Raw genomic sequence first — 57,671 nt, forward strand, 5'->3', positions numbered from 1 at the left:
TGGATGCGCCCGAACCTCTTCGCCAACACCCCCGACATCCTGCACGCCTACCTCCAGCACGGCCACCGTCCCGCCTTCGAGGTCCGCGCGGTCCTGGCCGCCACCCTCTCCCCCACCTGGGGCATCTACAGCGGCTACGAACTCTGCGAGAACACCCCCCTCAAGGACGGCGGCGAGGAATACCTCGACTCCGAGAAGTACCAGCTCAAACCCCGCGACTGGACACGCGCCGGCACCGAGGGCATCGCCCCCCTCATCACCCGGCTCAACACCGTCCGACGCGACAGTCCGGCCCTGCGACAGCTGCGTGATCTCCACTTCCACCACGCCGACCGGGAATCGGTGATCGTCTACAGCAAGCGCAGCGGTTCGAACACGGTTCTGGTGGTCGTAAATCTCGACCCCCACCACACCCAGGAGGCCACGGTCTCGTTGGACATGCCGCAACTCGGCCTGAACTGGCACGAGTCGGTGCCGGTGCGCGACGAGCTCACCGGTGAAACCTTCAACTGGGGCAGGGCCAACTACGTGCGCCTGGAACCGGGTCGACGACCCGCGCATATCTTCACGGTTCTGCGACCGTCCCCGCAGATCGGAGGGTCACCCACAATATGATCGTCAACGAACCCGTCCCGGACACCTTCGAGGACACTCCCGCGAAGGACCGGGACCCGGACTGGTTCAAACGCGCCGTCTTCTACGAGGTCCTGGTGCGTTCCTTCCAGGACAGCAACGGCGACGGCATCGGCGACCTCAAGGGTCTGACCGCGAAACTCGACTACCTGCAGTGGCTCGGTGTCGACTGCCTCTGGCTGCCGCCGTTCTTCAAGTCACCGCTGCGGGACGGCGGTTACGACGTCTCGGACTACACCGCCGTACTCCCCGAGTTCGGCGACCTCGCCGACTTCGTGGACTTCGTCGACGCCGCCCACCAGCGCGGCATGCGCGTGATCATCGACTTCGTCATGAACCACACCAGCGACCAGCACCCGTGGTTCCAGGAGTCCCGCAAGGACCCCGACGGACCCTACGGCGACTACTACGTCTGGGCCGACGACGACAAGCAGTACCAGGACGCGCGGATCATCTTCGTCGACACCGAGGCGTCCAACTGGACCTACGACCCGGTCCGCAAGCAGTACTTCTGGCACCGCTTCTTCTCCCACCAGCCGGACCTCAACTACGAGAACCCGGCCGTCCAGGAGGAGATCCTCTCCGCGCTGAAGTTCTGGCTGGACCTGGGCATCGACGGCTTCCGGCTGGACGCGGTGCCCTACCTCTACCAGCGCGAGGGCACCAACTGCGAGAACCTGCCCGCCACCCACGAGTTCCTGAAGCGGGTGCGCAAGGAGATCGACACGCAGTATCCGGACACCGTGCTGCTGGCCGAGGCGAACCAGTGGCCGGAGGACGTCGTCGACTACTTCGGCGACTACCGCAGCGGCGGCGACGAGTGCCACATGGCGTTCCACTTCCCGGTCATGCCGCGCATCTTCATGGCGGTCAGGCGGGAGTCCCGCTACCCGGTCTCGGAGATCCTCGCCAAGACCCCGGCCATCCCGTCCGGCTGCCAGTGGGGCATCTTCCTGCGCAACCACGACGAGCTGACCCTGGAGATGGTCACCGACGAGGAACGCGACTACATGTGGGCCGAGTACGCGAAAGACCCGCGGATGCGCGCCAACATCGGCATCCGCCGCCGGCTCGCCACCCTCCTGGACAACGACCGCAACCAGATCGAGCTGTTCACCGCCCTGCTGCTGTCCCTGCCCGGCTCGCCGATCCTCTACTACGGCGACGAGATCGGCATGGGCGACAACATCTGGCTCGGCGACCGCGACGCCGTCCGCACGCCGATGCAGTGGACGCCGGACCGCAACGCCGGATTCTCGTCCTGCGACCCGGGCCGGCTCTTCCTGCCGACGATCATGGACCCGGTCCACGGCTACCAGGTCACCAACGTCGAGGCCTCGATGTCGTCGCCGTCCTCGCTGCTGCACTGGACGCGCCGGATGATCGAGATCCGCAAGCAGAATCCTGCCTTCGGACTGGGGTCCTATACCGAGCTGCAGTCCTCGAACGCGGCGGTGATCGCGTTCCTGCGGGAGTACGAGGACGATCTCGTCCTCTGTGTGCACAACTTCTCCCGGTTCGCGCAGCCCACCGAACTCGATCTGCGGCGCTTCAACGGCCGCCATCCGGTGGAGCTGTTCGGCGGGGTGCGGTTCCCGGCCGTCGGCGAGCTGCCGTATCTGCTGACCCTGGCCGGACACGGCTTCTACTGGTTCCGACTGCGCGCGGACGGGTAACCGGAACCAGGCACGGTCCACCCCCGGGCGGCGGTTTCCCCCGGCCCGCCCGGGGCACGCATCACTCACGCCCCCGACGACCGGGGAAAGGACGTACCGCCATGGCGGAAACGGTCACCCCCTCCACGCCCCCTCTCCTCGCCTCGCTCGATCCCCTCCTGCGCGAATGGCTCCCCCGGCAGCGCTGGTTCGCGGGCAAGGGCAGCCCGGTCACCGGCTTCGCCACCGTGGCCGAGACCGAACTCCTGCCGTCGGACAGCAGACTGGGCCTGCACCATCTGCTGGTCCGCGCCGAACAGCCGCCCGCCCCCGCCGAGGCCGGCGACTGCTACCAGCTCCTCGTCGGCACCCGCGAGGCTCTGCCGCCCCGGCTGGCACCCGCGCTGATCGGCCACCTCACCGAGGGCCCACTGGCCGGACGCACGGTGTACGACGCCCTGTACGACCCCCGGCCCGCCGAGCTGCTCCTGGAGGCCCTGCGCACCCGGGCCCGTATCGGCGGGCTGTCCTTCGAACGCGCCCCCGGCGCGGAGATACGCGACGGGCTGGTGGCCCGGCTCCTGACCGCCGAGCAGTCCAACTCCTCGGTCGTCTATGGAGATACGTTCATTCTCAAGCTCCTGCGGCGCGTCGTACCCGGCGTCAACCCCGACCTGGAGATACCCCTGGCGCTGGCCCGCGAGGGCTGCGCCCGGGTGCCCGCCCCCACGGGGTGGCTGCGGGCGGAGCTCCCCGGCCAACCCGACGCGTCGTACGTCCTGGCCGTCCTGCAGCCCTTCGTACGCGGCGCCACCGACGGCTGGGAGCTGGCCCTGCGGGAGCTGGCCAAGGGCGAGGACTTCGCGGCGGACGCGCGGGCGCTGGGGCGGGCCACCGCGGAGGTGCACACGGCGCTGGCCCGGGCGCTGCCCACCGTCACCCTCGGACACGGCCGGCTGGAGTCGACGGCCGCGGCCATGACCGAGCGGCTGACGGCGGCCGCCCAGGCGGTACCGGCGCTGCGACCCTACGAGGACGGGCTGCGTTCGGCCTACGAGGCGCTGACCGCCCTGGCCGCGGAGGGCCGTACCTGGACCGCCCAGCGGGTGCACGGCGATCTGCACCTGGGGCAGTGCCTGCGCTCGCCGTCCGGGGAGTGGTCCCTGATCGACTTCGAGGGCGAGCCGGCCCGTCCGCTGGCCGAGCGGCGGATGCCGCAGCCCCCGGTGCGCGACATCGCCGGCATGCTGCGCTCCTTCGACTACGCGGCCCACTCGGTGGCTCCGGCGGCCCGGTCCTGGGCCCGCATGTGCCGGGCGGCCTACTGCTCCGGATACGCCGAGATCACCGGCACCGACCCCCGCACCGACCCGGTGCTGCTGCGGGCCTACGAGACCGACAAGGCCGTCTACGAGGTCGTCTACGAGGCCCGGCACCGGCCCGACTGGCTTGCCGTGCCCCTGTCGGCCGTCCGCCGCCTCGCCACCTCCGACCCGACCTGACACCTTCCCGGGAGACGCGTCCGTGACCTCCAAGAAGTCCGTATCCGCAGCCGCCGACGACCGCGACCGGCTGCTGCTCGGCACGCACCACGACCCGCACGCGGTCCTGGGCGCGCATCCGCTGCCGGACGGCGGGATAGCCGTGCGCGCGTTCCGTCCGTACGCCCGCGCGGTGACGGTGGTCGCCGGCCGGGATCTGCGGGCCGAGCTGCACGACGACGGCGACGGCTTCTTCTCCGCCCTGCTGCCCCTGTCCGACGTGCCGGTCTACCGGCTGCTGGTGGAGTACGAGGGGACGGTCCAGGAGTCCGAGGACGCGTACCGCTTCCTGCCCACCCTGGGCGATCTGGACCTGCACCTGCTGGGCGAGGGGCGGCACGAGCGGCTGTGGGAGGTGCTCGGCGCGCACCCCATGACCCACCAGGGCGTGCCCGGCACGCGTTTCTCGGTGTGGGCACCGAACGCGCAGGGTGTCCGGCTGGCCGGCGGCTTCAACTTCTGGGACGGCAGCGGGTACCCGATGCGCTCGCTCGGCTCGTCCGGCATCTGGGAGCTGTTCGTGCCGGGCATCGGCGCGGGCGAGCTGTACAAGTTCGAGATCACCCGCCCGGACGGCTCCCGCACCCTGCGGGCCGACCCGCTGGCCCGGCGCACCGAGGTGCCGCCCAGCACGTCGTCCATCGTCCACGCGTCCCGTCACGAGTGGACCGACGGGGAGTGGATGGCCCACCGGGCCGACACCCCGGTGCACGAGGCCCCGTTCTCGGTCTACGAGGTGCACCTGCCGTCCTGGCGCCCCGGCCTGACCTACCGCGAGCTGGCCGAGCAACTCCCGCGCTACGTCGGCGACCTGGGATTCACGCACGTCGAGCTGATGCCGGTCGCGGAGCATCCCTTCGGGGGTTCCTGGGGCTACCAGGTCACCGGGTTCTACGCGCCGACGGCCCGCCTCGGCACCCCCGACGACTTCAAGTTCCTGGTCGACGCGCTGCACCGGGCGGGCATCGGGGTCCTGATGGACTGGGTGCCGGCGCACTTCCCGCGGGACGAATGGGCGCTGGCCGAGTTCGACGGGCGGCCGCTGTACGAGCACTCGGACCCGCTGCGGGCGGCCCATCCGGACTGGGGCACCCTGGAGTTCGACTTCGGGCGCCGTGAGGTGCGGAACTTCCTGGTGGCCAACGCGCTCTACTGGTGCGAGGAGTTCCACATCGACGGGCTGCGGGTGGACGCGGTCGCCTCGATGCTCTACCTCGACTACTCCCGCGAGCCGGGCCAGTGGACGCCGAACGAGCACGGCGGCCGGGAGAACCTGGACGCGGTGGCCTTCCTCCAGGAGATGAACGCGACGGTCTACCGGCGGGTGCCCGGGGTGGTGACGATCGCCGAGGAGTCGACGGCCTGGGACGGCGTGACCCGCCCCACCGACACCGGGGGGCTCGGGTTCGGACTGAAGTGGAACATGGGCTGGATGCACGACTCGCTGGAGTACATGGCCCACGAGCCGGTGCACCGCAGCTACCACCACCATGAGATGACCTTCTCGATGGTGTACGCGTACAGCGAGAACTACGTGCTGCCCATCTCCCACGACGAGGTCGTGCACGGCAAACGCTCGCTGGTCTCCAAGATGCCCGGCGACTGGTGGCAGCAACGCGCCAACCTCCGCGCCTACCTGGGCTTCATGTGGGCCCACCCCGGCAAGCAACTGCTCTTCATGGGGCAGGAGTTCGCCCAGGGCGCGGAGTGGTCCGAGGCGCACGGCCCCGACTGGTGGCTGCTGGACCCGGGCTACGGCGCCGAGGCCGACCACCGGGGCGTGCGCGACCTGGTCCGCGACCTGAACAGCGTCTACCGCGCCACCCCGGCCCTGTGGCAGCGGGACACCTCCATCGCCGGCTTCCAGTGGATCGCGGGGGACGCGGCCGAGGACAACGTCTTCGCCTTCCTCAGGTACGACGCCGAAGGCGCACCGCTGCTCGCGGTCTCCAACCTCGCCCCGGTGGTCCGCGCCGACTACCGGCTCGGCGTCCCGGACGAGATCCCGGCCTGGCACGAGGCCCTCAACTCGGACGCGGCCCGGTACGGCGGCAGCGGGATCACCAACCCCGATCCGGTGAAACCGGAACACCACCCGTCCCACGGCCGCGCCACGAGCATCCGCCTGACCCTGCCACCGCTGGCTACGGTGTGGCTGCGGCCTGCCTGAGCCCCTCCGGCAGCGGGCCGGTGTGCAGGACGCCAAGGCGCTGGGTGGCCCGGGTCAGCGCCACGTACAGGTCGCTGGTGCCGTAGCGGCCCGGTTCGACCACCAGGACCGAGTCGAACTCCAGCCCCTTGGCCTGGCGCGGGTCCAGCAGGACGACCGCCCGGGTCAGGTCGGGTTCGGCGCCGGCCGTGACGCCGTCCAGGCGGGCGGCGAGGGCGCGGTGCAGGTCGCGCGGGGCGATGACGGCCAGGCGCCCCTCGGCGGGGGTGAGTTCGGCGACCGCCTTCTCCACGGCGCCGGGCAGGTCGTCGTGGGCCTGCCGGATCCACGGGATCGCTCCGGTGGACCGGACCGAGCTCGGGGGCTCGAAGTCCGGGTCCGCGGCGCGGACCACCGCGGCGGCGAGGTCCATGATCTCGGCCGGGGTGCGGTAGTTGACGCCGAGACGGGTGTGGTCCCAGCGGTCCCCGACGTACGGTTCGAGGATCTCCGACCAGGAGCCCACGCCCGCCGCCTCCGCGGTCTGGGCCGGGTCGCCGACCAGGGTCATCGAACGGGTCGGGCTGCGCCGCATCAGCAGCCGCCAGGCCATCGGGGAGAGCTCCTGCGCCTCGTCGACGATGATGTGCCCGAACGCCCAGGTGCGGTCGGCCGCCGCGCGCTCGGCGGCGCTGCGGAAGTCCTCCTCCTCGTGGCGCTCGGCGAAGCGTTCGGCGTCGATGATGTGGTGCGCGGACAGGACCTCCGAGGCCTCGGGGTCGCTGTCCTCCTTGTCGTCGAACTCGTAGGTGCGGGAGGCGTAGGAGACGTCCAGGACGCCCTGCGCGTAGGCGATCTGGGTCTCCCGCTCGCGCTCGGCGCGGGCCCGGGCGAACCGCTCGTCGACGCCCAGCAGCTCGGCGGCCTCGTCGAGCAGGGGGACGTCGGAGACGGTCCAGGCGCGGGTGACCGGGCGGCGGACCGCGGCCGCGTCCTGCTCGCCGAGGTGGCCCTCGGGTCCGGCGAGGAAGTCGGCGACCAGGCGTTGCGGGGTGAGCCGCGGCCACAGCCGGTCGACGGCGTCCCAGACCTCGGGGTTCTCGGCGAGTTCGTCGCGGATCTGGGTGATGTCGGAGGCGTCCAGCAGGCTGCTGCCGTCAAAGGGGTCGGTGCCGACCCGCTCGGCGTACAGCTCGGTGAGGGTGTTGAGGATGTGCCCCTCGAAGTACTCGCGGGCCACGTTGTGCGGGAGTCCGGCGGCCCGGGTGCGCTCGCGGGCCACGTTGACCAGGCCGTCGTCGAGCATCAGCACCTCGCGGTCGTGCTCGACGGTGATGACCGGGTCGGGCAGCGCCTGGCGGTCGCGGACGACGGCGGCGAGCACGTCGGCCATGTCGGCGCGGCCCTTGACGGCGGCCGCCTCGGGGGTGTCGGCCGCGGTGGCCTTCACCCCGGGGTACAGCTCGCCGACCGTGGCGAGCAGCACGCCGGTCTCGCCGAGCGAGGGCAGCACCTCGCCGATGTAGCCGAGGAAGGCCGGGTTGGGTCCGACGATGAGCACGGCCCGCTTGGCGAGCAGTTCCCGGTGTTCGTAGAGGAGATAGGCGGCCCGGTGCAGCGCGACGGCGGTCTTGCCGGTCCCCGGCCCGCCCTCGACGACCAGGATCCCGCGGTGCGGCGCCCGGATGATCTCGTCCTGCTCGGCCTGGATGGTCTGCACGATGTCGTTCATCCGGCCGGTGCGGGCCGAGTCGAGGGCCGCGAGCAGCACCGCGTCGCCGGAGGGGTCCTCGTGGCCGGTGCGCTCCCGGTCGCCGAGGTCCAGGATCTCGTCGTGCAGGGCGGCTACCCGGCGGCCGTCGGTGGCGATGTGCCGACGGCGGCGCAGGCCCATCGGGGTGTGGCCGGTGGCCAGGTAGAAGGGCCGGGCGACCGCGGCGCGCCAGTCGATGAGGACCGGGGTGCGCTCGGCGTCGTCCAGGCGCAGTCCGATCCGGCCGATGTGGTGCTTCGTGCCGGAGGTCAGGTCGATCCGGCCGAAGCAGAGCGAGCCGTCCACGGCGTTCAGCGCGGTCAGCAGCCCGGATCGCTCGGCGACCAGGATGTCGCGTTCCAGCCGGGCCTGCATCGGCTTGTCGCCGAGGGAGAGGGCGTCCGCGACCGAGTCCTCGGTGTCGCCGCGGAGGGCGTCCACCCGTGCGTACAGTCCGTCGACGAATTCCTGCTCGTGCCGCAATTCATCGTCCGGAAATTCGGTGTTTGACAATTCCGCTCCAGCCCGGATATACTGTGCCCACTGAACTTCTTCGTGACTTGTTCGAATTCATCATCGGCCTGAAGTCACGAACTCTTGAATATACGCAAAAAAATCCCCCGGGCGCAATTGCCGGGGGATTTCCTGTGTACGGGGGCGGGTTCAGAGCACGTCGGAGAGCTCCTCCAGGAGCCGCCGCCCGGGCCGGGCCCCCACCATCGACCGCACCGGCTCACCGTCCCGGAAGACCATGAACGTCGGCATCGACAGCACCCTGTAGGCGTTCGTCGTCTCCGGGTTGTGGTCCACGTCCAGCTGGACCACCTTCAGCCGCTCGCCCTCCTGTGCCGCGAGGGCGGCGAGCACCGGCGCCATCTGCCGGCACGGCGGGCACCAGTCTGCGGTGAACTCCACCAGCACCGGCCGGTCCGCCCCGATCACCTCCGCCGCGAAGTCCGCGTCCGTCACCTCGGCCACACCCGCTGCCCTGGTCATCCGCCGTCCCCTCCCAGCTCGCACACCGGTTCCGGACCACCCGGAACCTCCGAATCGGCGGCCAGCGCGTCCCGCGCCCGCTCGGCCCGCTCCAGCTGGGCCCCGACCTCCGCCCGCACCGCCCGCAGCTCGCCGATGAGCGAGTCCAGCTCCGTCAGCTTGCGCCGGTAGACCGCGAGCGACGCGGGACAGGTGTCGCCCTCCGCGTGCCCGGCGCGCAGGCACTCCACGAACGGCCGGGTCTCCTCCAGCTCGAAGCCGAATTCCTGGAGCGTCCGGATCTGCCTGAGCAGCTTCAGGTCGTGCTCGTCGTAGGTCCGGTGGCCGTTGCCGGAGCGGCGCGCGGGCAGCAGCCCGCGCGCCTCGTAGTACCGCAGGGTGCGTGTGGTGGTACCGGCCCGTGCGGCCAGCTCGCCGATTCGCATGAGTACGACGGTAGGAGTTGACGCCGACGTCAAGGCAAGCTCGGCTGCACCCCGGCGGATTCCTCGACCTCCATCAGGGAGGCGCTGTGCCGCTCCTCGTCGAAGGCCCGGCGCCCGCCGCGCAGCCCGAACAGCCTCTTGGCCAGGGCGATGTAGAGCACCGCGATGATGTTGAGGACCAGGGTGGCGATCTTCAGGTAGCTGACCTTCTCGGTGAGTTCCCAGATCTCCAGCGGCAGGAAGGCGGCCGTGGCGACCACCGTCAGGTACTCCGCCCACCTCTTGGCGTACCAGAGCCCGACCGCCTCGACGAGTTCGATCAGCGCGTACGCCAGCAGCAGCCCGGCCACCAGCACCAGGGTGGAGTGCTTGTAGCCGAAGGCCTTCTGTATGGAGCCGACGACCGGTGAGTGGTCGAGGTCGTAGTGGAAGTGCTTGAAGACCGGGCGGAAGGTGTCCAGGTACTCGTTGAAGAGCCGGCGCACCGCGTCCTGGCTGTTGCTGAACTTCCACACCGCGACCGCGACGAGCACGATGAACACCCCGCGCACGGCCCGCTCGATCGCGAGGAAGCGCAGGATGAACAGGTCCCGCAGCACCTTGCCGCGCGGCACCAGCGGGGCGTCGGCCGCCGGACCCGAGCCGTGCGGTTCGCCGAGCGCGAAGTCCCCGCAGCGCAGGCAGCGCCAGGCCTCCCCGACCGCGGTCTGGGCGTGCAGCCGCACCCGCAGCCGCGGGTCGTCGGGGGCATAGGTCACATGCCCCTTGCGCGCGCAGTGCCGACGGTCCCAGTCGATCTTCATCCCCCGTGCCTCCATGCCGTGAATGCCAACGTGCCGTTCCGGTTGGCCCGGAGCGGCACGTTAGTGGATGCGGCTGACCAGTGCCGGTCAGGGGTCAGTGCGCACCGTTTTCCACCAGTTCCCGCTCCTCGGCCGGGGCTTCCTCCGTGGCCTTGCGGTGTCCCGGCAGCAGCACCGCCACCAGCGCCGTCCCGATGCCCAGTACGACCGCGCCGACCAGGCTGGTGTGGGCCACCGCGGAAGCGAAGGAGGAGCCGACGGCGTCCGTCATCCGCCGGGCGCCCTCGGCCAGCTGTCCGGCCTGTGCCTTGAGCTGGGCGGCCTGCTGGGGATCGGTGGCCTGTGCGGCCCGGGCGGCGGCCTGCCTGGCCTTCCCGCCGATGCCCTCGGCGACCGCGTACCCGGCGCCGACCGAGTCCCGGGCGGTGGCCAGCGCGCTCGCGGGGAGGCCGCCGCCCCGGGTGGCGTCGGCGAGGTGGTCGCCGTAGGAGGTGGACAGCAGCGAGCCGAGGATGGCGATGCCGAGGGAGCCGCCCAGTTCCAGCGAGGTGTCGTTGACGGCGCCGCCGACGCCCAGTTCGGCCTCCGGGAAGGCCCCCATGATGGCGTCCGTGCAGGGCGAGAGCGCCAGGCCGATGGCCAGGCCGAGGATGATCAGGGGCGCCACGAAGTCCCCGTACCCGGAGGCGGCGTCGACCCGGGTGAGCAGGGCGAGCGCGGTGGTGCCGCCGGCCATGCCCGCGGTGACCGTCCACCGCATGCCGACGCGCGGGGTGAGCCAGCCGGTCAGGGCCGAGCCGGCGAAGACCGCGCCGGCCAGCGGGAGCATCCGCACCCCGGTGCCCAGGGCGTCGTAGCCGAGGACGAACTGGAGGTGCTGGGTGAGGTAGTAGAAGGCGCCGAAGACGGCCAGGAAGAACAGGGCGACGGCGAGGTTGGAACCGGCGAAGCGGCGGTCGGCGAAGCGTCGGACGTCCAGGACCGGGTGCGGGTGGCGCAGCTCCCACAGGACGAAGGCGACGAGACCGGCTCCCGCAACCGCGGCGGCCGTGACGGCCCTGACGCCCCAGCCGAAGTGCGGCCCCTCGATGATCATGTAGACCAGCGAACCGGTCCAGAGCACGGAGAGCAGTCCGCCGACGTGGTCGACGCGGTCGTGGTGGCCGGCCTTGCTGGGCGGCACGAGGACCAGCGCGCCGACCGCCGCGACGGCCGCGATCGGCACGTTGATGAGGAAGGTCGACGACCAGCCGTGGTCGCGCAGCAGTGCGCCGGCGACCACCGGTCCGGCGGCTATGGCCAGCCCGGCGGTGGCGGTCCAGAGCGTGATCGCCTTGGCCCGCTCGGCCCGCGGGAAGGTCGCGGCCAGCAGCGACAGGGTCGCCGGCATGATCAGCGCGGCGCCGGTGCCCATCACGGCACGGGCCGCGATCACGGTGGCGGCGCTGTCGGCGAGGTATCCGAGGACGGCTCCGCCCCCGAACACGGCCAGGCCGAGGACGAGCGCGCCACGGCGGCTGTACTTGTCGCCGATCGCGCCGAGCAGCAGCATCAGGGCGGCGTACGGGACGGTGTAGCCGTCGATGACCCACTGCAGGTCGGAGCTGCCGAGTCCGAGGTCGGCGGTCATGTCGGGCGCGGCCACGGTGAGAGCCGTGTTGGCCATCACGATGATCAGCAGGCTCAGGCAGAGCACCAGCAACGCCCACCAGCGGCGCGGATAGGGCCGTCCGGCCGTCTCCACCGGTTCGTTCATGACGAGTCGCATGACAGGGATCGCCTTCCTCACGCGTCCGGATGCCGCCGGATCTCCACGACGGACTTGCACAGTGGCGTGCAATTGCACAACCATGCGCAATGTAAGGGATCTGCACAGCACTGTGCAAACGGAGGAGGTGAAGCACTTGCGGAGAGACGGCGGCCCCCGCCACGAGGCAGGCAGAATGGCTGCCATGACCACGGGTAACCCCTCCCGCGCCGACCTGAACCGGCGCCGCATCCTCGACGTCGCCCTCGCCGAGCTGCTGCGCGACCCCGACGCCTCGATGGACCAGATCGCGCGCGCGGCAGGAGTCGTACGACGGACCGTGTACGGCCACTTCCCGAGCCGGGAGGCGCTGATCGGCACGCTGGTCGACGGCGCGGTGCAGGCGCTCACCGCCGCCGACGAAGGGGCCCGCCGGGAGACGGCGGACCCGGCGGAGGCGGTGGCCCGCTCGGTGCTCGCCGTCTGGGAGATCGCCGACCGCTACCGGCTGCTCATCGGCCTCGCCCAGCGCACGGTCACCGTGCAGGGCATCCGCGACCGCCTCACACCGCTGCGCGAACAGAAGGTGCGGATTCTGCAACGCGGCCTCGACGACGGCGACTTCAGCTCACCGCTGCCGGCGCCGGCCCTGGCCTACGTGCACGAGCAGCTGCTGTTCGCGGTGATGGAGGCGGTCAACGACGGCCTCCTCGACGCGAAGGAGGCGGGCCGCTCCGCCGCCGTCAGCGCACTGACGGCGGCGGGCGTACCCGCCTCCAGGGCCACGGAACTGGTGGCCGGGTTGAGCGGCTAGCCGGAACACGGCTCCGGGCGGCTGGGCGGGGGCGGGGGAAGCTGCCAGCCGCCCGGAGGCTTCGGCCGGACGCCCGGCCCCGGTTCAGGCAGGGCCGGACGTCCGACGGTTCTGGAGCGCCCCCGAAGGGGCACGGGAACCGCGCGACCGGTCCCCTCACTCGCGGCCGACGACGGCGTACTACGCCTTCGCCAGCTCCTCCCGCTGCTCGGGCAGCTCGGGCGCGGCCGGCTCCCCGTCGTCCAGCAGCGTCTTCTCGTCGAACGGCAGCTCGCCCGCGAGCACCAGCTCCACCCGGCCCTTGTCGATCTCCTTGGTCCACGTGCCGATCAGCACCGTGGCCACCGCGTTGCCCGCGAAGTTCGTCAGCGCGCGGGCCTCGCTCATGAACCGGTCGATGCCGACGATCAGACCGACGCCGTCCACCAGCGCGGGCTTGTGCGACTGCAGACCACCGGCCAGCGTGGCCAGACCGGCGCCGCTGACGCCCGCCGCGCCCTTGGAGGCCAGCAGCAGGAAGAGCAGCAGCGGGATCTGCTCGCCGACCGACATCGGCGTGCCGAGCGCGTCGGCGATGTAGAGCGACGCCATGGTCATGTAGATCATGGTGCCGTCGAGGTTGAACGAGTACCCCGTCGGAACGGTGATGCCGACGACCGGCTTGCTCACGCCCAGGTGCTCCATCTTCGCGATGAGCCGCGGCAGCGCGGACTCGGAGGAGGAGGTGGACAGGATCAGCAGGAACTCACGGGCGAGGTACTTGAACAGCGAGAAGATGTTCAGCCCGGCGATGACCCGGAGCATCGCGCCCAGCACCACGAAGACGAACAGCACGCAGGTGACGTAGAACCCGAGCATCAGGACCGCGAGGCTCTTCAGCGCGTCCAGCCCGGCGGAGCCGACGACGGCGGCGATCGCGCCGAACGCGCCGATCGGGGCGGCCCACATGATCATGCCCAGGATGCGGAAGACGAGCCGCTGGATGTGCTCGACGCCCCGCAGCACCGGCTGCCCGGCCGATCCCATGGCCTGCAGCGCGAACCCGGCGAGCAGCGCGATCAGCAGCGTCTGCAGCACCTGGCCCTCGGTGAAGGCGGAGACGAACGTGGTCGGGATGATCGACAGCACGAAGTCGACGCCGCCGAGCGCCTCGGAGTCCACCTGGGCGTGCCCGGTGGCCTTGAGGGCGTTGGTGATGTGCAGCCCGTCACCGGGGTGCAGGATGTTGCCGACGACCAGGCCGATGGTCAGCGCGACCAGCGACATCACCAGGAAGTAGCCGAGCGCGATACCGCCGACGGCGCCGACCTTGGCGGCCTTGCGCACGGACCCGATCCCGAGCACGATCGTGCAGAAGATGATCGGCGAGATCATCATCTTGATCAGGTTGACGAACCCGGTACCCAGAGGCTTGAGCTCGACGCCCGCGTCGGGCCAGATGAGCCCCACGGCGATGCCCAGGGCCACCGCGACGATCACGGCTATGTACAGGTAATGGGTACGGTCCCGCTTCACGGCGGGTGCGGCAGGTGCCGTACTGGGAGTGCTTGCGGCGGCCACGGCTGCCCTCCTTGACGTCTTCGTCGGCATCACCGGCGTGCGGCTCACGTCCGGGGGATATGGGGGTTGCCGTGACTATCTCCCGCCCTGTGAGCCCGGTCACCCTTCCGTTCATTTAGTTCATCGTCAACCGGAGAGGCACACTGCTGACATGCGCTTCCCGACCGCTCCCCGCCCTCGCAGCCTGGCCGGGCAGCTGTTCGCCATGCAGGCCGTGCTGATAGCGGTACTGGTCGCCGGGTACGCGCTGTTCACCTACGTCAGCGACCGCCACCAGGCGCAGGCGGCCGCGACCCGGCAGGCCGCGGCGGTGGCCCGCTCGGTCGCCGACGCCCCCTCGGTCCGTACCGCGATCCACACACCGGACCCCTCGAAGGAACTGCAGCCCTACGCCCTCCAGGTGATGCGGGACACCGAGGTCGACTTCGTCACGATCATGACGCCGGACGGCATCCGCTGGACCCACCCCGACCAGAACCAGATCGGCCGCCACTACCTGGGCCACATCGAGGCGGCCCAGCACGGCCACACCTACAGCGAGACCTACAAGGGCACCCTCGGCGCGTCGGTGCGCACGGTGACCCCGGTCCTGGACAACGGCCGGGTGATCGGCCTGGTGAGCGCCGGCATCAGGGTGGAGGCGATCAGCCGGCGGGTCCAGGAGCAGGTGGCGACGCTGCTCGGGGCGGCGACGGGCGCGCTGGCGCTGGGCGCGATCGGCACGTACGTGGTCAACGCGCGGCTGCGGCGGCACACGCACGGCATGAACGCGTCCGAGCTCAGCCGGATGCACGACTACCACCAGGCGGCCCTGCACGCGGTCCGCGAGGGCCTGCTGATGCTGGACGGCCAGTTCCGGGTGGCCCTGATCAACGACGGCGGCCGGGAGTTGCTGGGGGTCGGACCGGAGCAGGACGTGGTCGGCCGCTCGGTGGCGGAACTGGGCCTGCCGACCCCGCTGACCGGCGCCCTGCTGGCCTCGGAGCCCCGGGTGGACGAGGTGCATCTGACGGCGGACCGGGTACTGGTGCTGAACACCTCGCCGGTGTCCGGCGGCGAGCGCCGCGGCACCGTGGTCACCCTCCGGGACGTCACCGAACTCCAGGCCCTGACGGGCGAGCTGGACTCGGAACGCGGCTTCACGCAGGCGCTGCGCTCGCAGGCGCACGAGGCCGCGAACCGCCTGCACACGGTCGTCTCGCTCATCGAGCTGGGCCGGGCCTCGGAGGCCGTCGACTTCGCGACCGCGGAACTGGAGCTGGCGCAGGCGCTGACCGACCAGGTGGTGGCGGCGGTCAGCGAACCCGTCCTGGCAGCGCTCCTGCTGGGCAAGACGGCCCAGGCGAACGAGCGGGGCGTGGAACTGGTGGTCTCGGACGAGAGCCGGCTGGATGACGGTTTGCTACCGGAGAGCCTGTCGGCGCGCGATCTGGTCACCGTCCTCGGCAACCTGATCGACAACGCGGTGGACGCGGCCCAGGCAACGGCCGGGGCCCGCGTGACAGTGACCGCCTTCGCGGAGGATGCCGAACTGGTGATGAGGGTGGCGGACACGGGCGCGGGCGTCGACCCCGCCCACGCCGAGCTGGTCTTCCAGCGCGGCTTCTCGACGAAGCCGGCGGGCCCGGGCGGACGCGGGCTGGGACTGGCGCTGGTCCGGCAGGCGGTGACCCGGCTGGAAGGGACGCTGACCGTGGCGGAGGCGCCGGAGGGCGGTGCGGTGTTCGAGGTGCGGCTGCCGCTGCGGGCGTCGCTGACCCGGGGCGGGGCGCGATGACCGGGGAGCCGATCAGAGTCCTGGTCGTCGAGGACGACCCGGTGGCCGCGGACGCGCACGTCATGTACGTGGGCCGGGTGCCGGGGTTCGTGTCGGTGGGCAAGGCGCACACGGGGGCGGAGGCCCGCCGGATCCTCGACCGCACCCCGGTGGACCTGCTCCTGCTGGACCTGCACCTGCCGGACGTGCACGGCCTGCAGTTCGCGCGCTCCCTGCGGGCGGCCGGCCACCAGGCGGACGTCATAGCGGTGACGTCGGCACGAGACCTGGCGGTGGTGCGGGAGGGCGTTTCGCTGGGCGTCGTCCAGTACGTCCTGAAGCCCTTCACCTTCGCGACGCTGCGGGACCGCCTGACGAGGTACGCGGAGTTCCGTGCGGCGGTCGGCGAGGCGAGCGGCCAGGACGAGGTGGACCGCGCGCTGGGCGCGTTGCGGGCCCCGTCGTCACCCGGGGCGCTTCCCAAGGGGCTCAGCGCCCCGACGCTGGAGCGGGTGACGGTCGCGCTGCGCGAGTCGAAGGAGGGCCTGACCGCGGCGGCACTGGCGGAGCACGTGGGGATCTCCCGGATCACGGCCCGCCGCTACCTGGAACACCTGGTGGAGGCGGGGACGGCGGGACGAAGCCCCCTCTACGGACAGGTGGGGAGGCCGGAGTTGGTCTATCGGTGGGGGCGGGGGCGGTAGCCCGGGCGGCGGCGCGTCCTCAGGTACGGAACCGCGCCGGCCGGGCCGATCTCACGCACCGGACCGAGCCGTCACACCAGCCTCACGCACCGGACCGCGCCGACCACGCCGACCTCACCCACCGGACCGCGCCGGCCACGCCGGGCCCACGCACCGGACCGCGCCGACCACGCCGGCCTCACGCACCGGACCGTGCCGGCCGGGCCGGCCTCATGTACAGCAGCACCTGCGCCCCCAGCCCCGCCACCGCGAGTGCCTCCACCGCCGACAGCACGGTCAGCAGTCCGCCGCCGTCCCCGCCGGCCCAGAACACCACCAGGGCGGCCAGCGGCACCGCGCAGAACGCCGTCAGGTCGATCACGGCCTGGATCGTCTTGCGGGTCCGGCGCCGGACGTCGGTCCGGTGGTACGCCTCCCAGCCGAAGGTGGCGAAATCCGCCTCGGCGGAGGCCAGTCGGGCCAGCCGCGGCCCCAACTCCTCCCGCACGTAGTGCCCGATCGCCGAGATCTTCTCGTCGTTGACCAGGTACGTCCACCCGAGGACCACGCACACCGGCGGCAGCGCCAGCAGCATCGACGGCTGCTTGGCCTGCGCCGCCGCGGCGATGACGGCGGCCACCACGCCGAGCGTCACGTACAGCAGATTGTCACGGAACCCGATCCGCGCCTTCTGCTCGTCCTTGATCGTCTGGTACTCGGCGAGCAGCAGCTGCCCGACACTCACACCCTGCTCCGGCATGCGCCTCTCCCCCACCCCGACGGCCCGACGCCGCACGACCATACCCCCGCCCCCGTGGGCGACTTGCCGCTACCGTGGACAGATGCCCGCGAACCGACCCCGGCCCACCGCCGCAGCCGTCGTGCTCACCGCCCTGCCGCTGGAGTACGACGCCGTGCGCGCCCGCCTCGTCGGCGCCGAGGAGATCGTGCACCCCAACGGCACCCGCGTCGAACTCGGCCGGCTCGCGGACACCGCCTGGACCGTCGCGCTCGCGGAACTGGGCGTGGGCGCCCTGACCGCCGCCTCGCTCACCACACAGATCGTCGACTGGCTCGGCCCCGAGGCGGTGCTGTTCGTCGGTGTCGCGGGCGGGCTCAAGGACGACATCGGGATCGGTGACGTGGTGGTCGGCACGAAGGTGTACGCCGTCCACGGCGGCAAGCAGACACCGGAGGGCTTCCGGGCCCGCCCCGAGGTCTGGCACGGCTCGCACCGGCTCGTCCAGGCGGCACGCTCGGCGCTGCGGGACATGCCGGACGTTCGCGGACACAGCAAGCCGATCGCCGTCGGCGACGTCGTCCTGGCGGACGACAGATCGGCGTTCGCCGCCCACATCCGCCACCACTACGACGACGCCTGCGCGATCGAGACGGAGGGCTCCGGGGCCGCCCACGCGGCCCACCTGAACGGCCAGTTGGACATCCTGGTGATCCGGGGCATCAGCGACCTGGCCGACGCCGGCAAGCACGCGGCCGACGCATCGGGCTCGCAGATCCTCGCCGCCGAACGGGCCGCGTCCGTGGCGGTCGAGGTCCTGCGCAAGCACCGGCCCCGGGAGTCCTCCGGCGCCGGGGATGATCCCCAGGGACGGTACGGGGGCGACCACATCGACTTCAGGGGTGGCATCTTCCACGGACCTGTCGTCGGCAAGCGGACCGGACAGTGGCGCCCGCCGCCCGGCTGATCCGGTCAGCACCCCGGGCCGCGGGCCAGGGTGGCAGCCGCGCGCGCACGTCGTCGTCCAACCCGCCCCTACGGTCCGCGGAACACATGGATGCATCCTGGCCCCCTCCCGCGGTCAGCAAACCCCCGCAGACTCATTGACCTGACTAGACCACTCCACTTACCTTCACTCGGCAAGAGACGAACCCCCAGGCCACAGCGCAGTGGCCGCCGAGGAGGTCGTGCCCGTGCGCCCCACCGCCGTCAGCATCCTTGCCCTCTCCCTCGTCACCGCCGCCGCTTCGCTGACCGCGTGCGGCAGCGGGTCGGGCAGCAGTCCCGACACCGTGAAGATCTCCTTCAAGCAGTCCACGGACAACTCCGTGAAGGTGATGGACACCTACCTCGCGGACATCAAGAAGCAGTTCGAGAAGGAGTACCCGGGCAAGAAGGTCGAGCTGGTTCCGATCAAGGCTCCCGACTCCGAGTACTACACGAAGCTCCAGCAGATGCTCCGGTCGCCCCGGACCGCTCCCGACCTGGTCTACGAGGACACCTTCCTCATCAACTCGGACATCACCAGCGGGTACTTGAAGCCGCTCGACCCCTATCTCGCCAAGTGGAAGGACTGGGGGCAGTTCATCGACACGGCGAAGTCGGCCGCCCGGGGCGAGGACGGGAAGACGTACGGCGTCCCGGACGGCACCGACACCCGTGGACTCTGGTTCGACAAACGCGTGTTCAGGAAGGCCGGGCTGCCCGAGGACTGGCAGCCGACGAACTGGGACGACGTGCTCGCCGCCGCCCGGACCATCAAGAAGAAGGCTCCCGGCGTCACGCCCCTCAACGTCTACACCGGGAAGCCCGCGGGCGAGGCCGCCACCATGCAGGGCCTGGAGATGCTGCTGTACGGGACCAACGACGGGACCAGCGACCCGCTGTACGACAGCGGCAGCAAGAAGTGGATCGCCGGGAGCCAGGGGTTCAAGGACGCGCTGTCGTTCGTCGAGACCGTGTACAAGGAGAAGCTCGGGCCGGACGTCTCCGACGCCCTCGACCCCAACTTCGGCACGGCCGTGCGCGGTGAGCTGCTGCCCCAGGGCAAGCTCGGCATCGACCTCGACGGGTCGTGGCTGCCGCAGGACTGGAACCAGGGCAGCGGGCACGAGTGGCCCGACTGGTCGAAGCAGCTGGGACTCGCGTACATGCCGACCCAGCACGGGCAGGCCCCCGGCAAGGTGAGCATGTCCGGCGGCTGGACCTGGGCGATCCCGGCCAAGGCCGGCAACCCGGACCTCGCCTTCGACTTCGTGAAGACCATGCAGACCAAGGCGAACGCCCAGAAGTGGTACATCGCCAACTCCGGGATCGCGGTGCGCAAGGACGTCGCGGACGACCCGTCGTACACGTCCGCCCAGCCGGGCATCAAGTTCTTCACGGATCTCGTCTCCAGCACCCACTACCGGCCCGCCTACCCGGCCTACCCGAAGGTCTCCACCGCCATCCAGGAGGCCATGGAGAGCGTGACGACCGGTGACGCGTCCGTGGACAAGGCGGCGGGCCAGTACGACACGACCCTCAAGGACGTGACCGGCGACCAAGTGGTCACCCAGTGAGTCACGTCGTGCGTCACGCCGGGCGGCACCCCGCCGCCGCCCGGCGGCTCCTGCGCGCCCTCCCCCTCACCCCTGCCCTGGCCCTGCTGCTGCTCTTCCTCGGCGGGCCGATCGTCTACTGCGCCTGGATCGCCTTCACCGACCTCCAGCTCACCGGCCAGGCCCACTCCTCGTTCGTCGGTTTCGCCAACTTCCGTACGGCGTTCCACGACGACGCCTTCCTGAACGCCGTCTGGCTGACCCTCGTCTTCACCGTGGTGTCCGCGCTCGTCGGACAGAACACGCTGGGGCTGGCGCTCGCGGCGCTGATGCGGCGGGCGTCGAAACCGGTGCGGACGCTCACCGGCGGGATCGTGATCACGGCGTGGGTGCTGCCGGAGGTCGTCGCCGGGTTCCTGCTCTACGCGTTCTTCCGGCGGGAGGGGACGCTCAACGCCATCCTGGAGTTTCTCCATCTCCCGTCCCAGAACTGGCTGTTCACGCTGCCGATCCTGGCCGTGTCGTTCGCCAACGTGTGGCGGGGCACCGCCTTCTCGATGCTCGTCTACTCCGCCGCCCTCGACGAGATACCGAACGAGATCGAGGAGTCCGCGGAGGTCGACGGCGCCGGGGGCTGGCGGCGGATGTGGCACATCACGCTGCCGATGATCCGGCGGTCCATCGGGACGAACCTGATGCTCAACACCCTCCAGACGCTCTCCGTCTTCGGGCTGATCTGGGTGATGACCCGGGGCGGGCCCGGCGACCGGAGCCAGACGCTTCCCCTGTTCATGTACGAGCAGGCCTTCCAGAACAGCATGATCGGGTACGGGACCGCGGTCGCCCTGCTCCTTCTCCTGGTCGGTTCGCTCTTCTCGGTCGTGTACATGCGGCTGCTGCGTACGGAGGTGTGAACAAGCCAGATGCCCCGCAACCGCCGGCGCTCGCGCCGACTCGCCGCCGACCTCGGACTCCTGGTCGTGGCCGCCGCCTTCGTGCTGCCGCTCGCCTGGGTGCTGCTCTCCGCCGTCGACCCGCACGCCGATCTGCGGGTGCGGATCCCGGACGGGTTCACCTTCGCCAACTTCGACGCGATCCTCACCCCGGACATCACCTACACCCCGCTCCTCAACAGCCTGATCCTGTGCGGCGGGGCCACCGCGCTCACCGTCGTCTGCGCCGCCCTCGCCGCCTACCCGCTCTCCCGCTACCGCTCCCGGCTCAACCGGCCGTTCCTGCTGTCCATCCTGTTCGCGACCAGCCTGCCGATCACCGCGATCATGGTGCCGGTGTACGCCCTGTTCGTGCGGATCAACCTCATCGACACCCTGCAGGGCACCATCCTGTTCTTCGCCGCCTCCCAACTCCCCTTCGCCATCTGGCTGATGAAGAACTTCATGGACGGTGTGCCGAAGGAGCTGGAGGAGGCCGCCTGGACGGACGGAGCCAACTCCGCCCAGTCGCTGGTGCGGATCGTGCTGCCGCTGATGGGGCCGGGGGTCGCCGTCGTCACCGTCTTCGCCTTCGTGATGATGTGGGGCAACTTCTTCGTCCCCTTCATGCTGCTGCTCTCGCCCGACCAGATGCCCGCCTCGGTCAGCATCAACGACTTCTTCGGCAACCGCGGCATGGTCGCCTACGGCCAGCTCGCCGCGTTCTCCGTCATCTACTCGACGCCGGTGATCCTGCTGTACGTCCTGGTGGCGCGGCGGCTGGGCGGTGGGTTCGCGCTGGGTGGCGCCGTCAAGGGATGAACAGGTCTGCCGTACGGTCGCATCCGTACGTTCCCACAATCCGTGTTCCTGGCCGAACGGACCGTAGTCAGCCTCCCCGCGCGCCCCTACCTTGTGCGCTGTGCGCCGACCCCCAGCTCTGCCGAACCAGCCAGGTCCCCCCTTCAACGCCCCCGCCGCCCGCAGACTCCGTGCCGCTCTCGGGATGGGCCCCGAGCACGTGGCCCACCATCTGCGGGTCTCGTACGGCATGCCGTACGCCAGCCCCGATCTCGTGCTCGCCTGGGAACGTGGCGCGGCGATCCCCAGCAGTCCCGAACTCACCGCGCTCTCGGGGGTGTTGTGGTGCGCCCCCGGCGAGCTGATCGGCCGGCCCCGGACGTTGCGCGACCACCGGATCGCGCGCGGGCTGGCTCCGGAGGACGTGGCGCCGGCCGTGGGTCTCGAACTCCTCGCCTACCTGGCCATGGAGGAGAACGGGAACTGGCAGGGCACGGAACGACAGTCCGCCGTCCTGGCCGACCTGTTCCAGCTCTCCCTGCCGGAGTACATCACCGTCACCGGCAGGGAGGAGAAGCTGGCGGAGCTGCTGCGCCGCGCCGTCACCACCCGCTGGCAGGCGTACGTCCGGCCGGTCGGCAAACTGGTCCCGCTGGACCGCCGCGTGATCGAGAACGCCCTGCGTGCCCTGCACGAGGCCTACCAGGGCCGGATGACGGCGACCCTGGCCTGGGGCGACACGACCGCCGCGACCGATGCGGAGGCCGGCGGCCAGGAGTTCCTGGCACAGGCGGTCGGTCACTTCTGGAACCGGGTCGAGGAGACGCGCCCCTGACAGGGGCGCTGGGAGTACCCCCGGGCGACGGCCGGGGGCCCCGGCCGAAGGCCGGGGGAGGAACCGCGCGACCAGCCCCCACGCGCCCGCAGCCGGAACCGGGACGCCGGTCCTAGAAGACCGACTCGGCCTCGTCCATCCGGTCCTTGGGTACCCGCTTCAGCTCGGTGACCGCCTCCGCGAGCGGCACCATCACGATGTCCGTCCCGCGCAGCGCCGTCATCTTCCCGAACTCTCCCTGGTGCGCCGCCTCGACGGCGTGCCAGCCGAACCGCGTGGCGAGGACCCGGTCGTAGGCGGTCGGCGTGCCGCCGCGCTGGACGTGCCCGAGGATGACCGGCTTGGCCTCCTTGCCGAGCCGCCGCTCCAGCTCGTACGCGAGTGCCGTGCCGATGCCCTGGAAGCGCTCGTGGCCGTACTGGTCGATCGCGCCCTTGCCGTAGTCCATCGAGCCCTCGGCGGGGTGCGCGCCCTCGGCGACGCAGACCACGGCGAACTTCTTGCCGCGGGCGAACCGCTCCTCGACCATCTTGACCAGGTCGGCGGGGTCGAAGGGGCGCTCGGGCAGGCAGATGCCGTGCGCGCCGGCGGCCATGCCGGACTCCAGGGCGATCCAGCCGGCGTGCCGGCCCATCACCTCGACGACCATGACCCGCTGGTGGGACTCGGCGGTGGTCTTCAGCCGGTCCATGGCCTCCGTGGCGACGCCCACCGCGGTGTCGAAGCCGAAGGTGCGGTCGGTGGAGGAGATGTCGTTGTCGATGGTCTTGGGGACGCCCACGACCGGCAGGCCGGCGTCGGACAGCATGCGTGCCGCCGTCAGCGTGCCCTCGCCGCCGATCGGGATCAGCGCGTCGATGCCGAACTCCTCGACCATGTCGGTGGCCCGGTCGCAGGCCTCGCGCAGGCGGTCCCGCTCCAGCCGCGACGAGCCGAGGATCGTGCCGCCGAGGGACAGGATGCCGTTGACGGCTTCCAGGTCGAGGGTGCGGTAGTGGCCCTCGAGCAGACCCCGGAAACCGTCCTCGAAACCGATGACCTCGTCGTCGTACTGGGCGACTGCACGGTGTACCACCGATCGGATGACGGCGTTCAGTCCGGGGCAGTCGCCGCCTGCGGTGAGAACTCCGATGCGCATGGTGGTGTGTCTCCTGCTCGCTGTCGTTGCCGGTGAGCCGATCCGATTGTTTCATGCCCTGCGGGGCGGTGAGATCCTGACGGGCGCCTTATCCGGCGTCGGGGGTATTGTCAAGACCGTTCCGCTCACCCCGGTGGGCGATTTTTATGCGGCCGCACAGGAACCACACAGAGACGGAGTGCACACGTGACGCGGAGCGTGTACGTGACCGGGATCGACCGCGGCGACGGCCGTCAGGTCGTGGAGCTGGGCATGATGGAGCTCCTGACCCGGCAGGTCGACCGGGTGGGCGTGTTCCGTCCGCTCGTCCACGACGGCCCCGACCGCCTTTTCGAGCTGCTGCGCGCGCGGTACCGCCTCTCCCAGGACCCGGCGACCGTCTACGGCATGGACTACCACGAGGCGTCCGCCCTCCAGGCCGACCGGGGCGCCGACGAACTGGTCTCCACCCTGGTCGACCGCTTCCACCTGGTCGCCAGGGACTACGACGTCGTCCTCGTCCTCGGCACCGACTTCGCCGACACCCAGTTCCCGGACGAGCTGTCCCTCAACGCCCGGCTCGCCAACGAGTTCGGCGCCTCGGTGATCCCGGTGGTCGGCGGCCGCGAGCAGAACGCCGAGTCGGTGCTCGCCGAGACCCGGAACGCCTTCCGGGCGTACGACGGTCTCGGCTGCGACGTGCTCGCCATGGTCGCCAACCGGGTCGCCCGCGAGGACCGGGACGAGATCGCGCGGCGGATCGAGGGGCGGCTGCCGGTGCCGGTGTACGTGCTGCCGGACGAGCCCGCGCTGTCCGCGCCGACGGTCGCCCAGATCGCCCACGCGCTCGGTGCGAAGGTGCTGCTCGGCGACGACTCGGGGCTGGCCCGGGACACGCTGGACTTCGTCTTCGGCGGCGCGATGCTGCCGAACTTCCTGCCCGCGCTGACCCCGGGCTGCCTGGTGGTGACACCCGGCGACCGGGCGGACCTGGTCGTCGGCGCGCTCGCCGCGCACAGCGCCGGCACCCCGCCGATAGCCGGTGTGCTGCTCACCCTGAACGAGCGGCCCAGCGACGAGATCCTGACCCTCGCCGCCCGGCTCGCCCCGGGCACGCCGGTCCTCTCGGTGCCGGGCAACAGCTTCCCGACCGCGGCCCGGCTGTTCTCCCTGGAGGGCAAGCTGAACGCGGCCACCCCGCGCAAGGCGGAGACCGCGCTGGGCCTGTTCGAGCGCCATGTCGACACCGCCGGTCTCAGCAAGCGGGTCTCGGCGCCGAGCACCGGCCGGGTCACCCCGATGATGTTCGAGCACAAGCTGCTCGAACAGGCCCGTTCCGACAGGCGGCGGGTGGTCCTGCCGGAGGGCACCGAGCCGCGCGTCCTGCACGCGGCCGAGGTGCTGCTGCGCCGCGGTGTCTGCGACCTGACCCTGCTCGGGCCGGTCGACCAGATCCGCAAGAAGGCCGCCGACCTCGGTATCGACCTCGCCGACGCCCAGCTGATCGACCCGGCCGTCTCCGAGCTGCGCGACACCTTCGCCGAGCGGTACGCCCAGCTGCGGGCCCACCGGGGCGTGACGGTGGAGCTGGCGTACGACGTGGTCACCGACGTCAACTACTTCGGCACGCTGATGGTCCAGGAGGGGCTGGCGGACGGCATGGTCTCCGGGTCCGTGCACTCCACGGCGGCGACCATCCGGCCCGCCTTCGAGATCATCAGGACCAAGCCGGACTCGTCGATCGTCTCGTCGGTGTTCTTCATGTGCCTCGCGGACAAGGTGCTCTGCTACGGCGACTGCGCGGTCAACCCGGACCCGAACGCCGAGCAGCTCGCCGACATCGCCATCCAGTCGGCGGCCACTGCCGCCCAGTTCGGGGTGGAGCCGCGGATCGCGATGCTGTCGTACTCCACGGGCACCTCGGGTTCGGGGGCGGACGTGGACAAGGTGCGGGAGGCGACGGAGCTGGCGCGCTCGCGCCGGCCGGACCTGAAGATCGAGGGACCCATCCAGTACGACGCGGCCGTGGAGCCGAGCGTGGCGGCGACCAAGCTGCCGGGTTCCGAGGTCGCGGGTCAGGCCACCGTGCTGATCTTCCCGGACCTGAACACCGGCAACAACACCTACAAGGCCGTGCAGCGGTCGGCCGGCGCGATCGCCGTCGGGCCGGTGCTGCAGGGGCTGCGCAAGCCGGTCAACGACCTGTCCAGGGGCGCGCTCGTCCAGGACATCGTGACGACCGTCGCCATCACGGCGATCCAGGCCCAGAACCTCGACTCCGCCCACTCCTCCCACCCGAAGGCGTCCGCCCAGTGAGCCCCACCCGTGTCCTCGTCCTCAACTCCGGTTCCTCGTCCCTGAAGTACCAGCTGCTGGACATGCGGGACGGCGGCCGGCTGGCGGTCGGCCTGGTCGAGCGGATCGGTGAGCAGACCTCGCGGCTGCGGCACACCTGTCTCGCCGGCGGGGACACCCGCGAGCACAGCGCGCCGATCACCGACCACGACGCGGCCCTGAAGGCGGTGTCGCAGGAGCTGTCCAGGGACGGGCTCGGGCTGGACTCTCCCGAGCTGGCGGCGATCGGGCACCGGGTGGTGCACGGCGGGATGTTCTTCACCGAGCCGACCGTCGTCGACGACGAGGTGCTCGCGGAGATCGAGCGGCTGATCCCGGTGGCGCCGCTGCACAACCCGGCCAACCTGACCGGCATCCTTACCGCGCGGGCGCTGCGCCCGGACCTGCCGCAGGTCGCCGTCTTCGACACGGCGTTCCACACGACCATGCCGGAGTCGGCGGCCCGCTACGCGATCGACCCGAGGATCGCCGACCGGCACCGCATCCGCCGCTACGGCTTCCACGGCACCTCGCACGCCTACGTCTCCCGGGAGACCGCGCGGCTGCTGGGGAGGACGCCCGAAGAGGTGAACGTCATCGTGCTGCACCTCGGCAACGGGGCGTCCGCCTCGGCGGTCGAGGGCGGCCGGTGCGTGGACACCTCCATGGGGCTGACGCCTTTGGAGGGGCTGGTGATGGGTACGCGTTCCGGCGATCTGGATCCCGCCGTCATTTTCCATTTGGCACGTGTTGGCGGAATGTCCATGGATGAGATCGACACTCTTCTCAACAAGGGGAGCGGTCTGTTCGGACTGTGCGGTGACAACGACATGCGGGAGATCCGGCGCCGGATCGACGAGGGCGACGGACAGGCCGAACTCGCCTTCGACATCTACATTCACCGTCTGAAGAAGTACATCGGCGCGTACTACGCGGTACTCGGCCGGGTGGACGCCGTGGCGTTCACGGCGGGGGTCGGCGAGAACGCGGCGCCCGTGCGGGAGGCTGCCGTTGCCGGGCTGGAAGGGCTGGGACTGGCCGTGGATCCGGAGTTGAACGCCGTACGGGCGGACGGGCCGCGGCTGATATCGCCGGCCGGTGCGCGGGTCGCCGTCGCCGTGGTGCCGACGGACGAGGAACTGGAGATCGCCACCCAGACCTACGCACTGGTCGGCTCCGGCACGAATGACAGCTGAGCATATCGGCGCCCATTTGTATCTTCCGCCAGACGGAATATTCCGCAGCGAAACAAACCGATAGGATCGCCCCATGCGCCGTTCGAAAATCGTCTGCACTCTCGGCCCCGCGGTCGACACCCACGAGAAGCTCGTCGCCATGATCGAAGCCGGCATGAACGTGGCCCGCTTCAATTTCAGCCACGGCTCGCACGCCGAGCACCAGGGACGCTACGACCGCGTCCGGGCCGCCTCCAAGGAGACCGGCCGGGCCATCGGCGTCCTCGCCGACCTGCAGGGCCCGAAGATCCGCCTGGAGACCTTCGCGGAGGGCCCGGTGGAGCTGGAGCGCGGTGACGAGTTCGTCATCACCACCGAGGACGTCCCGGGCGACAGGACCATCTGCGGCACGACCTACAAGGGCCTGCCGGGCGACGTCTCGCGCGGCGACCAGATCCTCATCAACGACGGCAACGTCGAGCTGAAGGTCCTGGACGTCGAGGGCGCCCGGGTGAAGACGATCGTCATCGAGGGCGGTGTCGTCTCCGACCACAAGGGCATCAACCTGCCCGGCGCGGCCGTCAACGTGCCCGCGCTGTCCGAGAAGGACGTCGAGGACCTCCGGTTCGCGCTGCGCATGGGCTGCGACATGGTCGCGCTGTCCTTCGTGCGGGACGCCAAGGACGTCGACGACGTCCACAAGGTGATGGACGAGGAGGGCCGCCGGGTCCCCGTCATCGCCAAGGTGGAGAAGCCGCAGGCGGTGGAGAACATGGAGGGCGTCGTGATGGCGTTCGACGCCGTCATGGTGGCCCGCGGCGACCTCGCCGTCGAGTACCCGCTCGAGAAGGTCCCCATGGTGCAGAAGCGCCTGATCGAGCTGTGCCGGCGCAACGCCAAGCCGGTGATCGTGGCGACCCAGATGATGGAGTCGATGATCACCAACTCCCGTCCGACCCGCGCCGAGGCCTCCGACGTGGCCAACGCGATCCTGGACGGCGCGGACGCGGTCATGCTGTCGGCGGAGTCCTCCGTCGGCGCCTACCCGGTCGAGACGGTCAAGACGATGTCGAAGATCGTCGTCGCGGCCGAGCAGGAACTGCTGAGCAAGGGCCTGCAGCCGCTCGTCCCCGGCAAGAAGCCGCGCACGCAGGGTGGTTCGGTGGCCCGCGCGGCCTGCGAGATCGCCGACTTCCTCGGCGGCCGCGGCCTGGTCGCCTTCACCCAGTCCGGCGACACCGCCCGGCGCCTGTCCCGCTACCGCGCGCAGCAGCCGATCATCGCCTTCACCACCGACGAGAACACCCGCAACCAGCTCACGCTCAGCTGGGGCGTGGAGTCGCACGTGGTGCCGTTCGTGAACACCACGGACGAGATGGTCGACATGGTCGACCAGGAGCTCGCCAAGATCAACCGCTTCGACGCGGGCGACACGGTCATCATCACGGCCGGCTCGCCCCCCGGCGTCCCGGGCACCACGAACATGCTCCGCGTCCACCACGTCGGCGGCTCCCCCGCCAACTGAGGTACCTGTAGCGGTTCTTGCACGACACCGAGGGCGCCCCCCGCGACAGGGGGCGCCCTCGGTCCGTCGCCGTCGGATCACACCGCCGGCGCTGCTCCGACCGTCTCCCGCAGCCACGCGTTGGCACACAGCCCCGGATGCGCGGTGGTGATCAGCCGGTACGCCTCGGCCTTCGCCCGGTCGGTGAGCCCCACCAGTTCGGCCCAGGTCAGCTCCGCCACCACCGGCGCGTAGTTCGTCGTGAGGGTGACGGCCTCCGCTCCGCGGCTGAGGGAGAACACATGACCGGTCACGCTCGTCTCCACCGCGACGTCACTCCGGGTCTCCAACTCCCTTCGCGCGTACTCCAGCATGAGGGCGAAGTCGACAACGGGCAGTCCGGGCGTGCGCAGGCTCAGATCCACCCCGTGGACGACGAGCGTCACATCCGCCAGGAAGAAGCTCAGGGAGAAGTCCGCGCCGGTCAGCTCCGGGTGCTCGGGCCGATTCGGGTTCTCCGGACGCCGCTCCGGGGACCAGAAGGCGTCCTCGGCGCGGGGCGTGAAGGAAAAAGTGATCATCTTTTCACTCTGCTCCTACCAGACGTTCTGGGGCTGTGCGCTCTTGAGATTGCCGAACTCGTCGACGAAGAGGCGGATACCGTTCTGACCGTTCGCGCCGGTGGTGATGTCATCGAACGCGTAGTCGATGAAGTTCCCTCCACGGGGGTCGTTCTTGGGCCGGGGGACCTCGTGTCCGTACTGCGCGGCCCGCTGGACGAGTTGCTTGAGCTTGTTGCCGTCGATCCCCTGGGCGAACACGTTCTGCATGGCACCCGCCTCGTGGTACTTACCGCCCCACAGGTGCTGGTCGCGAATGTGCTTGAGGGCTCCTTCGGTGATCGTGCGGCAGCTGATGTTGTGGACCAGGACCGGGCTGTCCCCGGCCATCACGAAGTAGGAGTGGACGCCCTCCACCGTGAGGTCATAGGTGACCTGCGGTTTCGTGTACGAGGCTACGCCGACGACCGTTACGGTGCCATGCTCCATGGTCTGCAGCCGGTGACCCGCCGTGAGTCGCCCGGCGTCCGTCCACGATCTCGTGGTGAGGTCGTAGAACGGGTGGTCGGACGTGCCCGTGACGGTGCGCCTGCCACTCGGGGTGGCGAGGGTCAGGTCGGTGAACCGGGTGTCGGTGGTGGTGCGGTGCGCCAGCACGACGTCGTGCCGTTCCACGGTCGTGCCACCCGGCCGCGCGTTGAGGACGCGGTCCCCCGCGGTGACCTTCTCGATGGCCCGTACGTCGCCGTCGGCCATCTTGACCATGGTCCCGGCCACGAAGCTGTGCTTCACGCAGAACGACACGCCCTTGGCCAGCCGCGCGTCGATGATGACCTTCAAGGCCTTCATCGTCTTGCGTGCCTTGGTCGCTCCCTCGAAGAACTTCGCGATCCCGGTGCTGATCCGGACGATGGCCGTGGCCACGGCGGGTGCCTTGCCGATCAGGGCGACCACGCTGATGGCGTTGACGAGCGTCCAGAGGCAGCTCTCCACATCCGGGTCGGAGAAGCACTTCTTGGCGTCCGTGACCCCGAGCAGATCGAGCAGGATCGCGCCGCCGTTCGCCTTCACCCAGTCGAGGACGTCCTGGTTCGCCGCCGCCATGGCCTCGCGGTACTGGTCGACACAAGTCTGGCCGCACTCCGCCAGCAGGGCGGCCTCCTCGTCGTCGGCCAGGACGTACCCGGCGGTCGAACCTCCGGAGTCGACGACCTCCGCCCGCTCCTGCCTGACCCGCTCCCGTTCCTCTGCCTCCGCCTGCGTGGCCGCCTTGTCCGCCTGGTCCGCGTAGGTGTTGGCCTTGTCCGCCGCGCCCTCCGCGGCGGTGGCGTCGCTCTCTGCCTTCGTGGCCGTCCGGTCGGCCGCCGACGCGTCCTGTTCGGCGCTGTCGGCGGCGGAACGGGCGCTGGTGGCGTCCTTCTCGGCGTCCGTGGCGTCGCGGTCGGCCTGGGCGGCGGCCGATTCGGCCTCGTTCGCGGCGAAGTTGGCGTAGAAGGCGTCGGTGCCTGCCTGCTCGTCGTACTTCTGCGCGTTGACGTCCGCCTTCTTCGCCGCTACCGCGTCGGCTGCCGCAGCGGTCGCCGACGCGTTGGCCGCCGCTGCGGAGTTCACCGCCTGCACGGCGTAGTCCGCGGCGTCGGCGGCCGCCTGGAGGGCGGTCTTCGCATCGCCTGCGGCCTTGTCGGCGAGCGCCTTGGCCTGTGCCGCCGCCTTCTTCGCCTCGTCCGACTTGGCCTTCGCCGCGGTCGCCTGCTGCTCAGCGAGCGTCTTCGCGGTCTGCCCGATCAGCACCGCGTACGCCGCCGAGGCGTCGCTCTCCTGATAGGGAGTGCCCAGGCTGATCGCTTCGTCGGCCGCCTTGGTCGTCGCGGTCGCGGCGTCCCGGGCGGCCTGCGCGTACTGCGCCGTGGCGGTGGCGTATCCGGCGGTCTTCGCCGCCCCCGCGGCCGTCTTCGCGGCCTCGGCCACCGCCGCGGTGGCCTCCTTGCGCGAGGCTGACGCCGCGGCCTGGGCCTTCTTCGCCTCGGCGTCCGCCTTCTTGGCCTTCTCCTCCGCCGATGCCGCTGCGTCGATCGCCTCGGCAGCCGCGGCATGCGCGGTGGCCGCCGCGGCCTGCGTCTTCGCGTATGCCGACTGTGCGGAGTCGGCGGCGGACCGGGAACGCTTGGCCGCGCCCTCCGCGCGGGTCGCCGCCGCTCGCGCGTTCACCGCGGCCGTGGTCGCGTCGTTCGCGGCGTCCCGGGCCCGGGTCGCCGCGCCCGCCGCCGCGTTGGCCGCGGTACGTGCGTCCGTGGCCGCCTGCCGCGTCTCGGTCGCGGCCGAGGTGCCGTCGGCCGCTGCGGCCGCCGACTCCAGCGCCGCCGCCCGGGAGGCGGTGGCGTCCTTCTCGTGCTCGGCCCTGACCGCGGTGTTACGGGCCTGGTAGGCGTGCAGTTCGGCGTCCTCGGCCGCCGCCAGCTTCTCCGCCGCGGTGGCACCCGCCGACTCGGCGTCCGTACGGGCTCGGCGGGCGTTGTCCTGCTCGCCCCGCGCCCGTTCTTCGGCCGCGCCGGCCTTCGCCCGCTCGCTCGCCGCTGTGTCGCGCTCCCGCTCGGCGGTGGCCTTCTCGGCCTCCGCGACGCCACGCTGCCGCTTCGCCTCGGCCGCCTGGTCCCGGGCGGTCTGTTCCGCCTTCTCCGCCGTCGCGCGGGCGTTCTTCGCGGTGGTGGCGTCGGCTGCCGCCGCGGTCGCCAGCTTGGCGGCGGAATCAGCGGCGGCCTTCGCCTGGGCCTTGGCCTCCAGCGCCGCCGTCTTGCGGAACTCGGTGTTCAGCGCATGCGTCTGGGTCTTGGCCAGTGCCAACAGCGTCTGGGAGTCGGCCACCGTGGCCTTCGCCGCGTTCGACGCGGTCAGCGTGGCCTTCGCGGCAGCTTGGGCGGCGGCGTAGGAGGCCTTGGTGACCTGCACCGACTGCTGGGCGTAGAGCAGGCCCCGGCCCCGGGGCCGGTGCGCCGCGTCGGCGATCTGCCAGGCCTTCTGCTGCTGGGCGGTCACGGTGTCGGCAGCCGTCCTGGCCCGTCCGACCGCCGCGTCCGCCACGGTCACCTGCTTGGCCGCCGCGGTCCTCGCAGCGCTCAGGTCGGCCGTCGCCTTCGTGAAGTCGGCGGCCTTGGGGTAGTTGATGGAGTCCTTGTGAGCGGCCCAGTACTTCTGCCAGTACAGGATCTGGTCCGCCAGCCATGCCTGCCGGACCGCCTCGGTCATCGCCTCCGTGGCGGCCCGCGTCTCCTTGGCCGCGGCGGCCTCGGCGGCGACGATCTGCTTGCGCTGGTCGGCCTGACCGGCGTACTCCGACTCCCACTCCGTGTAGGCCTCGGTGACGACGCCGGTCAACACCCGGTAGTGGTCGATGGGGTTGTCGCTGTCACAGGCCGCCCAGGCCTGCTTGAGTGCCTCGACCTCGGTACGGAACTCCAGCGAGTCCGGCTCGGGGGCTTTGGTGGCGAAGCCGCCGTAACGCAGGAAGGCGGCTACGTCGTTGGCCGAGGAGTGGCCCAGGTTACTCGTGTCGAGCAACTCCCTGCCGGCGACCTCCTTGTAGGCGGCGGCCCAGGCGTCACCTCCCGTGTCGAAGGCGTCGAGGACTTTCTTGGCCTGGTCGAGCGCGGCCTTGCCGGGGCTCGGGGTCGGGTCGTCGGCCGCCTTGTCGTACAGCTTCTGCTGCGCGCCGAGGGTGAAGGCGACGATGTCCGCACCGAACTCGGGGGCCCAGAAGTCCCGGCCGTTCGAGGAGTTCACCGCGCGGTACGGCTTGTTGGTGTCGTCCAGTTTCGTCTGGCGGTCCCGAAACGCGGTCGCGGCCGCGATGCCCGCGTCCCTGTCCCGCGCACGGGCCTGGGCCCGCTCACCGCCCAACGCGTCCGGTGTCACAAACGCACGCAGATCGGCGTCCGTGCCGGTGAGTTTCGCCGCCGCGGCCGCCTTGAGGTCGGGGCCGCCGAAGTGCACAGCCTGCCCTGCCTGACAGCGGTCCGCGCGGGCCTGGGCACCCAGGCTGATGCGCAGGGTGCGCTGGTAGGGGTTGGCCGGGTTGTCGCCCGGCTCGTCCGCGGCGGCGGGGACCGCGTACACAAGTCCGCCCAGCACCGCGACAGCGGTGGCGAGTGCCGTTCCGACGATGCCCCGCTGGAGCGGAGTCCCCCCGGTGTGTCTGTATCTGCCTCTTCGTGCTGTCAGCACGCCCATGCCTTCCTCTGGATGGTCAGTCCGTCAGTCGGTCCACGCGGGAAGCGGGCAGGACGAAGCAAAGGCCGAAACGAGCTCAGATCCCCCTCTGGGCGTGCGGTCGACACGCCGTCCCCACCCCCGAGGGACGGTGATCATCCTGTCAGGCAATGTCGTTTTGCGAAAGAAATATTGACTCTTTGTTTCTTCATTTGATTCGGATCCTCCCCGGCCAGGCGGCGAACAGGACTGTGCCCCGCCGAGTGGGTACTCGGCGGGGCACAGTCTTCCTGCGGCTCCCGAACGGGTCTGTGGGTGGTGCTCAGCCGGTGCCGTCGGTGGTGTAGACGTGCATGCCGGGGACGTGCAGGGTGCCGCCGAACTGAGCCGCCTGGACGACCTTCACGTTGGTGAAGTAGATCAGCGGGATGTTCAGCGGCGGCGGGCTGTCCGGGGTGAACGTGATCGGGATCAGGCCGAACAGGTTGCCCGAGATCGACTCCGTGTACATCGTGGTGTCGCCGCCGGTGATGGTGGACTTCGAACCGGCCGCGGCCTGCACGTGGTACGTCTTGCCGATGGTCGTGTCCTTGACCGTCTGGTGCAGGTCACCGATGTCGGTGCCGCCGGAGATGACGTACTTGAGCACCTTCTTGGTCTTGCCGCTCGCCGTCTTCACCTCCACGACGCCCTGGTAGTCGGCACTCTTCAGCAGCAGCGAGCTGGCACTCAGGTACCAGGGGTCGTCCGCCACCGCGACCTTGTTGTCGACACCGCCCACGTCGTCGGTGGCGGCCTTGCAGTCGTCGGCCGACACACCGGTGCTCGCGGACGGGCTCGGCGTGGCGCCGGCGGTGGCGTCGCCGGCCGCCTTCGTGGCGTCACCGGTGACCTCGCCGACGGTCTTGGTCGCCGTGTCGGTGGTGTCCTTCACGGTGTCCGTGACCGTCTTGGCGGCCTTGGTGACCGTGTCCTTGACCGTGCCGGTGACACTGTCGCCCTTGTCCGTGGACGACGACTTGTCCGTGGAGGACGACGACGCGGAGGCCGACGGCGTCGGGCTCGCGGCGGGGTCCGCGGACGAGCTCTTCGCGCTGCCGCCGTCGAGGATGCCGGTGATGGCGTCCCCGATGGAGCCCAGCAGGCCGCCACCGCTGCCCGTGGAGGCAGACGGCGAGGGGGTGGCCGTGCCGTCGGAACCGGACGAACCCGACGAGGAGCCCGAACCGTCCGAGGACGAGGACGACTTGGACGGGGTCGGGGTCGGGGTCTTCGTGTCGTCGGAACCTGAATCCGACGACGAGGAGTCGCCCGTGCCCTTGTCCGAGCCCTTGCCGGTCTCCGACGACTTGGAGTCCTCGGAGCCGGACGTCGCCGTGGGGGACGGCGTGGCCGAGTCCTCGTCCCCGGAGTCGTCGCTCGCGCTCGGGGAGGGCGAGGCCGAGTCCAGGGCGGTGACGCAGTCCTTGTACTCGTCGGCCTTCTGGCTGTTCGACGTGGACGCCGTGTTGTTCGTGTCGGCGATCGCGAGCGTGGACGTGAACCCCATGCCCATGATCACGGCCGTAGGCATCGCCACGGAGGCTATCGCCTTGCCGGCCGGCATGTGGAACCTGGTGAACAGCGGCTTCTTGGGTGCCGCGTGGCGCGGCCCGGTTCTCACACGGGACGCGTCCACGTCGGTCCCGTGGGTCACCTCGTCAGCCGGCACTGTGCCTCCCGTTCGCCCCGTCCAGCGGGCTCGTTCCTGACAGGTCATTCGCCTCGCCCACGCCGTCCGGGCCCTTGCGGAGGGGGTCCTCGCCGGGGGTGTGGTCCCCGGCCGGCGGAACATCGCCCTCCGGCTGCGGCGTACCCGGCGCCCAGGCGACCTCCGACTGCGGCGCGACGCCCGGCGACCAGGCCACGGCCATCGCTCCGCCGACCAGGGCGAACAGGAAGCCCATGATGAAGCCGCCGAAGTTGGACACGGGGAGGGACACCAGCGCCAGCAGGATCGCGGCGACACCCGCGAACGTGCGGATGTGCTTCTGGAACCAGATGCTGATGCCGAGGACGACGAGCAGCACGCCGATGATCAGGGACCCGGCGCCCGCGGTGGTCGCCATCGCCACCGTGAGGTTGCCGATCTGGAGGTGCGCGTACGGGAAGTACATGATCGGGAAACCGGCGAGCAGGATGTACAGACCGGCCCAGAACGGCCGCGTGCCCCGCCAGGAGCGGAACTGCAGCCTCCGGCGGTCGAACTGGCCGGGTGCGGCAGGAGTCTCGGCGCTCATGGAAAACAGCTCCCTGGTGCGGCGTTGCTGTGGTGTTGATGCTGTGGTTGGGCGGTGCCGTGATGTGCACCGCGCGTGAAGACCGCGGGAAGAAGGTGGAGGGCGGGGGTGCCGTCGGCGCCCCCGCCCGTCACGGAGTGCTTAGTAGCACTCCGCACCCTTCGTCGAGATCGACATGTGCAGACCGCTCAGCTTGAAGGTTCCGGCGGTGGTGGCCCACGCCGTCTGCTTCACGCCGGACAGGGAGGCGTGGTCGGCCTCCTGCGCGAACCCGGCCGGGTTCGTCTGCTTGTTGGTGACCTCGTCCGACTTGATGCCGGGACCCTTGGTCGAGCTGCCGGCCGCGACACCGATGTTGATGTTGGTGAACGTCGCGTCGGCGCTCAGGTCGTCGAGGTCGATGTAGAGCTTGCTGGCCTCGACCGGCTTCTTGGCGTCGGTGCCCGCGTGCAGGATCAGGCTGACGTTCCCGAAGATCGGGACGTTCGGCGTGACCACGGACTGGCACAGGTTGCTGATCGTCGCGCTGTTGAACGCGGAGACCGCAACCGGGTGGATCGTCTTGTCACCGGCGAGGGTGACACCCGAGTCGACGGCGCCGTACTGGACGAAGCCGTCACCCTCGAGCTGGTCGGCCGTGACCTTGAACTGCTGGCCCGACACGCTGAACGACGCGGCGAGAGCACCCTGCGCGAGGGCGACACCTATACACGCCGTGGCGGCGACGCTGGGCACCATGACCACAGCGAACCGCTTCCATCTGGTCCCGCCACGCACCTGGGACTCCATATTTCCTCCTTCTCGGACGTACATCTCCTGGCCCGGAATCGCCCCCAACGGCGGCTCGGCCGGGCAGGGATGGGAGAAGTGCTACGTCCTCGGAAGGGGAGCGCCCGCGTTCACAGGCGCGAACCGCACCTCGATCGCCGACGATCACCCCCGAGCGACAACCACTGGTCGCGCCTGACACGCATCACGCACAACCTTGCTGGACAGGCTTCGCCTCGCGGCGAAGACCCCCCTGCCCAAGAGCCGGCGTCACTGCCGCCGACTCTGCTCGGTGGGGACCCAGATGAGCCCGCGAACCCGACCGGCTGTCGGGGTACGGCAATGGACCGAGCGTCGCCGATCGTGGTGCATTCTCGCCGCCCGCACAAGGGGCTTCGTTACTGGGTAGTAACGGGCGGATAACCGATGGACGACCCGCTGGTCTCGGAGAGCGACACTGGGTGGCTTTGAAGGGCAGAACAAAGCAGTTGATTGCTGGACGGAACCAGACAGATCAACGGCCCTGATTTACTGCGAGTAACAGCGGCCGCGATTACCAAGATTTGGTAAAGAGCGACCGCTGTGAGCCCGCGTCGGCGAATCTTTCACTCCGGCATCACAGGACGTGACGTTTAGCGACTGGTCAGAACGGTGTTCAGACCGCGTTTCAGAACAGGGCCCGCGCCAGCGCGCGGCGGGCGTCCACTACCCGGGGATCATCGGTGCCGACGACCTCGAAGAGCTCCAGGAGCCGCCGTCGTACGGCGTCCCGGTCGTCCCCCGCCGTGCGCCGCACGGTCTCGATCAACCGCCCGAAGGCGTCCTGGACGTGGCCGCCCACGAGGTCCAGGTCGGCCGCGGCGATCTGCGCCCCGGCGTCGGCCGGCTTCTCGGCGGCCTCCTTGCGCACCGCCTGCGGGTCCATCCCCTGCACCCGCTGGAGCAGCTCGGCCTGCGCGAGACCCAGCTTGGCCTCGCTGTTGGCCGGATCGTCGCTCAGCACGTTCTGGTAGGCCTGGACCGCACCGCCCAGGTCGCCCGCGTCCAGCGCCTGGACGGCGGCTTCGAGGAGCGCGTCGTGGGGACCCGCGGCGACGGCGGGCCCGGCCGCCGCTGCGGCACCCGGCTCGGCGTCCGCGTCTACGGCCAGGCCGGTGAGCCCGAAGCGCTCCTCTGCGACCTGGATCAGCTGGTCGAGGGTGCCGCGGATCTGCTCCTCGGGGACAGCGCCCTGGAAGAGCGGCAGCGCCTGCCCGGCGACCACCGCGAACACCGCCGGGATCCCCTGGATCCCGAACTGCTGCATCAGCATCTGGTTGGCGTCGACGTCGATCTTGGCCAGCAGGAAGCGGCCGTCGTACTCGACGGCGAGCCGCTCGAGGACCGGGCTCAGCTGCTTGCAGGGCTGACACCACTCGGCCCAGAAGTCGAGGACGACGGGGACTTCGGCCGAGCGCTGCAGGACATCGCGCTCGAAGCCGGCTTCGTCGACGTCGATGACCAGGTCGGCAGGGGCGACGGCGCCGGTTCCGCCCTGCCGGGCCGCTTCGGCGCGCGTCTGCTCGGCCTTGGCCTTGGCCTCCTGGGCCGCCTTCACAGCGGCGAGGTCGACGACGCCGCTCATGGACATGTTCCGTGGCTGCATGCGCCTATCCTCCCCCGTTCCCGCGCGTGTGTGAAAAGCGTTGTGAAAGCCAGGCCGAACAAACGTGTGAAGCGGGCGCCGGGTCCCCACCCGGCGCCGTGGTCGTCGCCCGTGCGGTCACCCACGAGCTTTCGCTACGACCCGTAGCGTAATCCCTCCGCGGACACCCGCACCACCACTTCCCGGTGATCTCCCTCACGGCGTCACGTGAACGGCCGGTTATGGTCGTGGGATGCAGAGCCGCACCCCCGCCGGCCGGACCGGCCGCCCGCGCAGCGCCGCCGCGGACACCGCGATCCTCGCGGCGACCCGTCAGGCGCTGGTGGAACTGGGCTGGTCCAAGCTCACGTTGGGAGACGTGGCGACGCGGGCCGGGGTTGCGAAGACCACCCTCTACCGCCGTTGGGCCGGCAAGAACGAACTCGTCGTCGACGCGGTGGCGGAACTGTTCGACGAACTCGAACTCCCCGACCGGGGCAGCCTGGCCGACGACATCGAGGGCGTGGTGCTGCAGTTCGCGGCGATCCTGGACCGCCCGGAGACGAAGAGCGGGCTGATGGGCGCGGTGGCCGAGTCGACCCGGGACGACGCGTTGCGGGAACGGATCCGCGCGTCCATCGTCGACCGGCAGAAGCGGCTGGTCCTGGAGGGCCGGGAGCGCGCCCAGCGGCGCGGCGAACTCCCCGAGCAGCCCGACCCGTGCGAGGCGGACCGCACGGCCGACCTCATCTTCGACCTGGTGGCCGGCTCGGTGGTGCACCGCGCCCTGGTGAGCGGCAAACCGGCGGACGGGGAATGGGTGCACGGCCTGACCAGGATCCTGCTGCTGGGCCTCGCGGGCGCGGCGGACGACGCCAGGCCCTGAACGGCTCGCGCCCACCCACGCGGGCGGTGTGCGGCGCCTCCGGAGGCTCTGGACGCCTGCCCCTCCGGAGGACCACGTGTCCAGAGCCTCCGGCAGGACACGACGGTGCCGTCGGCCAGGCCCACCACGGTGTCCCGCCGACGGGCCCGGCCCTGATCACGTACGGATCCGGGCAGACCGGTGACCGTGACGGCGTAGCCCGTCACGGTCATCCCCTCGGGCACCGGCATCCCCTCGGGCACCGGCATCCCCTCGGACACCCGCACCCGCTCCCGGGCGCGGCCGTCCGGGGCCGGTCGTCTAGAACCCCGCCGGCTCCGTGTACACCCCCCACTCGTCCCGCAGCACCCCGCAGATCTCGCCCAGGGTCGCCTCGGCGCGGACCGCTTCGAGCATCGGTCCGATCATGTTGGCGCCGGAGCGGGCGGCGGCGAGCATCGCGTCCAGGGACGTGCGCACCGCACCCTCGTCCCGTGCCGCGCGCCTGGTGCCGAGCACCCGCACCTGTTCCCGCTCCACCTCGTGGGAGACCCGCAGGATCTCCAGGTCCCCGGTGACGGAACCGGTGTGCACGTTGACGCCGACGACCCGCTTGTCGCCCTTCTCCAGCGAACGCTGGTACTGGAAGGCGGACTCGGCGATCTCGCCGGTGAACCAGCCGTCCTCGATCCCGCGCAGGATGCCCGAGGTGACCGGCCCGATCGGGTGCCGTCCGTCGGGATGGGCGCGCAGCCCGCGCTCCTTGATCTGCTCGAAGATCTTCTCGGCGTCGGCCTCGATCCGGTCGGTCAGCTGCTCGACGTACCAGGAACCGCCCAGCGGGTCCGCCACGTTGGCGACGCCGGTCTCCTCCATGAGCACCTGCTGGGTGCGCAGCGCGATCTCCGCGGCCTGCTCGCTGGGCAGCGCGAGGGTCTCGTCGAGGGCGTTGGTGTGCAGCGAGTTGGTGCCGCCGAGCACGGCCGCGAGCGCCTCCACCGCGGTGCGCACCACGTTGTTGTACGGCTGCTGGGCGGTCAGCGAGACGCCCGCGGTCTGGGTGTGGAAGCGCAGCCACTGCGACTTCTCCGACCGGGACCCGTAGACGTCCCGCATCCAGCGCGCCCAGATCCGGCGGGCGGCACGGAACTTGGCGATCTCCTCGAAGAAGTCGACGTGCGCGTCGAAGAAGAAGGAGAGGCCCGGCGCGAACACGTCGACGTCCAGGCCGCGGCTGAGGCCCAGTTCGACATATCCGAAGCCGTCCGCGAGCGTGTACGCCAGCTCCTGCGCGGCCGTCGCGCCGGCCTCGCGGATGTGGTACCCGGAGACCGACAGCGGCTTGTAGGCGGGGATGCCGGCCGCGCAGTACTCCATCAGGTCGCCGATGAGGCGCAGATGGGGTTCGGGCTGGAACAGCCACTCCTTCTGGGCGATGTACTCCTTGAAGATGTCGGTCTGGAGCGTGCCGTTGAGGACCGACGGGTCGACGCCCTGGCGTTCGGCGGCGACGAGGTACATGCAGAAGACCGGGACCGCCGGACCGCTGATCGTCATCGAGGTCGTGACGTCGCCCAGCGGGATGTCCCGGAACAGGACCTCCATGTCGGCGGCGGAGTCGATGGCCACCCCGCAGTGCCCGACCTCGCCGAGCGAGCGCGGGTCGTCGGAGTCGCGGCCCATGAGGGTCGGCATGTCGAAGGCCACCGACAGACCCCCGCCGCCGTTGGCGAGGATCATCTTGTAGCGCTCGTTGGTCTGCTCGGCGTTGCCGAACCCGGCGAACTGGCGGATGGTCCAGGTCCGGCCCCGGTATCCGGTCGGATACAGCCCGCGCGTGAAGGGGTACTCCCCCGGCCAGCCGATCCGCTCGAATCCCTCGTACGTGTCACCCGGCCGGGGCCCGTACGCCGGCTCCACCGGGTCACCGGAGAGCGTCGTGAAGTCCGCGTCCCGCTTGCGGGCCGCGTCGTAGCGGGCCTGCCAGCGTAGGCGGCCCTCCGTGATGGCGTCTGCGTCCATACCGTCGAATTTACTAGGACGTCCTAGTAAATGTCGATGGTGAACCGCCGCACGGTGGTCCGTACGGCGGTGGACGGCGCCGCGATCAGGCCTTGGCGACGACCGGGGTGCCCTCGGTGACCTTCGCGTCGAGCTCGCGGGTGACCTTGCGCTCCACGAAGAACGCGGCGGTCGGGACGGTGCCCGCGAGCAGCACCCACAGCTGCTTGCCGACCGGCCACTTCGCCTTGGAGCCCAGGTCGAAGGCGAAGACCAGGTAGACGACGTAGAGCCAGCCGTGCGCGATGGCGACGACCCGCGTGACGTCGGCCGCACCGTCGATGTCCAGCCCGTACTTGGCGATCATGCTCAGGCACAGCAGCACCAGCAGGACACCGGTGACGTAGGCCAGGACGCGGTAGCGGGTCAGCACGCTCTTTTTCATGGGCACGAGCGTAACCACCCGATCCGGGAGATCTTGCCCCGGGTCACTCCCCCGGGGAGGCGGGTTCACTCCTCGTCGAAGTCGTGTGCCGAGACCCGCAGCGGACGCAGCATGGCGAAGATCTCCGCGCACTCCTCGGCGTCGTAGGCACCCAGCCCGAAGTCCATCGCCATCAGGTCCCGGGTCGCCGCCTCGACCACCTCGCGGCCCTTCTCGGTGATCGTGGCGAGTGTGCCGCGCCCGTCGTTGGGGTTGGGCCGCTTGGCGACCAGGCCGGACCGCACCAGCCGGTCGACGGTGTTCGTCACGGAGGTCGGGTGCACCATCAGACGCTCACCGATCTTCGACATCGGCAGCTCGCCGGCCTTGGAGAAGGTGAGCAGCACCAGCGCCTCGTACCGCGCGAACGTCAGCTCGTACGGCTTGACCACCGCGTCGACCTCGGCCAGCAGGATCTGCTGGGCCCGCATGATCGACGTGATCGCGGCCATCGACGGCACGTTTCCCCAGCGCTGCTTCCAGAGGTCGTCGGCACGGGCGATGGGGTCGAAGGGGAGACTGAGAGGCTTCGGCACGCCACCGACCCTACCGGCCGGTCATATGACGGTCAGCCGCGTCTCGGCTTTCGGTCACCCCGCCGATCACGTCCTCGCCGACGCCCCCGCCGGCCGGTCCGGCGGGGCCCGCGGAGGCGGCCGTCACGGCGCCGGCCGCGAGGGCCGCCGGGCGGCCACCGCGAGGCCGCAGCAGCACACCGCCCCCGCCAGCCCGGCGCCCGCCACCGTCGCCCGCACCCCCACGGCCTCCGCCGCCACCCCCGCCAGCGCCATGCCGACGCCCTGCAGGGTCATCAGCCCGGCGCTCAGGACGGTCATGGCCCGGCCGCGCAGTTCCTCGGGCACGGCCCGCACGAACCACTGGTCCAGACCCAGCGTGTACGCCGACCCGGCCCCGGCCACCAGCAGAAGCAGCAGCGAGAGGACGAGGGACGGGTGCAGGGCGTAGCCCAGGTAGGGCAGCAGGGTGAGGCAGACCAGCGGGAGCGCGATCCGCTCCCGCGCGACCGGGCCGAGCCGGGCGCCGGCGTACAGCTCCCCCGCGACCGTGCCGACCGGCAGCGCGCACATCAGCAGGCCGAGCCCCGGGGAGCCGGTGCCGAGCACGTCGGCGTAGGGGGCCGCGAGCGCCTCGGGGACGACGGCGAACATAGCCGGGACCCAGAAGAGGAGGAGCAGGACACGGACCCGGCGGTCGGCGAGCAGCCGGCGGGTGCCGCCGCCCTCCCGGACGCGGGCGCGGGCGGGACGGCGCCGGGTGCCCAGGCGCAGCAGCGCGGCCGAGGCGAGGAAGGTGGTGACGGTGATCAGCAGGGCGTGCCGGGGCGCGAGGACGGCGAGGAGCAGCCCGCCGAGGCCGTAGCCGACCAGCAGGGCGCTCTGCGCGACGATCCGCAGCAGGGAACGGCCGAGTACGAACAGGTCGCCGCCGCCGAGGACGTCGGAGAGGGTGGCCATCCGGGTGCCGGCGAACACCGGCGAGACGACGGCGAGCGCGCAGCGCAGCGTGAGCAGTACCCCGATGCCGGTTCCGGGGAGCGCCATCACGGCCACGCACCCGGCGCACACCAGGTCGCACACCACCAGCACCCGGCGCGCCGGGAACCGGTCGGCGACCGGGGCCAGCAGGGTGCCGCCGACCAGGTAGGGCAGAAAGCCCAGCGCGAAGGTCAGGGCGCTGAGCAGGGGCGATCCCGTCAGGTCGTAGACCAGCACGGACAGTGCGATCTCACTGACGATCACGCCGAGCATGGACAGCACATGGGCGGCGAAGACGGCACGGAACTCGGGTACGGCGAGGACCCGGCCGTAGCCGGCGGTTCTCTCCAGGGCAGGCGCGGACATGGACGGCAGCGTGCCCGCACCACGGCCTCGCGCTTAGAGTTTCGGCACCAGCCGAATCTTCCTGCCTCCCCGGGACCCGCCATGCCCTCCCATCTCCACTTCGACGAGGACGACTACCTCCGGTGCCGGTTCGCCGTCTCCCCGCTGTGGGAGACGCAGGAGGCGGTGCGCACACTGCGGCGGCCGGACCGGCAGGGCTATCACGCGCCCTGGCTGCGGCGGATCAGGGCGGTGGCCGCGGATGTCGACCTGAGGCCGCTGTGGCTGCTCATGCCCCGGCGCGGTCACTCCCCCGACTGGCTGGTGCCACCGCCCGCCGGACCGGCCGCCTCCGTCGAGGAGGAACTGGCGGCACTGCGGGCGGTGGACCCGGAGACCGCCCGGGCGGACACCGCGCGTTCGCTCGCGGACACGCCGGGCGCGCTGGCCTCGGAGACCGGCCGGGCCTGGCTGGCCGACCCGCAGCGCATGGTCCGGGAGCTGACTGCGGCGCTGGAGGAGGCCTGGCGGGTTCTGGTGGCGCCGGACTGGCCGCGGCTGCGCGCTCTGCTGGAGGCCGACATCGCCTTCCATTCGCGGCGGCTGGCGGAGGTCGGGCTCGGCGGGCTGCTGCCGGAGATCCACCGTCTGTGCGGGTGGCGGTCCGGGACGCTGACCGTGGCCTCGCCCGGTGCCTACGAGCGGCGCCTCGGCGGGCAGGGCCTGGTGCTGATGCCGAGCGTGTTCACCTGGCCGGACGTGATCAGCACCTTCGAGCCGCCGGCCCTGCCCACGCTGGTCTACCCCGCCCGGGGCGTCGGCGGCCTGTGGACCGACCCGGCCGAGGCCACGCCCGACGCCCTGGTACGACTGCTCGGCCGGGGCCGCGCCACGGTCCTGGCCGCCCTCGCCGAGCCCGCGACCACCAGCGCGCTCGCCCACCGGCTGCGGCTGGCCCCGTCCTCGGTCTCGGCACACCTGGCGGCCCTGCGCGGCGCGGGACTGCTGACCTCCCGCCGCTACGGCCACCAGGTGATCTACGAGCGCACCCCGCTGGGCATCGCGCTGGCTTCGGGGGCCCCGGACGGCTGACTCAGCGGCCGCCGGTCACTGCGCGAGGTGGCGCTCGACCGTCTCCACCTTGCTGGTGAGGCCGTCGGTGACACCGGGGCGGATGTCCGCCTTCAGGACGAGGGAGACGCGCGGGGCGCGCTCCTCTACGGCCGCGACGGCGCGCCTGACGACGTCCATGACCTCGTCCCACTCGCCCTCGACCGAGGTGAACATGGCGTCGGTGCGGTTGGGCAGCCCGGACTCGCGGACCACCCGGACGGCGTCGGCGACGTACTCCCCGACCTCCTCGCCGACACCCAGCGGCGTCACGGAAAAGGCGACGATCATGCGTTCACGGTTCCTTCCTTGCGGGCGCGGGCCGCGATGACCTCGTTCTCGGCGGCGCGCTTCAGCTTGCGCTCCGCGAAGAAGCCGCCGGTCGGCAGGACCGAGAGGACGAAGTAGAGGAGCCCGGTGCCCGCCGACCACTTGGCGCGGTTCCAGGCATCGGCCAAGAAGATCACGTACAGGATGAACAGGACGCCGTGGACCGAGCCCATCACGGGCACCGCGTTGAAGTCCGTGGTCCGCTTCAGCACCGAGCAGACGAGGAGGAGCAGGAAGGAGACGGCCTCCGGGGCGGAGACCAGGCGCAGGCGGCGGATGGCGGTGGCTGTCTTGAGGTCCACGAGTCACCTTCGGTGGGAGTGGCGTCCACTCTTTGTGAACGCGAGCACAAACTTCCGCCCATTGTGGCAAAGGGCCCTCGCGGCCCCTCCGCGGGGGTGGGAGCCGGGCCCGGCGACCGGGCGGGCGCGGGCGGGCCCCTAGGGGGAGGATCCGGGACGAAGTCCACCCCGGGGACCTGTCGCCGCCGCGTGCCTGCGGCTACCTTCGCAGCGTGGCGATGTTCCGACTCCAGGGCAGCAAGGTGCTCGCCGTCGAGATGACCGGGGACGCCGTGAAGGCGAAGAACGGCTCGATGGTCGCGTACGACGGACAGATGGCGTTCAGGAAACTGAGCGGCGGCGGTGAGGGGCTGCGGGGGATGGTGACCCGGCGCCTCACCGGCGAGCAGATGACGGTGATGGAGGTGAAGGGGCACGGGACGTGCTGGTTCGCGGACCGGGCGTCCGAGATCAACCTGGTCGGCCTCCAGGGCGACAAGCTGTACGTCGAGTCGAGCAACCTGCTCGCGACCGACGCCGGACTGCGCACCGGCACGACCTTCACCGGCCTGCGCGGCGCCTCCCAGGGCAACGGGCTCTTCACGACCACCGTCGAGGGCCACGGCCAGGCGGCGATCATGTCGGACGGCCCGGCGGTGGTGCTCCGGGTGAGCGCGCGGTACCCGCTGACGGTGGACCCGGGCGCCTACATCGCCCACCAGGGCAACCTCCGCCAGTCCTTCCAGTCGGGTGTGACGTTCCGCACGTTCCTCGGCGAGGGCGGCGGCGAGGCCTTCCAGATCCGGTTCGAGGGGGACGGCCTGGTGTACGTGCAGCCGAGCGAGCGGAACACGATCGCGGGGGATGTGTGAGATGGCCCTGCGCGAGGTGAACTCCAAGATGGTCGAGGCGACCGTCGTGCCCGGGCAGCGGCTGTACAGCCAGCGCGGCGCGATGCTCGCCTACAAGGGCGAGGTGTCCTTCACCCCCAACATCCAGGGCGGCCAGGGCGGCCTGATGTCCATGATCGGCCGCCGGGTCTCCGGCGAGGCCACCCCGCTGATGACCGTCGAGGGAGACGGCACGGTCTTCTTCGGGCACGGCGGCCACCACGTCCAGGTCATCACCCTCACCGGCGACACCCTGTACGTGGAGGCGGACCGGCTGCTCGCCTTCGAGGGGACTCTCCAGCAGGGCACGATGTTCATGGGCTCCCAGGGCGGCGTGATGGGCATGGTGCGCGGTCAGGTCACCGGCCAGGGCCTGTTCACGACCACCCTCGCGGGCCGGGGCTCGGTCGCCGTGATGGCGCACGGCGGGGTCTTCGAGATCCCGGTCACCCCGCGGCGCCCGGTCCATGTCGACCCGCAGGCCTACGTCGCCCACCACGGCGACATCCGCAACAAGCTGTCGGCCGCGCTCGGCTGGCGGGAGATGGTGGGCCGCGGCTCCGGCGAGGCGTTCCAGCTGGAGCTCAGCGGGAACGGCACGGTGTACGTCCAGGCGTCGGAGGAGAAGCTGTGAGCGCGTACGGTGCGGCCGGGCCGGTGGTCCACGACCCCATGACCCTCCCCGTCGACGACAACGTGAACAAGTACACCTTCTGCGTGGAGCTCAAGAGCGGGCAGTGGTTCCTGCAGAAGGGGAAGATGATCGCCTACTACGGCTCGATCGACTTCAACGGCGTCGGACACGGCCGTCTGGACCGTCTGGTGCGCACTTCGTTCCATTCGCCTCTGCACGCGAGCGACTGGGTGGTGGCGGAGGGCTCGGGCAAGATGCTCCTCGCCGACCGGGCCTTCGACGTGAATTCGTACGATCTGGACGAGGGCAACCTGACCATTCGCTCTGGCAACCTGCTCGCTTTTCAGCCAAGTCTCGCGCTCAAGCAGTCGATCGTGCCGGGTTTTCTGACCCTTATCGGAACCGGAAAGTTTGTGGCCGCGTCCAACGGTCCGGTGGTGTTCATGGAACCCCCGATCCGGGTGGACCCGCAGGCACTCGTGGGATGGGCCGACTGCCCCTCCCCGTGCCACCACTACGACCATGGGTACATGACCGGGGTGATGGGCGGTCTACGTGCGATGACGGGCCTCGGCGGGGCCTCCGGGGAGGAGCACCAGTTCGAGTTCGTGGGGGCCGGCACGGTACTGCTCCAGTCCACCGAGACCCTGATGGCGGAACAGGCGACGGGAGCGGTTCCACAGGAGCCCGGAGTACCCGGCGCGAGCGGGCCTTTCACAGGTCGTTCACAGCAGCCGGGCGCACCGCGCCTTCCCGGACAGCTGGGGGACCTGCAGCGTCGCTTCGGGCTGTGAGCGGTAGTCTGCGGAGTGTGACATCGAACGCGTGCGCGCAGTCACACCACCCTCACTAGTTCGCCTTTCAACATTTTAGGTAGACTTCATACATGGAGACCGAGACGGCCACGCGCTGGCTGACCGATGCGGAGCAGTGCGCCTGGCGCACCCACCTGGAGGTCAACAGGCTGTTGACGTACCAGCTCGAAAAGGATCTGCAGCCGTTCGGCCTGACAATGAACGACTACGAGATCCTGGTGAATCTGTCCGAGTCCGAGGACTACCGGCTGCGGATGAGCGACCTCGCGGCGGCGACGCTCCAGTCCAAGAGCCGGCTCTCGCACCAGATCACCCGTATGGAGAACGCGAACCTGGTACGCCGCGAGAACTGCGAGTCCGACCGCCGCGGGCTGTTCGCCGTGCTCACCGAGCACGGCATGGAGATGATGAAGAAGGTGGCGCCACATCATGTCGCCTCCGTGCGACGGCACTTCATCGACCTGCTGTCGCCGGAGGCGCTGATAGAGCTCGACAAGGGCCTCAAGCCGATCGCCGAACACCTGCGCGGCCAACGCGGCCGCCCGTAGCGGCGAGCGGCACCTGACGGCGGCGGACGAGGGTTCAGGTCTCGTCCGCCGCCCCCTTTTCAGGCCCGGAGCCGGTTGACCGCACCCACCGCCACGGCGGCGGCCAGGGCCACGGCTCCGGTCAGAGCGAAGCAGAGTCCCACCGGCAGGCGACCGAGCGCCAGCCCCGCGACCACCGCGCCGCCCGAACTTCCCGCGTTCACGGCCGCGTTCACCCAGGCCCCGGCCCGGGTCCGGCCGGACTCGCCGGCCGCCTCGTCGGCCAGCAGGTAGGCCGTCGTCAGGGCCGGTGCCACGAACAGGCCGGTGGCCACCATGGCCAGAGCCAGGGTCCAGACGCCGGAAGCCAGCCCGGCGGCGGCCAGCGCCGCGCCCAGGGCCACCGTCAGCCACGCCAGCCGCTCGGCGGCCGGGGGACGCCAGTCCACCATCCCGTTCAGCAGGCCACCCACCGCGCTGCCCACCGAGAGCGCGGCCAGGATCCAGGGGACGGCCCGCGTGGCGTTCGGCCACTGTGCGGCGAAGCCCGTCACCAGCAGCTCGGCACCGCTCAGGGCCAGCCCCAGCCCGGCGGCCGCGACCACGGACACCGCCGGGAAGCGTCCGGCGGACCCGCCCGCCGCACGCTTCGGGGAGCTCACGCCCCGCACCGCCGGTGACATCACGAACGCGCAGGTACCGGCCGGCATGAGCACCGCGCTCAGCAGCAGGCCGGCCGGCGGGGGGCCGAACCGCAGCAGCAGCCCGACCAGCGCCGGGCCGCACACGAACAGCAGCTCCTCGGCGACCCCGTCCAGGCTGTACGCCCTCTGGAGCAGCGCCGGATCGTCGGCCAGGCGGCCCCACACCGCCCGCATGGTGGGACCGAGCGGTGGCGCGAGACAGCCGGCGAGGGTGGCGGTGGCGGCGAGGACCGCCGGCTGGGCACCCGGGCGCCAGGTCAGGGCCGCGAGCAGGCAGAGCAGGCCGCTGTAGGCGACGGCCATCGGGGGCAGGGCCCGCCGGGGGCCGTACCGGTCCACGAGGGCCGCCCGGACCGGCATCAGGACGACCGCGGAGCCGCCGAAGAGGGCCATCACCAGGCCCGTCACGGCGTAGGAGCCGGTCGCGCGGTTCACGGAGAGCAGGACGGACAGCGAGACGGTGCCGTAGGCGAGGCGGGCCGCGAGTGCGGCGCCGAAGGTGCGGCGCGCGTGCGGGACGCGCAGGACAGCGGCGTAGGAGGGCCGCGGGGCGGGTGAAGGGCGCGGTGAAGTCAGCGCGGACATGCGTGGGTTCCTCTGCGGGAGGGCGGAAGAGGGGACACCTGAGTTCGCCCCGGCACACGACGGTGACGTGCCGGTGGCGGCGCCTGGTGCGCTCCTACGCCAGGGAGAGGAACATGACGGTCAAGTTAGCAGCGCGGACGGCGTTCGTCGGCCCCCGTGCGCCGTTCGCTGACCGTGGGCGGGGGACGCCGACCGCCCGCGGCTCGGGAAGAAGCGGTGGTCAAAGCGCCCCGTAGGGGGCGCTGGGGGTACCCCCGGCCGAAGGCTGGGGGAGGAACTCCGCGACCGGCCCCCGCCGGCCCGCGGCCGAACCACGACAGCCCGCGCGCAGCGCCCCGCTCCCGACGCCCCACGCCCCACGAGGTCCGCCCGGCCCGCGTCAGCCCTCCGTCAGCCCCGCCACCAGTTCGTCCGCCGCGCGGTACGGGTCCAGTTCGCCGGTGACTATGCGTTCCGCGAGCGCGTCGATCTGGCGGTCGCCGTGGAGGTCGCCGATGCGCGCGCGCAGCGCCGTCACCGCGATGGTCTCGACCTCACGGGCGGCGCGGGCCAGCCGGCGCTCGGCCAGGACGCCCCGCTCCTCCATCCAGGCCCGGTGCTTCTCCAGGGCCTCGACCAGCTCGTCGACGCCCTCGGCGCGCGCGGCGACGGTCTTGACGATCGGGGGGCGCCAGTCGCCGGGGCCCCGGGACTCGCCGAGCCCGAGCATGTGGTTCAGCTCGCGGGCGGTGGCGTCGGCCCCGTCCCGGTCGGCCTTGTTGACCACGTACACGTCGCCGATCTCCAGGATCCCGGCCTTGGCCGCCTGGATGCCGTCGCCCATCCCCGGGGCCAGCAGGACGACGGACGTGTCCGCCTGGGAGGCGATCTCCACCTCCGACTGGCCGACGCCGACCGTCTCGACGATGACGACGTCGCAGCCCGCCGCGTCCAGCACGCGGATCGCCTGCGGGGCGGCCCAGGCGAGGCCGCCGAGGTGGCCCCGGGTGGCCATGGAGCGGATGTAGACGCCGGGGTCCGAGGCGTGGTCGGACATCCGGACGCGGTCGCCGAGCAGGGCGCCTCCGGAGAACGGCGAGGACGGGTCGACGGCCAGCACCCCGACGCGTTTGCCCTGTTTGCGGTAGGCGGTCACCAGGGCGGAGGTGGAGGTCGACTTGCCGACCCCGGGAGAGCCGGTCAGACCGACGACGTACGCGTTGCCCGTCAGCGGCGCGAGGGCCGCCATGACCTCCCTGAGCTGTGGGGACGCCCCCTCCACCAGGGAGATCAGCCGGGCCACCGCACGCGGTCGGCCTTCCCTGGCCTGGGCCACCAGTGAGGAGACGTCCTGCATCACAGCTCCGTTCGCTTCCGTTCGCTTCCGCTCACTCAGGGAATCGTGTTCAGGCCTTCGGCACCCGCACGACGAGCGCGTCGCCCTGGCCGCCGCCGCCGCACAGCGCGGCCGCGCCGACCCCGCCTCCGCGCCGCTTGAGCTCAAGGGCGAGGTGCAGGACGAGGCGGGCGCCGGACATGCCGATGGGGTGGCCCAGCGCGATGGCACCACCGTTGACGTTCACCGTTTCGGTGGACACCCCGAGGTCCTTCATTGACTGGACGGCGACCGCCGCGAAGGCCTCGTTGATCTCGATCAGGTCGAGGTCGCCGACCTCCAGGCCCTCCTTCTTCAGGGCGTGCCGGATGGCGTTGGACGGCTGTGACTGCAGGGAGTTGTCGGGGCCCGCCACGTTGCCGTGGGCGCCGATCTCCGCGAGCCACTCCAGGCCCAGCTCCTCGGCCTTGGCCTTGCTCATGACGACCACGGCGGCCGCGCCGTCGGAGATCTGCGAGGAGGAGCCGGCCGTGATCGTGCCGTCGCGGGTGAAGGCCGGGCGGAGGCGGCCGAGGGACTCGGCCGTGGTGTCGCCGCGGATGCCCTCGTCCTTGCTGAAGACGACCGGCTCGCCCTTGCGCTGCGGGATCTCGACCGGGGTGATCTCGGCCTCGAAGACGCCGTTCTTCTGCGCGGCGGCGGCCCGCTGGTGGGACAGGGCGGCGACCGCGTCCTGCTCCTCGCGGCCGAGGCCGAGGCGGGTGTTGTGCTTCTCGGTCGACTCGCCCATCGGGATGTTCTCCCAGGCGTCGGTCAGGCCGTCGTACGCCATCGCGTCGAGCATCTCGATGGACCCGTACTTGAAGCCCTCGCGGGACTTGGGGAGCAGGTGCGGGGCGTTGGTCATGGACTCCTGGCCGCCCGCGACCACGATGTCGAACTCGCCGGCGCGGATCAGCTGGTCGGCGAGGGCGATGGCGTCGAGGCCGGAGAGGCAGACCTTGTTGATGGTGAGCGCCGGGACGCTCATCGGGATGCCGGCCTTCACGGCGGCCTGGCGGGCCGGGATCTGGCCCGCGCCGGCCTGGAGCACCTGCCCCATGATCACGTACTGCACCTGGTCGCCGCCGATCCCCGCGCGGTCGAGGGCGGCCTTGATCGCGAAGCCGCCCAGGTCGGCCCCGGAGAAGGACTTCAGCGAGCCCAGCAGTCGTCCCATGGGCGTACGCGCACCCGCGACGATCACTGAGGTGGTTCGAGCGGTTCCAGAAGTCATGAGCTGCGAATCCCCTTACCGGCTGCACTGCCGAGGAGTGAACGAGGGTTTACTTCGAATGTATTGCGTGGCACTCCGTGCCGTCATCGGGCCGTCAGTGTGATCGCTGGCACGTTGCGTAACCATCGCGGTGGCGCTGCACTGAATCCATGCTGACGCGAATCGACCACATCGGGATCGCCTGCCACGACCTCGACACGACCGTCGAGTTCTACCGGGCGACGTACGGCTTCGAGGTGTTCCACACCGAGGTCAACGAGGAGCAGGGCGTCCGGGAGGCCATGCTCAAGATCAACGAGACGTCCGACGGAGGCGCCTCCTACCTGCAGCTTCTGGAACCGACCCGGGAGGACTCGGCGGTCGGCAAGTGGCTCGCGAAGAACGGCGAGGGGGTGCACCACATCGCCTTCGGTACGGCCGATGTCGACGGTGACGCCGCGGACATCCGTTCCAAGGGCGTACGCGTTCTGTACGAGGAGCCACGGACCGGCTCCATGGGGTCGCGGATCACCTTCCTGCATCCGAAGGATTGCCACGGAGTACTGACAGAACTGGTCACTTCGGCGGCTGTTGAGTCACCTGAGCACTGACCCTCGTACATATGGGCCGGTAGGGTTGGGGGCGGTCGTCCCTTCGTACGTTCGCAGGGCCGGGGCGGCCGCATGCCGGGGTCCGGGTTTCGGGGGACGAGCGTCGGGGCAGCAGCCCGTGCTCCGCCGTTGATCTGACACCATTCCCCGGGGGCCCCGTTCGGCGGAAGAACGGAGCTCGTTCGGAGAAGGTTGCGACCAGGGGACGGATGGGACCGCGCAGTGCGGGGCTACGAGAGCCAGGAGCGAGAGCCGGCGGCTGACGTCGACCACCTCACTCGTTTCGAAGCCGAGATGAAACGGCTGAAGACCGAGCGGGAAAAGGCGATCCAGCATGCCGAGGACCTCGGCTACCAGGTCGAGGTGCTGCGCGCCAAGTTGCACGAGGCGCGCCGCACCATCATGTCCCGGCCCGCGTTCGACGGCGGTGACATCGGCTATCACGCCGAGCAGCTGCTGAGGAACGCCCAGGTCCAGGCCGACCAGATCCGCCAGGAGGCGGAGCGGGTGGCCGCGGAGGCCCGGGCGCAGACCCAGCGCATCCTCCAGGAGCACGCCGAGCAGGCCGCGCGGCTCCAGACCGAGCTGCACCAGGAGGCGGTGACCCGCCGCCAGCAGCTGGACCAGGAGCTGGCCGAACGCCGGCAGACCGTCGAGTCCCACGTCAACGAGAACGTGGCGTGGGCCGAGCAGCTGCGGGCCCGGACCGAGTCCCAGGCCAGGCGCCTGCTCGACGAGTCGCGGGCCGAGGCCGAACAGGCCATGGCCACCGCCCGCGCCGAGGCCGAGCGGATCGCCACCGAGGCCCGCCAGCGGGTGACCAGCGACGCCGAGACGGCCCGCGCGGAGGCCGAGCAGCTGCTGCTGCGCGCCCGCCGCGACGCCGAGCGGCTGCTGAACGCCGCGTCCACGCAGGCCCAGGAGGCCACCGACCACGCGGAACAGCTGCGCAGCTCCACCGCGACGGAGTCGGACACCGCCCGCCGGCAGGCCGGTGAGCTGAGCCGGGCCGCCGAGCAGCGGATGGCCGAGGCCGAGGAGGCGCTGCGCAAGGCGCAGTCCGAGGCCGACAAGCTCGTCACCGAGGCCGAGACGAACGCCACCAAGGCCCTCTCCAGCGCCGAGGCCACCAACCAGCAGCGCACCCAGACGGCCAAGGAGCAGGTCGCCCGGCTGGTCAGCGAGGCGACCAAGGAGGCCGAGGCGACCAAGGCGAGCGCCGAGCAGGTCGTCGCGGACGCCAGGGCCGAGGCCGAGAAGATCATCGCGGAGGCCTCCGAGAAGGCCCGCACCCTGACCGCCGAGGAGAGCGCCTCCCAGCTCTCCAAGGCCGCCAAGACCGCCGAGGACGTCCTGAACCGGGCGGCCGAGGAGGCCAAGAACACCACCAAGGCAGCCGCCGAGGAGGCCGAGCGGATCCGCACCGAGGCGGAGACCGAGGCGGACCGGCTGCGCGCCGAGGCGCACGACATCGCCGAGCAGCTCAAGGGCACGGCGAAGGACGACACCAAGGAGTACCGCGCCAAGACGGTCGAGCTGCAGGAGGAGGCGCGCCGGCTGCGCGGCGAGGCCGAGCAGCTGCGCTCCGACGCGGTCGCCGAGGGCGAGTCGATCCGCGCCGAGGCCCGGCGCGAGGCCGTGCAGCAGATCGAGGAGGGGGCCAGGTCCGCCGAGGAACTGCTCGCCAAGGCCAAGGCCGACGCGGACGAGCTGCGGCAGACCGCCACCACGGACAGCGAGAAGGTCCGCACCGAGGCCATCGAGCGCGCCACCACGCTGCGCCGGCAGGCCGAGGAGACCCTGGAGCGCACCCGCCAGGAGGCCGACCGGCACCGCGCCGAGGTGCTCGAGCAGTCCGAGACGCTCAAGGAGGACGCCGAGCGGGCCGCGCGCGAGCTGCGCGAGGAGACCGAGCGGGGCGTCGAGGCCCGGCGCGCGGAGGCCGCCGAGGAACTGACCCGGCAGCACACCGAGGCCGAGGAGCGGTTCGCGAACGCGGAGCAGGCCCTCACCGAGGCACGCGAGGAGGCCGGCCGGATCCGCCGGGAGGCCGGCGAGGAGACCGACCGGCTGCGCTCCGAGGCCGCCGAACGCATCCGCACGCTCCAGCAGCAGGCCGAGACCGAGGCCCAGCGGCTGCGCGACGAGGCCGCGGCCGACGCGTCCGCGTCCCGCGCGGAGGGCGAGTCCGTCGCCGTACGGCTGCGGTCGGAGGCCGCGGCCGAGGCGGAGCGGCTCAAGCAGGAGGCCCAGGACACCGCCGACCGGGTCCGCGCCGAGGCGCAGGCGGCCGCCGAGCGGCTGTCCACCGAGGCGTCCGAGACGCTGGCCGCCGCCCAGGAGGAGGCCACCCGGCGCCGCCGGGAGGCCGAGGAGCTGCTCGGTTCCGCCCGCCAGGAGGCGGACCAGGAGCGTGAGCGGGCCCGCGAGCAGAGCGAGGACCTGCTGGCCCAGGCGCGCAACCGCGTCGAGGAGGCGCAGGCCGAGGCCGTGCGGCTGGTCGAGGAGGCGGACCGGCGGGCCACCGAGATGGTGTCGGCCGCCGAGCTCCACGCCCAGCAGGTGCGGGAGTCGGTCTCCGGTCTGCACGAGCAGGCCCAGGAGGAGATCGTCGGGCTGCGGTCGGCCGCCGAGCACGCGGCGGACCGCACGCGCCGGGAGGCCGAGGAGGAGTCGGACCGCGTCCGCGCGGACGCCTACGCCGAACGGGAGCGCGCCAGCGAGGACGCGACCCGCGTCCGCCGCGAGGCCGCCGAGGCGTCCGAGGCTGCGGAGGCGCTGGCCGAGCGGACCGTGTCCGACGCCGTGGCGGAGTCGGAGCGGCTGCGTTCGGAGGCGGCCGCGCACGTCCAGCGGGTGCGTACGGAGGCCTCCGACGTCACCGCCCAGGCCGAGCAGGACGCCACGCGTACCCGCGCCGAGGCCCGGGAGGACGCCAACCGTCTGCGTTCGGACGCGGCGACCCAGGCCGACACCCTCATCACCGAGGCCCGCAACGAGGCCGAGCGGCTGCAGAGCGAGACCATCACCGAGGCCGACCGGGTCCGCGCGGACGCCATCGCCAAGGCGGAGAAGCTGATCGCTGACGCCTCGGGCGACGCGGAGCGGCTGCGGGCCGAGGCCGCCGAGACGGTCGGCTCCGCCCAGCTGCACGCCGAGCGGACCCGCAACGACGCGGAACGGCTCAAGGCGGACGCGGAGGCGGCGGTCGAGCGGCTGCTCAACTCCTCCCGCGAGGAGGCCGAGCGGACGCTCGACGAGGCCCGCAAGGACGCCAACAAGCGGCGTCAGGACGTGGCCGAGCAGGTCGACACCCTCATCAACGAGACGACCGCCGAGGCCGACAAGCTGCTCACCGAGGCGCAGCAGCAGGCCCACCAGACCACCGCCGACGCCGAGGCGCAGGCCGACAGCATGGTCGGCGCCTCCCGCAAGGAGGCCGACCGGCTGGTGGCGGAGGCCACGGTCGAGGGGAACTCCCTGGTGGAGAAGGCGCGCACGGACGCCGACGAGCTGCTCGTCGGCGCCCGCCGGGACGCCACCGCCATAAGGGAGCGGGCGGAGGAGCTGCGCGACCGCATCACCAGCGAGATCGAGGGCCTGCACGAGCGGGCCCGGCGCGAGGCCGCCGAGACCATGAAGTCCACCGGCGACCGCTGTGACGCACTCATCAAGGCGGCCGAGGAGCAGCTCGCCAAGGCCCAGGCCAAGGCCAAGGACCTGGTGTCGGAGGCCAACTCCGAGGCGGGCAAGGTCCGGATCGCCGCGGTCAAGAAGGCGGAGGGGCTGCTCAAGGAGGCCGAGCAGAAGAAGGCCACGCTGGTCCGGGAGGCCGAGGAGCTCAAGGCCGAGGCGGTCCGCGAGGCCCGCGCCACGGTCGACGCCGGCAAGCGCGAGCTGGAGATCCTGGAGCGCCGCCGCGAGAACATCAACGGCGAGATCTCCCGTGTCCAGGACGTCCTGGAGGCGTTGGAATCCTTCGAGACCCCCGGGGCCGGCAAGGACGGCGGAGTCAAGGCGGGCAGTACGGTGGGAGCCCCCCGATCGGGTGGCAAGTCACCTGAGGGCTAGGAGTGACGTCCGTTTCTGTAGTGTTCTGGGGCTTTTGACCGAGCCTCTGACAGAGGCTTTGGCAAGCGATCTCACAGCCGGCCACCCAAAAGGGGTGTCATTCTCCAGATCAAACACGTATCCGCTCGATGACACACCGCTTCGGCCCCTAGGATTCCACCTATCACCTCACCGGTCTCACTCGACAGGAACCCCATGAGCGACACTTCCCCCTACGGCTTCGAGCTTGTGCGGCGTGGGTACGACCGCGCTCAGGTGGACGAACGGATCTCCAAGCTCGTCTCCGACCGTGACAGCGCTCTCGCCCGCATCACCGCTCTGGAAAAGCGCATCGAGGAGCTCCACCTCGAGACGCAGAACGCCCAAGCCCAGGTGACCGACGCCGAGCCGTCGTACGCCGGCCTCGGCGCGCGTGTCGAGAAGATCCTTCGCCTCGCCGAGGAGGAGGCCAAGGACCTGCGCGAGGAGGCCCGCCGGGCCGCCGAGCAGCACCGCGAGCTCGCCGAGTCGGCGGCCCAGCAGGTGCGCAACGACGCGGAGTCGTTCGCCGCGGAGCGCAAGTCCAAGGCCGAGGACGAGGGCGTCCGGATCGTCGAGAAGGCCAAGAGCGACGCGTCGCAGCTGCGCTCCGAGGCCCAGAAGGACGCGCAGTCCAAGCGCGAGGAGGCGGACGCGCTCTTCGAGGAGACCCGCGCGAAGGCCGCGCAGGCCGCCGCCGACTTCGAGACGAACCTCGCGAAGCGGCGTGAGCAGTCCGAGCGTGACCTGGCCTCGCGCCAGCAGAAGGCCGAGAAGCGCCTCGCGGAGATCGAGCACCGCGCGGAGCAGCTGCGCCTGGAGGCGGAGAAGCTGCGCACGGACGCGGAGCGTCGCGCGCGTCAGACCGTCGAGACGGCTCAGCGTCAGGCCGAGGACATCGTCGCGGACGCGAACGCAAAGGCCGACCGGATCCGCTCGGAATCCGAGCGTGAGCTGGCCGCGCTGACCAACCGCCGCGACAGCATCAACGCCCAGCTGACCAACGTCCGCGAGATGCTGGCCACGCTGACGGGCGCGGCGGTCGCCGCCGCGAGCAGCCCGGTGGAGGACGAGCCGGTCTCCCGCGGGGTTCCGGCCCAGCAGTCCCGGTAACACCTGACAGCGTCGGAGGCCCGCATTCCCCTCGGGGGGCGCGGGCCTTTGTCGTCCGGGTGCGGCGCCGTGGGGGCTTGTCGCGCAGTTCCCCGCGCCCCTTTCAGGGCGCTGGCACCGACGCCCCTGAAAGGGGCGCGGGGAACTGCGCGAGCAACCACGGCCCACCCGCACCCGGTCGCGGCGCTCCAGTGGCAGCCCCCGTACACCGGTCTTAGCGTGGCCGCATGATCGAGCTGGAGGGCCTGACCAAGCGCTACGGCGACAAGACCGCCGTCGACGACCTCACCTTCGC

47 protein-coding genes and 1 pseudogene (1 of these 48 running past the window's edge) are annotated in these 57,671 nt (G+C 71.1%); 25 read left to right on the forward strand and 23 right to left on the reverse strand.

The window, feature by feature from the left end; genetic code table 11:
• From ACFY3I_RS09465 to glgB, 4 genes and pseudogenes are all read left to right on the forward strand, one after another.
• Window positions 1-615: pseudogene (locus ACFY3I_RS09465) on the forward strand (alpha-1,4-glucan--maltose-1-phosphate maltosyltransferase); the annotation flags it as partial.
• Window positions 612-2,309 carry a maltose alpha-D-glucosyltransferase gene (gene treS / locus ACFY3I_RS09470; RefSeq protein ID WP_365290241.1) on the forward strand — a complete coding sequence of 566 codons (1,698 nt, stop codon included), beginning with the start codon at window positions 612-614 and terminating at the stop codon, window positions 2,307-2,309. The pseudogene ACFY3I_RS09465 and the gene treS, both read left to right, overlap by 4 nt.
• Window positions 2,310-2,410: 101 nt before the next feature.
• Entirely contained in the window at window positions 2,411-3,790 is a 1,380-nt protein-coding gene (locus tag ACFY3I_RS09475) for a phosphotransferase (RefSeq protein ID WP_390860124.1), read from the forward strand.
• Between the two features lie 22 nt (window positions 3,791-3,812).
• Entirely contained in the window at window positions 3,813-5,999 is a 2,187-nt protein-coding gene (gene glgB / locus ACFY3I_RS09480) for a 1,4-alpha-glucan branching enzyme (RefSeq protein WP_390860125.1), read from the forward strand.
• On the opposite strand, the gene ACFY3I_RS09485 is transcribed toward glgB, so the two are convergent.
• From ACFY3I_RS09485 to ACFY3I_RS09505, 5 genes are all read right to left on the reverse strand, one after another.
• Entirely contained in the window at window positions 5,974-8,244 is a 2,271-nt protein-coding gene (locus tag ACFY3I_RS09485) for a HelD family protein (RefSeq protein WP_390860126.1), read from the reverse strand. The genes glgB and ACFY3I_RS09485 overlap by 26 nt on opposite strands.
• Before the next feature lie 150 nt (window positions 8,245-8,394).
• Entirely contained in the window at window positions 8,395-8,727 is a 333-nt protein-coding gene (locus tag ACFY3I_RS09490) for a thioredoxin domain-containing protein (RefSeq protein ID WP_365290248.1), read from the reverse strand.
• The gene (locus ACFY3I_RS09495; RefSeq protein WP_390860127.1) at window positions 8,724-9,152 is read right to left on the reverse strand and encodes a MerR family transcriptional regulator; all 429 of its coding nucleotides are present in this window, start codon (window positions 9,150-9,152) and stop codon (window positions 8,724-8,726) included. The genes ACFY3I_RS09490 and ACFY3I_RS09495 overlap by 4 nt, the downstream gene beginning before the upstream one ends.
• A gap of 29 nt (window positions 9,153-9,181) precedes the next feature.
• Window positions 9,182-9,955 (reverse strand): DUF2127 domain-containing protein, encoded by a 774-nt coding sequence (locus ACFY3I_RS09500; RefSeq protein WP_365290482.1) that lies wholly within the window; start codon window positions 9,953-9,955, stop codon window positions 9,182-9,184.
• 94 nt (window positions 9,956-10,049) lie between these two features.
• Window positions 10,050-11,723, reverse strand: a complete 1,674-nt coding sequence (locus tag ACFY3I_RS09505; RefSeq protein WP_390860128.1) for an MFS transporter — start codon at window positions 11,721-11,723, stop codon at window positions 10,050-10,052.
• Between the two features lie 175 nt (window positions 11,724-11,898).
• Here ACFY3I_RS09505 and ACFY3I_RS09510 point away from each other — a divergent pair, with 175 nt between their 5' ends.
• Window positions 11,899-12,516, forward strand: a complete 618-nt coding sequence (locus tag ACFY3I_RS09510) for a TetR/AcrR family transcriptional regulator (RefSeq protein WP_365290252.1) — start codon at window positions 11,899-11,901, stop codon at window positions 12,514-12,516.
• Window positions 12,517-12,696: 180 nt separating this feature from the next.
• Here ACFY3I_RS09510 and ACFY3I_RS09515 read toward each other — a convergent pair whose 3' ends face one another.
• The gene (locus ACFY3I_RS09515; RefSeq protein ID WP_365290484.1) at window positions 12,697-14,106 is read right to left on the reverse strand and encodes a cation:dicarboxylate symporter family transporter; all 1,410 of its coding nucleotides are present in this window, start codon (window positions 14,104-14,106) and stop codon (window positions 12,697-12,699) included.
• A gap of 121 nt (window positions 14,107-14,227) precedes the next feature.
• On the opposite strand from ACFY3I_RS09515, the gene ACFY3I_RS09520 reads away from it, so the two are divergent.
• The gene (locus ACFY3I_RS09520) at window positions 14,228-15,853 is read left to right on the forward strand and encodes an ATP-binding protein (protein WP_390860129.1); all 1,626 of its coding nucleotides are present in this window, start codon (window positions 14,228-14,230) and stop codon (window positions 15,851-15,853) included.
• Window positions 15,850-16,536, forward strand: a complete 687-nt coding sequence (locus ACFY3I_RS09525) for a response regulator (protein ID WP_365290255.1) — start codon at window positions 15,850-15,852, stop codon at window positions 16,534-16,536. The genes ACFY3I_RS09520 and ACFY3I_RS09525 overlap by 4 nt, the downstream gene beginning before the upstream one ends.
• 178 nt (window positions 16,537-16,714) lie before the next feature.
• Here the strand turns inward: ACFY3I_RS09525 and ACFY3I_RS09530 are convergent, their stop codons facing one another.
• The gene (locus ACFY3I_RS09530) at window positions 16,715-17,275 is read right to left on the reverse strand and encodes a hypothetical protein (RefSeq protein ID WP_365290257.1); all 561 of its coding nucleotides are present in this window, start codon (window positions 17,273-17,275) and stop codon (window positions 16,715-16,717) included.
• An 82-nt stretch (window positions 17,276-17,357) separates the two neighbouring features.
• Here ACFY3I_RS09530 and ACFY3I_RS09535 point away from each other — a divergent pair, with 82 nt between their 5' ends.
• From ACFY3I_RS09535 to ACFY3I_RS09555, 5 genes are all read left to right on the forward strand, one after another.
• Window positions 17,358-18,221 (forward strand): nucleosidase, encoded by an 864-nt coding sequence (locus ACFY3I_RS09535; protein WP_390860130.1) that lies wholly within the window; start codon window positions 17,358-17,360, stop codon window positions 18,219-18,221.
• Between the two features lie 220 nt (window positions 18,222-18,441).
• A complete protein-coding gene (locus tag ACFY3I_RS09540) occupies window positions 18,442-19,815 on the forward strand; it encodes an extracellular solute-binding protein (RefSeq protein ID WP_390860131.1) in 1,374 nt (457 codons plus the stop codon).
• A complete protein-coding gene (locus tag ACFY3I_RS09545; protein WP_390860132.1) occupies window positions 19,812-20,708 on the forward strand; it encodes a carbohydrate ABC transporter permease in 897 nt (298 codons plus the stop codon). Before ACFY3I_RS09540 ends, ACFY3I_RS09545 begins: the two co-directional genes overlap by 4 nt.
• Before the next feature lie 9 nt (window positions 20,709-20,717).
• Entirely contained in the window at window positions 20,718-21,548 is an 831-nt protein-coding gene (locus ACFY3I_RS09550) for a carbohydrate ABC transporter permease (protein WP_390860133.1), read from the forward strand.
• A gap of 100 nt (window positions 21,549-21,648) precedes the next feature.
• On the forward strand, window positions 21,649-22,362 hold the full coding sequence (locus tag ACFY3I_RS09555) for an XRE family transcriptional regulator (RefSeq protein WP_390860134.1): 714 nt from the start codon (window positions 21,649-21,651) through the stop codon (window positions 22,360-22,362).
• Window positions 22,363-22,474: 112 nt separating this feature from the next.
• Here the strand turns inward: ACFY3I_RS09555 and ACFY3I_RS09560 are convergent, their stop codons facing one another.
• Window positions 22,475-23,500: an ATP-dependent 6-phosphofructokinase gene (locus ACFY3I_RS09560; protein WP_390860135.1), complete on the reverse strand. Its 1,026-nt coding sequence runs from the start codon at window positions 23,498-23,500 to the stop codon at window positions 22,475-22,477.
• 186 nt (window positions 23,501-23,686) lie between these two features.
• Here ACFY3I_RS09560 and pta point away from each other — a divergent pair, with 186 nt between their 5' ends.
• The 3 genes from pta (at window position 23,687) to pyk (ending at window position 28,513) form a co-directional block, all read left to right on the forward strand.
• On the forward strand, window positions 23,687-25,795 hold the full coding sequence (gene pta / locus ACFY3I_RS09565) for a phosphate acetyltransferase (protein WP_390860136.1): 2,109 nt from the start codon (window positions 23,687-23,689) through the stop codon (window positions 25,793-25,795).
• Window positions 25,792-27,009 carry an acetate kinase gene (locus tag ACFY3I_RS09570; protein ID WP_390860137.1) on the forward strand — a complete coding sequence of 406 codons (1,218 nt, stop codon included), beginning with the start codon at window positions 25,792-25,794 and terminating at the stop codon, window positions 27,007-27,009. The genes pta and ACFY3I_RS09570 overlap by 4 nt, the downstream gene beginning before the upstream one ends.
• Window positions 27,010-27,082: 73 nt before the next feature.
• A complete protein-coding gene (gene pyk / locus ACFY3I_RS09575) occupies window positions 27,083-28,513 on the forward strand; it encodes a pyruvate kinase (protein ID WP_365290274.1) in 1,431 nt (476 codons plus the stop codon).
• A 77-nt stretch (window positions 28,514-28,590) separates the two neighbouring features.
• Here pyk and ACFY3I_RS09580 read toward each other — a convergent pair whose 3' ends face one another.
• The 6 genes from ACFY3I_RS09580 to ACFY3I_RS09605 all read right to left on the reverse strand — a co-directional run bounded on the left by ACFY3I_RS09580 (window position 28,591) and on the right by ACFY3I_RS09605 (window position 37,947).
• Complete coding sequence (locus tag ACFY3I_RS09580; protein WP_390860138.1) at window positions 28,591-29,073, reverse strand: hypothetical protein; 483 nt, start codon at window positions 29,071-29,073, stop codon at window positions 28,591-28,593.
• Between the two features lie 15 nt (window positions 29,074-29,088).
• A complete protein-coding gene (locus tag ACFY3I_RS09585) occupies window positions 29,089-33,270 on the reverse strand; it encodes a Hint domain-containing protein (RefSeq protein WP_390860139.1) in 4,182 nt (1,393 codons plus the stop codon).
• Window positions 33,271-33,577: 307 nt separating this feature from the next.
• A complete protein-coding gene (locus ACFY3I_RS09590; protein WP_390860140.1) occupies window positions 33,578-34,966 on the reverse strand; it encodes a hypothetical protein in 1,389 nt (462 codons plus the stop codon).
• Window positions 34,956-35,534: a DUF6114 domain-containing protein gene (locus tag ACFY3I_RS09595; RefSeq protein WP_390860141.1), complete on the reverse strand. Its 579-nt coding sequence runs from the start codon at window positions 35,532-35,534 to the stop codon at window positions 34,956-34,958. Before ACFY3I_RS09595 ends, ACFY3I_RS09590 begins: the two co-directional genes overlap by 11 nt.
• Window positions 35,535-35,675: 141 nt before the next feature.
• Window positions 35,676-36,323 (reverse strand): DUF6230 family protein, encoded by a 648-nt coding sequence (locus tag ACFY3I_RS09600; RefSeq protein ID WP_365290283.1) that lies wholly within the window; start codon window positions 36,321-36,323, stop codon window positions 35,676-35,678.
• Window positions 36,324-36,969: 646 nt separating this feature from the next.
• Window positions 36,970-37,947 (reverse strand): tetratricopeptide repeat protein, encoded by a 978-nt coding sequence (locus tag ACFY3I_RS09605; RefSeq protein WP_390860142.1) that lies wholly within the window; start codon window positions 37,945-37,947, stop codon window positions 36,970-36,972.
• A 232-nt stretch (window positions 37,948-38,179) separates the two neighbouring features.
• Between ACFY3I_RS09605 and ACFY3I_RS09610 the strand changes: the two genes are divergently transcribed.
• Window positions 38,180-38,812 (forward strand): TetR/AcrR family transcriptional regulator, encoded by a 633-nt coding sequence (locus ACFY3I_RS09610; protein WP_365290287.1) that lies wholly within the window; start codon window positions 38,180-38,182, stop codon window positions 38,810-38,812.
• A 300-nt stretch (window positions 38,813-39,112) separates the two neighbouring features.
• On the opposite strand, the gene ACFY3I_RS09615 is transcribed toward ACFY3I_RS09610, so the two are convergent.
• From ACFY3I_RS09615 to ACFY3I_RS09630, 4 genes are all read right to left on the reverse strand, one after another.
• Complete coding sequence (locus ACFY3I_RS09615) at window positions 39,113-40,813, reverse strand: methylmalonyl-CoA mutase (RefSeq protein WP_390860143.1); 1,701 nt, start codon at window positions 40,811-40,813, stop codon at window positions 39,113-39,115.
• A gap of 85 nt (window positions 40,814-40,898) precedes the next feature.
• Window positions 40,899-41,237 carry a DUF3817 domain-containing protein gene (locus tag ACFY3I_RS09620; protein WP_365290291.1) on the reverse strand — a complete coding sequence of 113 codons (339 nt, stop codon included), beginning with the start codon at window positions 41,235-41,237 and terminating at the stop codon, window positions 40,899-40,901.
• A 65-nt stretch (window positions 41,238-41,302) separates the two neighbouring features.
• Window positions 41,303-41,812: a MarR family transcriptional regulator gene (locus ACFY3I_RS09625; RefSeq protein WP_365290293.1), complete on the reverse strand. Its 510-nt coding sequence runs from the start codon at window positions 41,810-41,812 to the stop codon at window positions 41,303-41,305.
• 123 nt (window positions 41,813-41,935) lie between these two features.
• Window positions 41,936-43,138 carry an MFS transporter gene (locus ACFY3I_RS09630; protein ID WP_390860144.1) on the reverse strand — a complete coding sequence of 401 codons (1,203 nt, stop codon included), beginning with the start codon at window positions 43,136-43,138 and terminating at the stop codon, window positions 41,936-41,938.
• An 81-nt stretch (window positions 43,139-43,219) separates the two neighbouring features.
• Between ACFY3I_RS09630 and ACFY3I_RS09635 the strand changes: the two genes are divergently transcribed.
• Window positions 43,220-44,209, forward strand: coding sequence for a DUF5937 family protein (locus ACFY3I_RS09635; RefSeq protein WP_365290296.1), 990 nt, complete (start codon window positions 43,220-43,222; stop codon window positions 44,207-44,209).
• A gap of 15 nt (window positions 44,210-44,224) precedes the next feature.
• On the opposite strand, the gene ACFY3I_RS09640 is transcribed toward ACFY3I_RS09635, so the two are convergent.
• Together ACFY3I_RS09640 and ACFY3I_RS09645 are read right to left on the reverse strand one after the other, a co-directional pair.
• Window positions 44,225-44,518, reverse strand: a complete 294-nt coding sequence (locus tag ACFY3I_RS09640; RefSeq protein ID WP_365290298.1) for an MTH1187 family thiamine-binding protein — start codon at window positions 44,516-44,518, stop codon at window positions 44,225-44,227.
• Window positions 44,515-44,859 (reverse strand): DUF3817 domain-containing protein, encoded by a 345-nt coding sequence (locus ACFY3I_RS09645; RefSeq protein ID WP_365290300.1) that lies wholly within the window; start codon window positions 44,857-44,859, stop codon window positions 44,515-44,517. Before ACFY3I_RS09645 ends, ACFY3I_RS09640 begins: the two co-directional genes overlap by 4 nt.
• A gap of 218 nt (window positions 44,860-45,077) precedes the next feature.
• Between ACFY3I_RS09645 and ACFY3I_RS09650 the strand changes: the two genes are divergently transcribed.
• The 4 genes from ACFY3I_RS09650 (at window position 45,078) to ACFY3I_RS09665 (ending at window position 47,725) form a co-directional block, all read left to right on the forward strand.
• Window positions 45,078-45,710 carry an AIM24 family protein gene (locus tag ACFY3I_RS09650; RefSeq protein ID WP_390860494.1) on the forward strand — a complete coding sequence of 211 codons (633 nt, stop codon included), beginning with the start codon at window positions 45,078-45,080 and terminating at the stop codon, window positions 45,708-45,710.
• A 1-nt stretch (window position 45,711) separates the two neighbouring features.
• Complete coding sequence (locus ACFY3I_RS09655; RefSeq protein ID WP_390860495.1) at window positions 45,712-46,362, forward strand: AIM24 family protein; 651 nt, start codon at window positions 45,712-45,714, stop codon at window positions 46,360-46,362.
• Window positions 46,359-47,156, forward strand: coding sequence for an AIM24 family protein (locus ACFY3I_RS09660; RefSeq protein ID WP_390860145.1), 798 nt, complete (start codon window positions 46,359-46,361; stop codon window positions 47,154-47,156). Before ACFY3I_RS09655 ends, ACFY3I_RS09660 begins: the two co-directional genes overlap by 4 nt.
• A gap of 92 nt (window positions 47,157-47,248) precedes the next feature.
• Window positions 47,249-47,725, forward strand: coding sequence for a MarR family transcriptional regulator (locus tag ACFY3I_RS09665; protein ID WP_351322014.1), 477 nt, complete (start codon window positions 47,249-47,251; stop codon window positions 47,723-47,725).
• Between the two features lie 59 nt (window positions 47,726-47,784).
• Here the strand turns inward: ACFY3I_RS09665 and ACFY3I_RS09670 are convergent, their stop codons facing one another.
• From ACFY3I_RS09670 to ACFY3I_RS09680, 3 genes are all read right to left on the reverse strand, one after another.
• Complete coding sequence (locus ACFY3I_RS09670; RefSeq protein WP_390860146.1) at window positions 47,785-48,993, reverse strand: MFS transporter; 1,209 nt, start codon at window positions 48,991-48,993, stop codon at window positions 47,785-47,787.
• Window positions 48,994-49,372: 379 nt separating this feature from the next.
• On the reverse strand, window positions 49,373-50,329 hold the full coding sequence (gene meaB / locus ACFY3I_RS09675) for a methylmalonyl Co-A mutase-associated GTPase MeaB (protein WP_365290306.1): 957 nt from the start codon (window positions 50,327-50,329) through the stop codon (window positions 49,373-49,375).
• A gap of 49 nt (window positions 50,330-50,378) precedes the next feature.
• Complete coding sequence (locus ACFY3I_RS09680) at window positions 50,379-51,584, reverse strand: acetyl-CoA C-acetyltransferase (RefSeq protein WP_365290308.1); 1,206 nt, start codon at window positions 51,582-51,584, stop codon at window positions 50,379-50,381.
• 149 nt (window positions 51,585-51,733) lie between these two features.
• Between ACFY3I_RS09680 and mce the strand changes: the two genes are divergently transcribed.
• The 4 genes from mce to ACFY3I_RS09700 form a co-directional block, all read left to right on the forward strand.
• Window positions 51,734-52,174: a methylmalonyl-CoA epimerase gene (gene mce / locus ACFY3I_RS09685; RefSeq protein WP_365290309.1), complete on the forward strand. Its 441-nt coding sequence runs from the start codon at window positions 51,734-51,736 to the stop codon at window positions 52,172-52,174.
• A gap of 222 nt (window positions 52,175-52,396) precedes the next feature.
• Window positions 52,397-56,245 (forward strand): polarized growth protein Scy, encoded by a 3,849-nt coding sequence (gene scy / locus ACFY3I_RS09690; protein ID WP_390860147.1) that lies wholly within the window; start codon window positions 52,397-52,399, stop codon window positions 56,243-56,245.
• Between the two features lie 195 nt (window positions 56,246-56,440).
• The gene (locus tag ACFY3I_RS09695) at window positions 56,441-57,376 is read left to right on the forward strand and encodes a cellulose-binding protein (RefSeq protein WP_365290313.1); all 936 of its coding nucleotides are present in this window, start codon (window positions 56,441-56,443) and stop codon (window positions 57,374-57,376) included.
• Between the two features lie 227 nt (window positions 57,377-57,603).
• Window positions 57,604-57,671, forward strand: partial view of an ABC transporter ATP-binding protein gene (locus tag ACFY3I_RS09700; RefSeq protein WP_390860148.1) — the start only. It continues 889 nt past the right edge of the window; 68 of the gene's 957 nt are visible here — the first part of the coding sequence; it begins with the start codon at window positions 57,604-57,606; the stop codon falls past the right edge of the window.

Origin of the sequence: Streptomyces sp. NPDC001068 (genome assembly GCF_042897315.1) — a bacterium.
GTDB lineage: Bacteria > Actinomycetota > Actinomycetes > Streptomycetales > Streptomycetaceae > Streptomyces.

Bases quoted from the DNA above. Each gene is read 5' to 3' on its own strand.
- treS (WP_365290241.1), top strand. From the start codon at position 612: ATGATCGTCAACGAACCCGTCCCGGACACCTTCGAGGACACTCCCGCG.
- ACFY3I_RS09475 (WP_390860124.1), top strand. From the start codon at position 2,411: ATGGCGGAAACGGTCACCCCCTCCACGCCCCCTCTCCTCGCCTCGCTC.
- ACFY3I_RS09490 (WP_365290248.1), bottom strand. From the start codon at position 8,727: ATGACCAGGGCAGCGGGTGTGGCCGAGGTGACGGACGCGGACTTCGCG.
- ACFY3I_RS09495 (WP_390860127.1), bottom strand. From the start codon at position 9,152: ATGCGAATCGGCGAGCTGGCCGCACGGGCCGGTACCACCACACGCACC.
- ACFY3I_RS09500 (WP_365290482.1), bottom strand. From the start codon at position 9,955: ATGAAGATCGACTGGGACCGTCGGCACTGCGCGCGCAAGGGGCATGTG.
- ACFY3I_RS09505 (WP_390860128.1), bottom strand. From the start codon at position 11,723: ATGCGACTCGTCATGAACGAACCGGTGGAGACGGCCGGACGGCCCTAT.
- ACFY3I_RS09510 (WP_365290252.1), top strand. From the start codon at position 11,899: ATGGCTGCCATGACCACGGGTAACCCCTCCCGCGCCGACCTGAACCGG.
- ACFY3I_RS09515 (WP_365290484.1), bottom strand. From the start codon at position 14,106: ATGCCGACGAAGACGTCAAGGAGGGCAGCCGTGGCCGCCGCAAGCACT.
- ACFY3I_RS09520 (WP_390860129.1), top strand. From the start codon at position 14,228: ATGCGCTTCCCGACCGCTCCCCGCCCTCGCAGCCTGGCCGGGCAGCTG.
- ACFY3I_RS09525 (WP_365290255.1), top strand. From the start codon at position 15,850: ATGACCGGGGAGCCGATCAGAGTCCTGGTCGTCGAGGACGACCCGGTG.
- ACFY3I_RS09530 (WP_365290257.1), bottom strand. From the start codon at position 17,275: ATGCCGGAGCAGGGTGTGAGTGTCGGGCAGCTGCTGCTCGCCGAGTAC.
- ACFY3I_RS09535 (WP_390860130.1), top strand. From the start codon at position 17,358: ATGCCCGCGAACCGACCCCGGCCCACCGCCGCAGCCGTCGTGCTCACC.
- ACFY3I_RS09550 (WP_390860133.1), top strand. From the start codon at position 20,718: ATGCCCCGCAACCGCCGGCGCTCGCGCCGACTCGCCGCCGACCTCGGA.
- ACFY3I_RS09560 (WP_390860135.1), bottom strand. From the start codon at position 23,500: ATGCGCATCGGAGTTCTCACCGCAGGCGGCGACTGCCCCGGACTGAAC.
- pyk (WP_365290274.1), top strand. From the start codon at position 27,083: ATGCGCCGTTCGAAAATCGTCTGCACTCTCGGCCCCGCGGTCGACACC.
- ACFY3I_RS09580 (WP_390860138.1), bottom strand. From the start codon at position 29,073: ATGATCACTTTTTCCTTCACGCCCCGCGCCGAGGACGCCTTCTGGTCC.
- ACFY3I_RS09595 (WP_390860141.1), bottom strand. From the start codon at position 35,534: ATGAGCGCCGAGACTCCTGCCGCACCCGGCCAGTTCGACCGCCGGAGG.
- ACFY3I_RS09600 (WP_365290283.1), bottom strand. From the start codon at position 36,323: ATGGAGTCCCAGGTGCGTGGCGGGACCAGATGGAAGCGGTTCGCTGTG.
- ACFY3I_RS09605 (WP_390860142.1), bottom strand. From the start codon at position 37,947: ATGCAGCCACGGAACATGTCCATGAGCGGCGTCGTCGACCTCGCCGCT.
- ACFY3I_RS09610 (WP_365290287.1), top strand. From the start codon at position 38,180: ATGCAGAGCCGCACCCCCGCCGGCCGGACCGGCCGCCCGCGCAGCGCC.
- ACFY3I_RS09615 (WP_390860143.1), bottom strand. From the start codon at position 40,813: ATGGACGCAGACGCCATCACGGAGGGCCGCCTACGCTGGCAGGCCCGC.
- ACFY3I_RS09620 (WP_365290291.1), bottom strand. From the start codon at position 41,237: ATGAAAAAGAGCGTGCTGACCCGCTACCGCGTCCTGGCCTACGTCACC.
- ACFY3I_RS09630 (WP_390860144.1), bottom strand. From the start codon at position 43,138: ATGTCCGCGCCTGCCCTGGAGAGAACCGCCGGCTACGGCCGGGTCCTC.
- ACFY3I_RS09635 (WP_365290296.1), top strand. From the start codon at position 43,220: ATGCCCTCCCATCTCCACTTCGACGAGGACGACTACCTCCGGTGCCGG.
- ACFY3I_RS09640 (WP_365290298.1), bottom strand. From the start codon at position 44,518: ATGATCGTCGCCTTTTCCGTGACGCCGCTGGGTGTCGGCGAGGAGGTC.
- ACFY3I_RS09650 (WP_390860494.1), top strand. From the start codon at position 45,078: ATGTTCCGACTCCAGGGCAGCAAGGTGCTCGCCGTCGAGATGACCGGG.
- ACFY3I_RS09655 (WP_390860495.1), top strand. From the start codon at position 45,712: ATGGCCCTGCGCGAGGTGAACTCCAAGATGGTCGAGGCGACCGTCGTG.
- ACFY3I_RS09665 (WP_351322014.1), top strand. From the start codon at position 47,249: ATGGAGACCGAGACGGCCACGCGCTGGCTGACCGATGCGGAGCAGTGC.
- ACFY3I_RS09670 (WP_390860146.1), bottom strand. From the start codon at position 48,993: ATGTCCGCGCTGACTTCACCGCGCCCTTCACCCGCCCCGCGGCCCTCC.
- meaB (WP_365290306.1), bottom strand. From the start codon at position 50,329: ATGCAGGACGTCTCCTCACTGGTGGCCCAGGCCAGGGAAGGCCGACCG.
- ACFY3I_RS09680 (WP_365290308.1), bottom strand. From the start codon at position 51,584: ATGACTTCTGGAACCGCTCGAACCACCTCAGTGATCGTCGCGGGTGCG.
- mce (WP_365290309.1), top strand. From the start codon at position 51,734: ATGCTGACGCGAATCGACCACATCGGGATCGCCTGCCACGACCTCGAC.
- ACFY3I_RS09695 (WP_365290313.1), top strand. From the start codon at position 56,441: ATGAGCGACACTTCCCCCTACGGCTTCGAGCTTGTGCGGCGTGGGTAC.